Origin of the sequence: Pedobacter cryoconitis (genome assembly GCF_003259615.1) — a bacterium.
Taxonomy (GTDB): Bacteria; Bacteroidota; Bacteroidia; order Sphingobacteriales; family Sphingobacteriaceae; genus Pedobacter; species Pedobacter cryoconitis.
This window is the reverse complement of the sequence record NZ_QLLR01000007.1, coordinates 1-57,671: the sequence shown is the minus strand read 5'-3', so window position 1 is coordinate 57,671 and position 57,671 is coordinate 1. Positions and strand designations below refer to the sequence as shown.

Genomic DNA, 57,671 nt, shown 5'->3' with positions numbered 1-57,671 from the left:
CAATTTCTTCAGGGGTTCCTGGATTGCCGATTATCCTGATGCAGAAAATTATCTTTCTGTTTTCTATTCTAAAAACCGTGTGCCTTATGGGCCAAACTATACCGGGTATTTCAATAAAGAGTTTGATCGCTTATTTGAACAGAGCTACTATGAGAATGATGCAAAAAAGCGTTACGTTTTATATCAGAAGATGGATAATATGGTCATAGAGAATGCCTCTATTGTCCCTATTCTTTATGATCAGTCAGTGACCATGCTGCAAAATAATATTAGTGGTTACCCAATCAATCCATTAAGTGTAATGATCCTGAAACGGGTTAAAAAGAAATAGGGTTAACTCTCCAGGTAACTGGAAATTTAACCCTATTATTCAGATGAATTTATTGTTTTGGAGCTCCGCCCCCACCTAATCCTCCGGCACCTTCATCCTGCTTTAAATCATCGTTGGAAATCCCTTTTTTCTTCTTTGGAGCAGAAAAAGTAACCTTACCAAACTTATAACTAAAGTTAACCCCAAAAGATCTCAAAGGATAATAAATATTCATATTCTGACGGAAATCAGCTCCTGTATTCTCATTATGAATATGCAGATCTCTTGAAAAGACATTCAATACATTGACACCAACAGTCGCTTTCTTTTTCATGATCTCTTTCTTGAATGCGCCGCCATAAAATGCCATTGGCCCTGAAGTACCCTGAAAAGTTCTCCTTGACGCATTATACACACCGAAAATCTCTGTATTCCATCCGCCTTTAAAAGAAATTGCAGACCTGGCAAACACCGAGTAATTTACAAATACACCAGTACTCTGATTGGTCTGTGAATTCCTTAAATCATAGGTATTTAAGCTGAAATTACCCATTAAAGTCCATTTAGGCAATGGATTATAGGTAGCGAACACATTACCACCGAAAGATTTATTTTTACCTACGTTGGCATAAGTAGTCAGCTTTTGTTCAGGAAAATACAGACTCTCAATTACGTCTGTAGTCGTGCGGTAAAATATAGAGGCATTAATTACAGATCCTTTAATAAAGGTCGAATACCCAAGCTCCACAATATCACTTATTTCAGGATTTAAATTTGGATTACCCTGCTGCTGATTTTCCGGGTCATTCCTGTTTAAGAAAGGATTCAGATAAGACAAACTTGGTCTTTGCATCCTTGTGTTATAACTCAGTTTCAACGTAGAATTCCCCTTTAGTGTCTTGGAGATAATTACACTTGGAAACAAATTAAAATAATTATTATTGAAATTCAATGAAGAGCCAGACACCCCGCTAATATCCGTGTATTCTGCTCTTAAACCACCCTTAACATCAAACAATTTAGCAAGTTTAAAACTTAAAACACCATAAGCTGCACCAACATTTTGTTTATAGTCAAAATCCTGTTCGCTGCTCTGGTACTTACTTTTTATATCTCTTAGAATCCCCTTAACACCGGTTTCCAACGACATTGTTTTACTAAAAGGATAGACATAATCCGTTTGTAACGTATACTCATTATTTTTACCCGTATTATCACCATTTACATCCGGAGCCAATGCTGACCCGTCCGGATTAATCAGGCTTGTATTAAATTGGGTTGTATTCCTGCCAAAACTTGCCTGACCGGAAACCGTAAACTCTTCGCCTTCTTTTTTAGTCGTTTTCCTGTAATCGGCACTCCAGTCTATATTGTTTAAACTGCTTTTGCTATCAGAAGAACGTACATAATTAATTGTCCTCAATATAGTATCCATGATACTGCTGGTCACATTTGAGTTTCCTTTTGCACCATTCGAAAAATCATTGTATTTGATATTCGTAGACAGGCTGTTATAGGCATTAATATCATAATCCAGACCTATACTTCCATTATAAGCATATCTTTTTGCTTTACTGAACCCTTCCTGAAAGACATGTGATTGCTGGCTGTAGACATCATTTTCCAAGACAATTCTTGTATCCTGAGGAATCGCATACTGCCCGCCAAAGCTTGAACTGATTCCTAAACGTCCCTTTTTAGCGTTTAAACTAAAATTACCATTATTCTGGCGTGTACCAACTGATAACGAAGCATTACCATTAACCCCCTGAGCAGTTTTCTTTTTGGTGATGATGTTAATAATTCCACCTGCCCCTTCTGCATCATATTTTGCCGAAGGACTTGTAATTACTTCCACGCTTTTAATCTCTTCAGCAGGAATCATTTTCAAGGCATCAGCTACACTGTTTGACATCGTTCCTGATGGCTTCCCGTTAATCAGTACCCTAACCGCAGAACTCCCGCGCAAAGAAGGATTTCCGTCAATATCAACAGTTACCATTGGCACTTTACGCATCACATCCCCGGCGTTACCTCCCGCTGTGGTTACGTCCTGTTCCGCATTATAAACCAATTTATCAATTTTAGTTTCGATCATTGGTGTTTTACCAACGATAGCAACTTCTTTTAAATTACTTTCTGTACCAGTCAGTAAAACGTTTCCCAGGTTCAGATCAGGTTTTTCAGGGCTGGTTTTCACTAACATCGTTTTACCCTTATAGCCCATAAAGCCAATCAATAACTTATACTGGTCCGGGGATACATTTTGTAGTACAACCTTACCTTTTGCATCAGTTACACCGCCATTAACCGATTTATTATCTTTAACCCTGATCAGAGATACCGTTGCATAATCAACAGGTTGTTTAGTAGCAGAGTCAATAATAACAGCACTTATCCTTCCGGTTATAGTTACCTTTTGTGCTCCGCCACCGAGTGTGAATTGGGCGTTAACCTGCTGTATTAGTCCCAGAAAGACAAATAGTAGTAGTAGTTTTTTCATAGTTTAGTAATAGTGTGATTCTGTGTGTGTTATTTAGTCGCCGCAAATTTAACTTTGTTACGGGCTATTTAAAATTCTTTTTGCAATGCTGATAATTATAACCGGTGAATAGCAGGATTTTACCGGTAATTATTGAAAATGTCCTTAAATAAAAATGGTTATTAAGGATTTGACTCCTTAATAACCATTCAGTATATTATAGATACTATTGAATTAAATCACAATATTCACAATACGGCCTTTAACAATAATCACCTTTTTAGGTGTTTTACCCTCCAGATATTTCTGAACCTGCTCATCAGCCAATACGATTTCTTCAATCTCTTTGGTTTCAAGTGCTAAACTCAGATTTAAGTTTAACCTGGTTTTTCCGTTTACAGAAACCGGGTAACTGAATTCATCTTCTACTAAATGTGCCGGGTTGAATTCAGGATAAGCAGCATAAGATAAACTGCCCTCGTTTCCTAACAACGACCATAATTCCTCCGTAATATGCGGTGCATATGGAGAAAGTACAACAACCAGCTCTTGCAAGATACTGCGTTTATTACACTTAAGATCTGTCAGCTCGTTCACCGCAATCATAAAGCTGGATACTGAAGTATTGAAAGAAAAACGCTCAATATCATCCTGTACCTTTTTAATAATTTTATGCAATGCCTTTAATTCAGCTTTGGTAGGTTCAGCATCCGATAAAGTAAATTCCCATTGATCATTGTGGAATAAGCGCCAGAACTTACGAAGAAACTTAAATACCCCTTCAATTCCGTTTGTATTCCATGGTTTACTTTGTTCAAGCGGGCCTAAGAACATTTCGTACATCCTTAAAGTATCTGCACCATAACTGGCAATTAATACATCGGGGTTAACGACATTGAAATAAGATTTAGACATTTTCTCTACCTCTACCCCACAGATATATTTACCATTCTCCAGAATAAATTCTGCATTAGCAAATTCAGGTCTGAACAACTTAAATTTTTCAATATCCAGGATCTCATTCTCTACAATATTTACATCGACACGTAATGCCGAAGTTTTATAATTGTTTTTCAAACCATGAGAAACCAAAGTATTAGTGCCCTTGCCTGATTCATCAGCTACCCGGTAAACAAAATTAGTTCTGCCCTGGATCATTCCCTGGTTAATCAGTTTTTTGAAAGGCTCTTCTTCTTTGACATACCCCATATCTTTCAGGAACTTATTCCAGAAACGGCTGTAAAGCAAGTGACCCGTAGCATGTTCAGCACCACCAATGTATAAATCTACATCCTTCCAATATTCAATAGCTTCTTTACCAGCAAACTCAGTTTGATTATTGGAATCCATATAACGATACCAGTACCAGCTTGAACCTGCCCATCCCGGCATTGTACTCAACTCATAATGATACTGATTTTCGTAAGTCCAGTTCTCAGCCCTGCCCAGAGGCGGCTCACCAGTCTCTGTTGGCAAATACTTATCAACCTCAGGTAACAATAAAGGTAATTCCTCTTCCTTGATCAAATAAGGCAGACCATTTTTAAAGTATACCGGGATAGGCTCTCCCCAATAACGCTGACGACCAAATATCGCATCACGCATACGGAAATTCACTTTCGCTTTCCCTGCACCCTGATCTTCCAGCCACTTATTCAAAGTAGCAGTCGCTTCAGTATAGGTCATTCCGTTGATGAAACCAGAATTGATATACTTACCTTCTTTAGTGCTATCAGCCTGTACATCAATCGCTGTTTGTGCATCAAGGATCTGAACAACCGGCAAATTAAAATGCTTTGCAAATAACCAGTCACGCTGATCACCACTTGGCACGCCCATTACAGCGCCAGTACCATAACCAGCAAGCACATAATCAGCAATCCATAACTGGATACGCTCACCACTCACCGGGTTCACCACATAAGTACCCGTAAAAGCACCAGAAACTGTTTTAGTATCCGCCATACGGTCTAACTCAGATTTCTTTTTAGTCTGCTCTATATAATTCTTAATATCATTTACCTGTGCTGGCGTAGTCAATGCAGCTACCAGTTCATGTTCCGGAGCTAATACCACATAAGAAACACCAAAGATAGTATCCACACGCGTGGTAAACACTTCAATGTAATCTGTGTTAATGACTGCATCGGTTTCGATTTTGAAGCGGACACTCGCCCCAACACTTTTTCCAATCCAGTTGCGCTGCATTTCTTTAACCGGCTCCGGCCAGTCAATCGTATTTAAACCTTGTAACAAACGCTCTGCATAAGCAGAAATACGCATGCTCCATTGCATCATTTTTTTCTGTTCCACAGGATGGCCGCCACGTTCAGAGAAACCATCTTTCACTTCATCATTAGCCAATACCGTCCCTAATGCTGCGCACCAGTTTACTGTACTTTCTTTCAAAAATGTTAAACGGTATTTCAACAGTTCTTCCTGTTTTTCTTCCGCAGTCATATTTGCCCAGTCACTTGGCATGAAACTTTTCACGTCCTCATCACTTGCTGCTTTTACATCAGCGCTGCCCGAAGCATTGAATTTTTCAATTAAAGTATTAATATCTTCCGCACGGTCTGTTTCCAGGTTATACCAGGAATTGAACAGCTGCATAAACACCCATTGCGTCCACTTATAATATTCAGGTTCGCTGGTACGTACTTCGCGGCTCCAGTCAAAAGAAAAACCAATCTGATCCAGCTGGCGACGGTAAGTACTGATATTTGCTTCAGTCGTTAATGCCGGGTGCTGTCCTGTTTGTATCGCATATTGTTCAGCAGGTAATCCAAATGAATCATATCCCATCGGATGTAAAACATTGTAACCCTTTAATCTTTTGTATCTTGAAAATATATCGGAGGCAATATAGCCCAGTGGGTGGCCAACATGTAAACCCGCACCCGATGGGTATGGAAACATATCAAGCACATAAAATTTAGGTTTGGCTGATGTTGCCTCTGCTTTAAACGTTTGGTGTGCTGCCCAAAACCCCTGCCACTTCTGTTCTATTTCTTTAAATTGGTAATCCATTACAAAAATCCTTTATATACGGCGAAAATAAAGAAATTAAGGAGGTTTTAGAAGCCTTATCAAAAGAACTTTAGCGATATAAACGATATTCATACCAAACAAGATATTTTACCCGTTTAAAAGGCATCTAGTTTGCATATATTTTTTTATTTTCGCAGGACATAAAATACACCCAACTCATAAAATATGGAAGAATTTGAAGTTAGTGATGCTTCTAAGAAGACGAAAACCATTTATATCTCTACTATATTCAGTATAACCCTGGTTTTGTTGATGCTTGGCGTATTGGGACTCATACTGGTACATGCAAAGAATCTTTCTAACTATGTAAAAGAGAATATTGTATTAAATATCATAGTTGACGAAGGCGCAAAAGAACCTGATGTTATTCAGTTCAGGAAAGAACTTGATGCTAACCCTGCCGTTAAACAGACAGAATATGTGAACAAAGAAGTCGCTGCAAAAAACCTTACACAAGATTTAGGGGAAGATTTCGTGAACTTTTTGGGTTACAACCCACTACTGTCTACCGTAGATGTTTACATGAAAGCAGACTATGCAAACAATAAAAGTATTGACGCATTAAAAGCTACGATCAGTAAAAACCCGGTTGTTAAAGAAGTGATCTATCAGAGCTCGTTAATTGATATGGTCAATAAAAACATCAATACTATTGGTTTAATTGTATTGGGATTTGCGGCTATCCTGCTGGTTATCTCTGTAGCTTTGATTAACAATACGATCAGACTGGCAATTTATTCACAACGTTTCCTGATCAAAAGCATGCAGTTAGTAGGTGCGACGAAGAATTTCATCCGCAAACCCTTTATTTTCTGGGCAATGCTGCATGGCTTAATCGCTTCGTTTATTGCTATCCTGATCTTGCTTGGACTTTTATATTACGCACAAAAAGAAATTCCTGAGATCATTATTCTAAGAAATTACACCGAATTTGGTATCGTTCTGCTTGGTTTAGTAGGGATGGGAATATTCCTGACCGCGCTGAGTACAACCTTTGCAGTAAGCAAATATTTACGTTTAAAAATTTACGACCTTTACAGATAATAACAAATGATCGAGAAAAAAACTAGTCCTGCAACGCAAGACCCTAAAAATGAAATGGTTTTTACAAAAAAGAATTATCAGCTGTTGTTAATCAGTATGGCTATTGTTGTAGCCGGGTTTATGCTGATGATTGGAACAACTGACATTTATGATTTAAGAAAAACACTTCTTGCGCCGATGGTTGTGCTTTTTGGATTTGGATTTGGTATTTACGCAATCCTGAAAAAGTAAGCTATACATGACTCTTATAGATGCCATTATTCTCGCTGTTATAGAGGGACTGACTGAGTTTTTGCCAGTTTCTTCTACCGGCCACATGATCCTTGCCTCTTCCTTTATGGGAATTGCATCCGATCCTTTCGTTAAATTATTTACTATTGCGATTCAGCTGGGAGCAATTCTTTCGGTAGTCGTATTGTATTTCAAACGCTTCTTTAAAACAATTAATTTCTATATTAAATTGCTGGTTGCTTTTATTCCAGCAGCTATTTTTGGATTGCTGCTCAGCAAAAAGATTGACCAGATGCTGGAAAGCCCGATGACAGTGGCTATATCTTTAGTAGTTGGAGGGGTAATTCTTCTTTTTGTAGACAAATGGTTTAACAAGCCGACTATCCATGAAGAAGAAGAGATCAGTTATCTTACCGCTTTGAAAATTGGATTTTTTCAATGCCTGGCAATGATTCCCGGAACATCAAGATCCGGCGCAAGTATTGTTGGTGGTATGTCTATGAAATTAAGCAGAAAAGTAGCTGCTGAATTCTCTTTCTTTCTGGCTGTCCCTACGATGTTTGCAGCAACAGGAAAAAAGTTATTTGATTTTTATAAAGAAGGCAATACCATTAGCCACGATCAGATTCAGCTTCTTGTTATCGCTAATGTCATTGCATTTATTGTAGCCCTGCTGGCTATTAAAAGTTTTATCGGTTACCTGAACAAACACGGATTCAGAGTGTTTGGATGGTATCGTATCATTGCTGGATTGATCATCATTGTATTAATATATAGCGGGCATAACCTGCAAATAATTTAATGTGTAAATTGCAGCTTAATTTAGATTACCATTTTGAGCGCACAAAAGTTACTGGAAAGAACCTTCAATTTTGCCGAAGGAGAGTTAATACTCATCAATAAACCCTATAAGTGGACGAGTTTTGATGTAGTAGGAAAGATAAGGAATTCGTTAAAACCCCTGAAATTAAAAGTTGGCCATGCAGGTACATTAGACCCATTGGCTACAGGTTTATTAATTTTATGTACAGGAAAACTGACTAAACAGATCGATACCTTTCAGGCAGAAGACAAAGAATATACCGGGACGATGATTCTGGGGGCTACAACGCCCTCTTTTGATATGGAAACGGTAGTGGATCAGGAATATCCGCTCACTAATTTAACTGAAGAAGCAATTTATGCCGCTACTGCGCCATTTACCGGCGATATACAGCAATATCCACCAGCCCATTCCGCAGTCAAAGTAAACGGAGAACGTTTATATGTTAAAGCCCGCAGAGGTGAAGAGCAGGAATTGAGGCTTCGTTTTGTATCCGTACCAGTTTTTGAGATTACCCGTATTGCTTTACCTGAAGTTGACTTCAGAATCGTTTGCAGTAAGGGTACTTATATCAGATCGCTGGTTTCAGATTTCGGAAAACATCTTGAAAACGGTGCCTACCTATCAAAACTTACCCGTACCAGAAGCGGGGGGTTTCTATTAGAAGATGCCTTTGAAGTAACCGATCTGGTGGAATATCTTAAAAACAAAAGAGAAGCTGCCGCAGCTGAACAAGCTCACACAAACATTTAATAGTTACTATGCACAGTCACCTCAAAAACACTTACTTACGTCATTTAAAAGACTTTACCTTAATCGGGCTGGGCATCGTTTCTGCCTGCTTCGGGCTTAAAAGTTTTTTAATGCCAAGTGAATTTATTGATGGTGGAGTAACTGGTATATCCTTATTAATCAGTACACTGACTGGATTTAAATTATCTTACCTGATCCTGCTCATCAATATTCCTTTTGTGATTCTGGGTTATTCACAGATTGGTAAAGGATTTGCCATAAAAACAGCACTAGCCATTATTACGCTTGCTGTTTTCCTGATTATCCTGCCTTTTCAACCTATTACCCACGATAAATTACTAATCGCTTTTTTTGGTGGTTTGTTTTTAGGAGGAGGTATCGGTCTGGCTATGCGTGGCGGATGTGTTATTGACGGAACAGAAGTCCTGGCCTTATATATCAGTAAGAACAGTATGCTGACTGTTGGAAATATTATCCTGATCCTTAATATTATCATTTTTGGGGTTGCGGCAATTTTCCTGCATATAGAAACGGCGATGTATGCTATTTTAACTTATTTATCTGCTTCAAAAACTATAGATTTTGTAGTCAACGGGCTGGAACAATATATTGGAGTAACGATTATCTCTGAAAAGAAAGAAGACATCAAACTATTTCTGATCAATGATATGAAAAGGGGAGTGACTATTTATAAAGGTGAAGGCGGCTATGGGGAGAAAAAAGAAATTGACATCTTATATACTGTAGTGACAAAACTTGAAATGGGTAAACTGCAAAATGAAATCCGCCAGCTCGATCCGGATGCTTTTATTGTGCAGCAGCAAATTTCTGACATCAAGGGTGGCGTAGTAAAACGACATGCCTTGCATTAATACTAAAGATTTTGAAGATATATAACCACCTTTCCGAATTTAAAAGGTTGAACAATGCGGTTGCAACCATAGGTACTTTTGACGGCGTTCATTTCGGACATCAGAAAATTATTAACAGTCTTTGTGAACTGGCGAAGGCGACCGGTGGCGAAAGTGTGATCCTTACCTTTTTCCCTCATCCCCGGTTGATTATTGATCCTGAAAACCAGGACCTGAAAATGATCAATACTATTGAAGAGAAGGCAGAGATATTGGCTGCTCTGGGCGTTGATCATTTGATCATCACTCCATTTACCCGCGATTTCTCTAATCTCAGGCCGGCAGAATACATCAAGAACATCCTGGTAGATACCATTGGCATTAAACAGCTGATTGTTGGTTATGACCATCGTTTCGGAAAAGACCGTTCAGGTGGCATGCTTGACTTAGTTGCTTTTTCAAAACCCTATGGTTATGAGATTGAAGAAATTAAAGAGCAGGACATCAATGACGTTGCTGTCAGCTCTACTAAAATCAGGAAATCACTGCTCGAAGGACAAGTAGGTTTGGCGGCAGAATATCTGGGTTATAACTTCTCTTTATACGGCCCGGTAATTAAAGGAGATAAAATAGGCCGTACTATAGGCTTTCCAACAGCGAATATATTTATTGAACAACCCTATAAAATCATTCCATCAGACGGTATTTATGCCGTAACTGTAGAAATGGAGAAAGAGACTTATAAAGGGATGGCTTATATAGGTCAGCGTCCCACAATCAATGGAATGACCAGGAATATAGAGGTTAATATTTTTGATTTCGACCAGGAGATTTATGGCCAGTACATCAAAATGAACTTTATGGAATTCCTTAGACATGATGTGAAATTCACCGGACTGGAAGCACTTAAAATACAACTACAAAAAGATAAAGAAGATACACTAGCCTATTTTGCACAACAGGGCTAATTCAAATATGTGTCATTTTTGCTCAAAATAAACGTCAATTCACTAAAGAAAACGCCTCTTTTTTTGTATATTTACAATAATGAGGCGTTTTTTAATGATTATCACAATCTTTTTCATTACAAATTCATGCTTTGCATTAAAGCCTGGGCGCATTCAGGCTGCCTGTTTATCGGCTTTAGAAATTAAACCACTTTCCCTTCATCATCAGTTCAATAAAACGCAGCAAGAAGGCGTATCTAACTTAAACGGAGACAATTCAGAACATCCTACCCTGGTACAACAAGGCTTAAATAAACAATCTATAGCCTGTTTACAACTTTTTCGTCTGCCTGAAGGTAAATCGGTCAGAAATACTCCCTTAAAAGCCTATAACGGGCAAACACAATTTCATTATAACTTCATATACGACTTCTTGTATCCTAACCATGTTTTCTGGTAATGTCTTAATCACAAAACCACTAACCCGTTTTTTTACAATTAAATATTATGTATGTTACACCTACCCGTATTAATAACTGATTTAGGCTTAATACTTGCAGCGGCTGGAATTACGACCCTGCTTTTCAAAAAGATCAAACAACCACTTGTACTCGGTTATATCCTTGCCGGTTTATTGGTTGGCCCTCATATTAACTTTATTCCTACCGTAACCGACAATGAAAGTATCCATATCTGGGCTGAAATTGGGGTTATCTTTTTACTTTTCAGTCTTGGACTGGAATTCAGTTTCAAGAAGCTGGTGAAGGTCGGAGGCTCAGCTTCCATTACAGCTATCGTCGAAGTCGTTTGTATGCTGCTCATCGGTTTTGTTGCCGGAAAGGCTATGGGCTGGAAAACGATGGATAGTATTTTTCTCGGAGGGATTCTGTCCGTTTCCTCTACCACCATCATTATCCGGGCCTTTGAAGAGCTCGGCGTTAAACATAAGAAATTTGCAGGTCTTGTCTTCGGGGTCCTGATTGTAGAAGACCTTGTAGCGATCCTGCTGCTCGTGCTCCTTTCTACATTAGCCGTGAGTCAGCAATTTGCCGGAGCAGAAATGTTTTTCTCTATCCTGAAGCTATTATTCTTCCTGATCCTGTGGTTCATCGGAGGTATTTTCCTGGTTCCTACTTTCCTGAAGGCGACAAAAAAGCTCATGAACGACGAGACTATGCTCATCGTTTCCATAGCCTTATGTCTGCTGATGGTTTTACTTGCCGTTAAAGTCGGCTTCTCTCCTGCGCTGGGTGCATTCATTATGGGATCTATCCTTGCTGAGACCACACAAGCAGAGAAAATTGAGCACCTTACTAAATCTGTAAAAGACCTTTTTGCAGCTATATTCTTTGTATCCGTAGGGATGCTGATTGACCCAAGTATCCTGATCGATTATGCCGTACCTATCCTGATCATTACTATCGCTACTGTTCTGGGAAAATTCCTGAGTTCGGGATTAGGTGCATTACTCTCCGGACAGCCCTTAAAAACATCCGTACAAACCGGAATGAGTTTAGCGCAGATTGGTGAATTCTCCTTTATCATTGCAACCCTCGGGCTCACCCTGAAAGTAACCAGTGATTTCCTTTACCCGATCGCAGTGGCTGTCTCAGCAATCACAACCTTTACCACCCCCTACCTGATCAAAGCATCAGAACCCTTTTATCTGTTCCTGGAGCGTACCCTTCCAAAAAGCTGGGTAGCTGCTATCAACAGGTATAGTTCAAGTACCGCAGGAATTACGACAATGAGTGACTGGAAAACATTATTAAAGTCATATACCTTCAATACAATTATCCACTCCGTAATTCTGATTGCCATAATCTTTTTAGGCTCTCGGTACCTGCATCCATTTATCACAAAAAACCTCATTAACGGCAATAAAGGGATCATCATCAGTCTGATTATTTCCCTGATCTTTATGGCTCCCTTTTTATGGGCGCTGGCGATCCGCAGAATCGAACGGAAAGCACACTCCCACTTATGGCTGAATAAAAAATATACCCGTGGTCCACTAATTGCGCTGGAAGTCTTAAGAGTTGCCCTGGCTATATTTGCCGTGTGTTTCCTGATTTTCCAGTTCTACAATACCTGGATAGCCATGGTGATTGCCTTAATCCTGATTGTTACCGGGATGATTGTTTTCAGCAGAAAACTACAGGCCTTCTATGACCGTTTAGAACACCGCTTCCTTTATAACCTGAATGCCAGGGAAGAGCAAAACAAACAGCCTGAAATCTTACCATGGGATACCCACTTAACAGAGTTGACTATCGCTCCTGAATCCTCCCTTGTTGGAAAATCCCTGATTGAATTAGCGGTCAGAGAAAAATACGGCGTAAACATTGCCCTGATTGAGAGAGGCAACATGATGATCCCGACTCCCGGACGTAATGAACGCCTGTATCCAAATGACAAAGTAATGCTGATCGGTACAGATGATCAGCTGGCAGCAGTTGGAGAGCTTTTTAAAGGGACTAACAACGAAAACCAGGAAAGTGCATTCCCTAAAAAGGATATGACGCTTCAAAAAATAGTTATTAATACTTCTTCCCCCGTATTTGCTCAATCCATCCGGGAATCCGGCATCCGGGAAAAAACACAAGGTCTGGTCGTTGGCATCGAAAGAAACGGCATTCGTATCCTCAATCCAGATTCCGATCTGATATTTGAGAATGAGGACATCGTATGGATTGTAGGGAATAATAAAAAGATCCCCGACCTGCTGAAGAAAGCTTAAACTAATTAATTTTCTTTTTATTCAATTAAACCATTAGCTTCGTTAAGCGTGAACTCTGCCCAAAACCAGAGTTCACGCTCAACCTACAGCAAATGAAAATAGACCAGGAAAAGAGTGACTTTTTAGATGAAATGCTTGACCACTGGCAGGAAGAAAACCTGCTCACTCCTGCCGACATCGAGAAACTAAAAGCCAGTTATGAGGCTAAGTCATTTGACTGGCGAAGGCTGGCCCAGTACTCCTTTTGGGTTGCGATGGCCTGCGGGGTAATTTCACTCGGGGCCCTCTTAATTGACAATAAATTCCTCGACTACTTAAAAAACCTTTATGATACCCCTAACAGTATTATCAGCTTACTCTCTGCTGCAGGCGCGGGTATCCTCTATAAAATAAGCTTTACCCGGAAGAAGACCATGCCCATGCAGGTATTCAGTAATGATGCCATTATCTTCACCGCCGTTATGCTGACCGCCAATGCCATAGCCTATCTTGGTAAAACCTTTGATAAGGGCGACGGGCACTTCTCCATCCTGATTCTGCTCTCGGTCTTTATCTACGGCATATTGGCTTACCTCTTTAAATCCCGCCTCATCTGGATCTTCGTACTGATCTCACTGGGTGCCTGGTTTGGAACTGAAACCGGTTATATGTCCCGCGATAACCTTTACTTTCTGGGGATGAACTACCCCTTACGTTTTGTCGCCTTTGGACTTGCCCTGACCGTAATCTCGTTATCCCTGAAAAACGTGAAAATCTTCCGGCAATTTTACGATACCACTTACATCTGCGGAATGGTTTACCTATTCGTATCCCTGTGGCTGATCTCCGTATTCGGTAACTTCGGCACCCTCGATAAATGGTATGCCATCAAGCAGATCAGTCTTTTTTACTGGGCCATTATCTCAGCCGTAGCCTGTGTTGCCAGTATTTTCATCGGACTGAAATACCGTGACGACATCGCCCGTGAATTCGGGATAACATTCCTGTTCATCAACCTCTACACCCGTTACTTCGAATACTTCTGGGACAGCTGGCATAAAGCCCTTTTCTTTAGTGTTCTTGCTGCATCCTTCTGGTTGATCGGCCGTAAAGCCGAAAAGATCTGGAACGTTGAATTCCTGAAAAAATAGCAAGATAAAAACAAAGCCCTTCCAATGACCAGCCCAAATAAAGCAAGGAAAGCCCTGCTGCTACTCACACTATGCCTGACCCTGTCCCTATGCAGTAAATCGACCAACTTAAACGCACAGGAGAAACGCAAGGACAGCTTAAGAGCAGATTTTACGAGTTTCACCAAGCTTCTGAAAAACAACTATCCCTCCCTTTACCGCTACAACAGCCAGTCAAAAATGGATGCGCTGCTCGACAGTACCTATAACACCATTCAACCAAACACTACAGATTTTGAATTTTACAGACTCTTAAAAAAGACGCTCAGTACTATTAAAGATGGGCATCTATACTGCAGCCTGCCACCAGCCCTGCAAAAATACCGCGAAGAAAAAGCCAGGTTCTTTCCACTGAAACTCTACTTTACAGACCAGCATACCTACTTGTCAAGCCCAAACAATACTGAAATACCTTTAGGCTCAGAAATTCTGGCGATAAACAATCAACCCATTGAACGCGTCAGAAAAAATGCGATGGAATACATCGTTTCTGACGGAAATATTCAGACTAAAAAGCAGAAAATATTAAATGACTTCTTTTACTTCTATAATTACTTATCCCAAGGCGAGCAGCCCTATTACGAAGTTAAATTCAAAGACCCCGAAGGAGCTATAAAGCAAATCAAAATTACCGGAAAACCAGAAAAAGAGCTCGTCAGCGATGAAGAGGAAAATCAACCTGAAAAACACCTGCAATTAACACTAAAAGCCAGTAACACAGCCATACTCACGATCAAAACGTTTGAGAAGTCCCAACTGGAAACAACCGGAGAAAACTTCCCCGAATTCCTAAAAAAATCCTTTGCTACCCTTCACCAAAAACAAATAAAAAAGCTAATTATCGATCTCCGTGGAAACGGAGGTGGCAGAGACACCTATGGCCCGCTACTTTACTCTTACCTAACACAAAAACCATTTCAATACTACAAAAGTCTGACGACAGCCACAGCTGACCTTCCATACGAACAATTTAAAAGTAATATCTCCTCCTACAATAACCTGAACAAGGAGATGCTCTTAAAAAACAGCCAGCATAACTACCAATTAAAAAACACAGCTCACGCTAACTTACAGCAGACCTATCCCCAATCAAATAATTACACAGGAAAACTTTGGCTCTTAATCGATGGCCTATCATTTTCAACAACAGCAGAATTCTGTGCCATAGTATCCAGTAACAACCGTGGGAAATTTATCGGAGAAGAAACCGGGGGCACCTATGAAGGCAATACATCCGGCGTACAAATAGAATCGACCTTGCCTAACACTAAAATCCAAATCTCGTTTGGTACTGTTCAATACGACATGTCCGTAAAACCAGCAAAAAAAGCAGCAAGAGGGATCATACCTCAATACAAAATCCAGCAAGACATCAGTGGTAAAGCAGATAGTCAATTAAACTATGCGCTGAAACTAACTGAAAAATAATAAAAGATATTTTTCCTGTAGAACCAGAAAATGAAAAGAAAAAGTTCTTTCTAATAGGTGGGAAGCAACCCTAATAGCGATCCAACAAGTGATCCAATTAACAATCCAACAAGCAACCCTAATAGCGATCCAACAAGTAATCCAATTAACAATCCAACAAGCAACCCTAATAGCGATCCAACAAGTAATCCAATTAACAATCCAACAAGCAACCCTAATAGCGATCCAACAAGTAATCCAATTAACAATCCAACAAGCAACCCAATCGCGTCATCACACTTTCCTTGTAGCGCAATCCTATTGTTACTCCATAAAAACCTTACGTATCGAAAATAAAAAAAACCTGGTATGTGTTTTCAAGACCTCATTCCCGTTCGGGGAATGCCAGTCAGAAAACACATACCAGGTTTTTTTTATTTCCCTAAGTACACGAGCCCAAGTTTAACAATATGATAAGCGGAAAGTGCGAAAAACAACAGTGCGATCGCCCTATTAACCACATAACTACTTAAAGCAAACTTCGTTTGAATATACTGAGCAAACCTTGCAAAACCATATAAAGCCACAGCAGCACCGATCCCCGACCCTATACTAAACACCGTCAACGACACATACCCAATATCAATCCACTCATGAGAAATCAAGTACGTCCCCACGAACAACCAATAAGGAATCTGCATTGGATTCAGCACACCAAGTAACATCCCATACCTGATACTATCCTTTTTTGAATAATCAGCCTTAGGCATTTCCTTCCTTGACCGCCACGTAATAACCCCTAACACTGTGAACATGACAATCATGACCACATCAATATAATTGCCCACTTTGATCTCGCTCGACAACCACTGTACGAACCTCATTACACCAAAAGTGAACAAAACCTCTACCGCAGAAAAAGCCAGGATAAAATACAAAGCCTGTTTTATCCCACGAGTAATAGTAATCTGTACCACCGTAAGGTTGATATTTCCAGGCGGAATATACCCTATCGAATTTAGAATTATCCCGAGGAATAAGGTTAGAAAAAGCATGCGCTAATATAAAATTAATTAATCCGTACTACTTATAAAAAAAGAGCTGACGAACAAACATCAGCCCTTAAAAATCATGACTATACCAAAGAAGGTTTTAAATGCGGCAGTAAATATTTTGCAGTATAAGAACCCTTTGCCAAAACAAGATCCTCAGGCGTTCCCTCAAAAACAACACTGCCACCACCATCACCACCCTCAGGCCCAATATCAATCACCCAATCCGCAGACTTGATCATATCCATATTATGCTCGATCACTAAAATCGTATTTCCCTGCTCAATCAACGTATTCAAAGCAATCAACAACTTCTTAATATCATGGAAATGCAGACCAGTAGTCGGCTCATCAAAAATGAACATCGTTTTACTCGCACTATTTCCCTTAATTAAGAATGAAGCCAGCTTAATCCGCTGCGCCTCACCACCAGATAAAGTATTAGAACTCTGTCCCAAATGAACATATCCCAAACCAACATCCACAAGCGGCTGTAACTTATTTAAAATCTTAGGCTCATTCTTGAAAAACCCAACCGCCTCATCAATCGTCAAATCCAGAATATCGGCAACATTCTTCTCCTGGTAAGTAATATCAAGAATCTGCTGCTTGAACCTGCGTCCACCACAAGCCTCACAAGGCAGGTAAATATCCGCCATGAACTGCATTTCAATCTTCACCTCACCCTCACCCTGGCAAACATCACAACGGCCACCCTCCACATTGAAAGAAAATGCCGCAGGCTTTAACCCCGCCGCCTTCGCAGCAGGCAAAGCAGAAAACAAAGCACGTACATCGTCCCAAGCCTTCACATACGTGACAGGATTAGAACGCGAAGAACGGCCAATCGGATTCTGATCTACCATTTCTACCTGGCTGATCAGCTCATAATTGCCGAATATCCCATCATACAAACCCGTCTGTTCACCAGCATAATTACCAATTGCCTTTTGCAGCGCAGGATATAAAATCTTTTTGATCAGACTCGTTTTGCCCGATCCCGAAACCCCGCTCACTACCGTAAAAACACCAAGCGGAAACTTCACCTCAATATTCTTAAGATTATTCTCCCTTGCCCCCTTGATCAGAATGTGGTCAGCCCACTTTCTTCTCACCGCAGGAATAGCTATATTTTCTTCGCCCGACAAGTATTTCCCCGTCAAACTCTTTTTATCCTTAATAATCTCCTTATAAGTACCCGTAAACACCAGGTTCCCCCCTAAAGTACCCGCCTCAGGGCCAATATCAATAATATGGTCCGCAGCCCTCATCATTTCCTCCTCATGCTCTACCACAATTACTGTGTTTCCAACATTACGCAAAGACTGTAACACCTCAATCAGCTTATTCGTGTCCCTTGGATGCAAACCAATACTAGGCTCATCCAGCACATAAATAGAACCCACCAGACTACTGCCCAATGAAGTTGCCAGATTAATCCGCTGAGACTCCCCGCCCGAAAGTGTATTGGACAACCTGTTCAAAGTTAAATACCCCAAACCAACATTGTTCAGATACAACACACGGCTCGTTACCTCTGCCAGTAAACGTTTCGAAATCTTAACATCCGTTTCAGAAAGCTCCAGGTTATCAAAGAAATCCTGGATAATAGATAAAGGCATCAATACCACATCTACAATCGACTTTCCGCCAATCTTAACATAAGAAGCATCTTTACGCAACCTTGAACCCTTACAATCCGGGCAAATAGTTTTTCCGCGGTAACGCGACAACATTACCCTGTATTGTATTTTATAAGTCTGCTGCTCCAGCTCCTCAAAAAACGCATTCAGTCCCTCAAAATATTTATTACCCGTCCAGACTAACCGCTGTTCCTTCTCCGTTAACTCATTAAACGGTCTGTGAATAGGAAAATCAAACTTCGAAGCATTCTTGATCAGCTTATTTAACCACTCCCGCATTTTTTCACCACGCCAGGGCGCAATAGCATTGTCATAAAGACTCTTGCTCTTATCAGGAACAACCAGGTCCTCATCAATTCCAATCACATTTCCATAACCCTCACAACGCTTACAAGCACCATAAGGATTATTGAAACTGAAGAAATTTGGTGTAGGTTCCTCAAAACGAATCCCATCTAACTCAAAGCGATCACAGAAATGAGTGGTTTTACCCTCATGCTCTACATAACAATCCCCCTTACCCTCGAAAAAGGCAGTCTGGATAGAATCAGCTAACCTGCTCATCGTTTCATCATCGTTATGAAAAACAATCCGGTCAATCAGGATCTTAATTGTTTCAGAATCTTTAAGCTCAGTATCCTTAAACTGCTCATCTTCCAGTACAGCTTCAATTTTATGAACCGTATCTCCAAGATAAACCCTTAAGAACCCCTTCTGCAGTAATACAGCCAGCTCCTCCTTAACAGATCTGTTATTATGCGGATGAAGCGGGCAGAAAATTGTAGCCACGCTATCCTCTCCAAGTTTGGATACAAAATCAACGACCGTACTAACCGTATCCTTTTTCACTACAACCCCGGATCCCGGAGAAATAGTTTTGCCAATTCTTGAAAAAAGCAATTTCAGATAATCGTAAATTTCTGTTGAAGTACCAACCGTAGATCTCGGGTTAGATGTAATTACCTTCTGTTCAATTGCGATGGCAGGGGCAATACCTTTAATATAATCAACATCCGGCTTGTTCATCCGGCCCATAAACTGACGGGCATAAGAAGAAAGACTTTCTACGTACCTTCTTTGTCCCTCAGCGTACAGCGTGTCAAAAGCAAGGGAAGATTTCCCTGAACCCGACATCCCGGTGATGACTACCAGCTTGTTTTTTGGTATTGCAACATCAATATTCTTGAGGTTATGTACCCTGGCACCCTTGATAATAATGTTTTTATGTGGATCTTTCTCCGTTTCCTTACTCATTGACTTCCTTATAGGATTTGCTAATATAACCCAAAAAACACAAAATTAGTTTGTAGGGAGAATGCAAAAATACGGCTCTTTAAACTAATTTAATTTTTTTTACTACTTTTATTCTTGTAATCTGATAAAAAAATGCTTCTTTTGAACTTGTAACACAATCAATTAAATCACCATTTTTAAAAAACATAGGAGAACCACTATAGCAAAAACATCTACTCAATCTTTTTTTAGCACACCAAGCAAGGGAATTTAGTTTAGATAATCCTATGAAGTTACAATCATATAGTGATCAGGAATTAGTGAAGTTATACCTGAAAGGAAATGAATCAGTTCTCGAAGAACTCCTGAACAGATACAAATCCAAAATATATACTTCCATATATTTACTGGTTAAAGACCAGTATTTAGCAGAAGATATTTTTCAGGATGCTTTTATCAAAGTCATCAATACACTCCGTTCAGGAAGGTACAATGAAGAGGGTAAATTTTTACCGTGGGTCATGCGTATCGCACACAATTTAGTTATCGATTATTTCCGACGTGAAAAGCGTGCTCCGGTAATTACCAGTGCAGATGGGACCGATGTACTTAATATGCTGCAAATTCACGAAGAAAATGCAGAAGACAAACTACTGAGAGAACAAACCCATACTGACCTGCGCGTATTGATCCAGCTTCTTCCCGACGAACAGAAAGAAGTATTGATTATGCGCCATTACGCAGACCTTAGTTTTAAAGAAATAGCAGATCTTACCGATGTAAGTATCAATACGGCATTAGGCCGGATGAGATACGCGTTGAGTAATCTCCGTAAAATGATGAAAGTGAAGGAAGTAACTTAATATAGGCTGATCATTTGTTGGAAATATATTTTTTATCGTTTTAGCGGTGTTCCTATTAGGGCAGAATTAAACCACTGAACCCCTGTAGTGCCCATAAGTACAATAAAACAGGCAAACGGAAAAAACAATATGCTCTGATGAAAATAAATGTTGAATTGTTTCGTTAAATTAGAAAACAAAAACAGTTTAATGCTTATGATAACAACCTCTACTCCTATCTCAAATTCCCACTACTTAAATCAGCATGCTGACAATATAAGTAGTGAGTTTTTTAACGACCTCGATTTAATGTTTTACGAAAGCATTAAATCTCAGATGGACCTGTTGAACAAAAACCCTGATGAGGAAACTATTTCCAAAATCCTGGCTTATTCCAAGTCTCTGTAATCAATCTAAAAGACAAAGCTGCCAGTGATGGCAGCTTTTTTTGTTTTATCTTTGCCCCACTATGCTTAAAAAAGAAAGGTATAAACAATTTGTAGCCTATTTTTCTGCTAAACAGCCCGATGCTGAAACAGAACTTCATTACAATAACCCTTTTCAGCTGCTGGTCGCTGTAATTTTATCCGCACAATGCACCGATAAAAGAATCAACCAGGTTACACCCGCTTTATTTCAACGCTTCCCGAATGCGAAAGCCCTTGCAGAAGTTACCCCCGATATTGTTTTCGACTATATCAGGAGTGTAAGTTATCCGAATAACAAAGCGAAACACCTGGTCGGTATGGCTAACATGCTGTTAAATGAATTTAATAATGTGGTCCCCTCAGCTATTGACCAGTTGCAGAAAATGCCCGGAGTGGGCAGGAAAACAGCCAATGTGATTGCATCAGTAATCTACAATGCACCAGCAATGGCCGTAGATACCCATGTATTCCGTGTAGCCAACCGTATCGGGCTAACTACAGGTAAAACGCCGCTCGCAGTAGAAAAGGATCTGGTTAAGTATTTACCACAGGAAACTATTCATGTGGCCCATCACTGGCTGATCCTTCACGGCAGGTATGTATGTGTTGCACGATCCCCAAAATGCAATATTTGTGAAATCACTTCGATCTGCAAATACTTTGAAAAATTAAATAAGCCCGCTAAAGCTATTAGCCAGGAAACAGATTAAATTCAACAATTTTAGATATTTTATTATTTATTGAAAATAATTACTTATTTTTGCTAAATAAATTAGTATAATTACTACTGTATATAGTTTTAAATATTTTATATTTACGACCTAATTAAATAAGATGATCCCAAACCCAGATAAATTAAAAGCATTACAACTTACATTAGATAAGTTAGAAAAATCTTACGGTAAAGGTGCCGTGATGAAATTAGGTGATACACCTACTGAATCTATTGAGTCTATCTCAACCGGCTCTATTACTTTAGATATCGCTTTAGGTATTGGTGGTGTACCAAAAGGACGTGTGATCGAGATTTACGGTCCGGAATCTTCTGGTAAAACTACTTTGGCAACCCATATCATTGCTGAAGCACAGAAAAAAGGTGGTGTAGCCGCATTTATTGATGCAGAGCATGCTTTCGATAAATTCTATGCAAAGAAATTAGGTGTAGATGTAGACAATCTTTTGATTGCACAACCAGATAACGGTGAGCAGGCTTTAGAAATTGCTGATAACCTGATCAGATCAGGAGCTATTGATGTAATCGTGATTGACTCGGTTGCAGCTTTAGTACCAAAAGCAGAGATTGAAGGTGAAATGGGTGATTCTAAAATGGGTCTTCAGGCACGTTTAATGTCCCAGGCCTTAAGAAAACTAACAGGAACAATCGCTAAAACAGGATGTTGCTGTATTTTCATCAACCAGTTACGTGAAAAAATTGGTGTGATGTTCGGTAACCCGGAAACAACAACAGGTGGTAACGCTTTGAAATTCTACGCTTCTGTACGTCTTGACATCAGAAGAACTTCCCAGATTAAAGATGCTGATGAAGTTTCAGGTAACAGGGTAAAAGTAAAAATCGTTAAAAACAAAGTAGCTCCTCCATTCCGAATTGCAGAATTCGATATTATGTTTGGTCAGGGAATCTCTAAAGTTGGTGAGATCATCGACTTAGGTGTAGACTTCAATATTGTTAAAAAAGCAGGTTCATGGTTCTCTTACGGTGAAACTAAATTAGGACAAGGAAGAGACGCAGTTAAACAACTGCTATTGGACAACCCGGAATTAGCTGATGAAATCGAAAGAAAAATCAGAGAAGAAGTAACTGGTGAGAAATTAGAAGAATTGTTGTAAGCTCAACATCAATATACAAAAAAGCGGTATGTCCTAAATGGGGCATACCGCTTTTTTATGAAATCCGGAAAATAACTTAAGGGTTCATAAACTTCATATCCACGTTAACCGCCACATAAGCGGCTATAAATATAGCTGCAACCAGTACGACAAGACCAATATAGTTCTTATTCTTATCCTGTTTGATCATCCAGATCAAAAGCAAAATGAAAGGAACCAGCATCATGCCGAAAAATAAAAAACTCATTGAATTCATAACAAATTATTTTAGTGTCTTTAATATTAAATATACTACTGCTACCCGAAGCAACAGCTTAAAACTCCATTCTTGATGCAGGAGCAATATCCTGACCAACAAACTCTTGATTTATAAATTTATAATGACCCGCAATAGCAATCATTGCAGCATTATCCGTACAAAACTGAAATGCCGGAATAAATACCTTCCAGCCCAGCTCCACAGATTTCTCTTCCAGCGCCTTGCGCAATCCTGTATTGGCAGAAACACCACCGGCAATTGCAATCTCTTTAATATTATACTGCTTTGCTGCTTTCTTCACCTTGTTTAATAAGATATGCACAATGCTATGTTGTACAGAAGCGCAAATATCATTCAGGTTTTCCTGAATAAAATCAGGATTTATCTTTTCCTGTCCTCTGATAAAATATAATATCGCAGTCTTTAAACCACTGAAACTATAATTCAAATCCTTGATCTGAGGCTCAGGGAATTTATAAGCCAGCGGATTACCCTTTGCCGCATGTAAATCAATCAGTGGCCCGCCAGGATAAGGAAGATTCAGAATCTTGGCAGTCTTATCAAACGCTTCCCCCGCAGCATCATCCAAAGACTCCCCTACGATTTCCATATCAAAATAATCTTTCACTAACACAATCTGGGTATGACCACCAGAAACTGTTAAACATAAAAACGGAAATGATGGTTTCGGATCATCAATAAAATGCGCAAGGATATGCGCGTGCATGTGATTCACGGCAATAAGCGGCAGATCTAAAGCAAGTGCAAAAGACTTCGCAAAGGACACTCCAACCAATAAAGACCCCAATAATCCAGGCCCCCTGGTAAAAGCTATGGCATTTATATCCTTTTTGCTAACTTTAGCGTCGATTAATGCCTGCTGAATTACTGGTACAATGTTCTGTTGGTGAACTCTTGAAGCTAATTCAGGGACTACACCACCATAATTTTCATGAATAGTTTGGTTTGCAATAACATTGGCAGTAATTTTGCCGTTATTACAAATAGCAACAGAAGTTTCATCACAAGAGGATTCGATAGCAAGTATTACTGACACGTTGATTATTATTAAGCTACAAAACTATCAAAAAACTATTAAAAATACTTCTTTGGTTTATTGCATCGATTCTGCTGCTGCTCGCGATTATCATATTTTCGCTTCAGTTCCGGCCTGTGCAGACTTTTGTGGCAAAAAAAGCAGCAGATTATCTGTCTAAAGAATTAAACACGACGATTTCTTTACACAGCATTTACGTTAAACCCTTCAAATATTTAGTCATTGAAGACCTTTTGGTGCTCGATCAGCAGAAGGATACACTGCTCAGTACACCTAAATTTATTGTAGACCTGAACATGCTGTCCTTTGATAAGCGGATTATTGATGTCAATACAGTACAGTTAAACAATGGTTCTTTCTTTCTCAAAAAATATAAAGGAAAAAATAAAGGCACAAATCTTGATTTTATTATTGACTACTTTGACTCTGGCCCTTCAACAACCGTCAAGAAGAAAAAGAAGCCTTATAAAATTACCTTTAACCGGGTAATCCTGAACAACCTGCAATTAAAATATAAAAACCTGAATGTTGATACCGTGCTTAATGGTGTAAACTTTGAGGATGTAGAACTGACCAGCCTGAATGGTATTTTCGAAAAACTGAATACCACAGATCACCTGATGCAGGCAGATATAAAAAATCTGACCTTCAAGGAGAAAAGCGGCTTTTATCTGAAAAACCTGAGTGCTTTTACCACAGTCGACACCAACCGTATTGAACTTAAAAAGTTAACGCTGATTACTAATAAAAGTCACCTTTCGGATTACTTCGAAATGAGGTTCCATGATTATGAAGACTTTAATGACTATGTCAACAAAGTGAGGATGAAGGCCCGTTTCAAGAACAGTCACCTGGAATCAAAAGATGTAGCCTATTTCACCTCAGAAGTTGCCAAAATGAACCTGAACATTGACATCGATGGGCAGATTACAGGCCTGGTGAATAACCTGAAGGCAAAAAAACTCACCGTTAAATCAGGTAAAGCAACTTATATCAAAGGTGATTTCAATCTGAAAGGCCTGCCAGAACTTGATGAGACTTTTATGGAAATGAAAGTTGAAATGGCATCTACTAATAAAAAGGATTTAGATGAACTGCTCACCAATATAACCGGAAACCGTAAAACAGTTATTCCTGTAATTGTTCAGAAATTTGGTGATATATATTTCAATGGGAATTTCACAGGCTTCCAAAATGACTTTATTGCTTTTGGGGAGTTCAAAACTAAACTGGGGCGGATCGTTTCAGATGTCAACATGAAAATCAGTAAGAAAGGTATTCCTTCTTACTCCGGAAATGTAAAAACATACGACTTCAATTTAGGAAACCTGATTGATGAAAATAGTCTTGGAAAGATAACTGCATCCGTTTATGTGAAAGGTAAAGGCACAGAACTTAACAGTCTGACCGAGCAAATCAATGGGGATGTAAAATATATCGACTTTAATGATTATCGTTATACCAATGTTAAAGTAGATGGGGTTTTTGATAAAAAATACTTCGACGGGAAACTGAGTATAGATGATAAAAATATCAAACTTGACTTTGATGGTGGGGTAAACTTAAATCCTAAACTTCCGGTATTCGACTTTAAGGCTTCTATCAAGAATGCCAAGCTCCGTAATCTTCATTTGTTTAAAGACTCATTGATGGTGGATGCGAACTTCCAGACCAATTTTTCAGGGACTAATCTGAACAACATCCAGGGCGATTTATTGATTGAGAAGATAAGGCTTAATAATGTCAAAGGAATCTACAATATTGACTCCGTTCAATTACAAGCCAAAGGAATTGGTGCAGACCGGACACTCGGCGTCAAATCGGATGTACTGGATGCTAGTATTCAAGGCCAGTATGACCTGAATACGCTCCCTTCTTATTATAAATCACTCGCAAAAACTTATATCCCATCCCTTAAGGCAGATATTGTAAATTTCAAAAACCAGATCTTTAAGTTCCAGCTCAAAATTAAACGCTTCGAGCCCGTTGCTGAATTAATTGCTCCAGGTTTGGAAATAGAAGATCAGGCAGAATTAGTTGGGAATTTTGATTCCGAAAAGAAAATAGCAACACTGAATGGGTTCATTAAAAAATTAAAATATAAAGGTGTCATCGCCAACAATATTATTCTGGATGAAAACACGACTAAAGATCAGCTGCAAGCCATTATTACTTCCGACCGTGTAGACCTGAATGACAGCTTGTACATCAAGAATGTCAACATTTCAAATGTGCTTCGTAACGACAGCCTTGCACTCAACGTTAAACTATCCAACGCCGATGACGCAAATCAGCTCGATTTAAACGGCCTGGTTGAATTTGGGAAAGATACGACCCGTATTAGTATCCTCCCTTCTTTATTAAAAATTAACAGCCAGGATTGGGCTATTCAGGATAAAGTGAAGATCGGTTTCAAAAATGGAAAAACAGAGATCAGTAATTTTGACCTGCGAAGTGGCAATCAGCTCTTAACTGTCGATGGAATTTTATCCGAAGATATTAACGATGCCCTTAAAATAGGATTTAAAGACTTCAGTTTAAAAACATTAAACCCTTTCCTTAAAACCGTAGGTGTACAATTATCGGGTAATGTAAACGGTAAAACCAAACTTTATGGCCTGTTGAAATCAGCGAAGATCAATGATGATATAAAAATTGACTCCCTGCATTTCAATGACACTTATATAGGCTCGCTGACAGATACCTCTTCTTATAATCAGGAGTCCAATATTGCCAGTATATTTACACGGATCAAAAGGGATGGAAAAGAGACGCTTAAAGTCGATGGGAAACTGGACATCAAAGAGAAAAACATATATCTTAAGGTGAAAATGGACGAAAGTGAGCTGACCGTACTCTCACCATTTGTAAGCGACCTGGTTTCTAACCTTAAAGGACATATTTCTACCGACCTGACCATTGCAGGCGCATTTAATGCCCCAAGTATTAATGGAGATATTACGCTGGATAAAGCAGAATTAACGGTTAATTATTTAAAAACAGCCTACACGATCTCCCATAAAGTGACCGTAGAAAATAGTGTGATTGATATTGACGACCTTGATTTGAAAGACTCCGGCGGAAATATTGCAACCGCTCATGGTTCGGTAGATATGAACAATATCAATACGCCAACGCTGGATATTAACATTAAAGCCAAAAACTTCATGGCTTTAAATACGACTATTAAAGACAATGAGCTTTACTTCGGACAAGCTTTTGCCACAGGTACTTTCATCTTCAGAGGCCCGACAAATAAGTTGTTTATTGGAATTGATGCCAAAACAGAAAAAGGAACAGTATTCAATCTTCCGTTAAATAGTTCAGAAACCGTTTCCAGCAAAGATTTTATTACCTTTTTGAGCAGAGACACTGCGGCAAACGTTAAAAAGGCAATAAACTTTGACGGGATCACGATGAGTTTTAAACTGCAGGTAGACCCTAACAGTACAGCCAACCTGTTTACCAATCTGGGTAACTTAAGTGGAAAAGGAAATGCCGATCTTAACCTGGAAATCAATAGTCTGGGAGACTTCGAAATGTCAGGAGATTATATTATTGAATCGGGTAGTTTCGACTTTACCGCTCAGGAGATCATTAACAAGAAATTCAATATCAGGCAAGGAGGTACAATCAGATGGACTGGAAATCCAACGCAAGCTCAAATACAGCTTAAGGCAATCTATGAGCTTAGAGCAGGGCTTTCTGATCTGTATGCTGCTGCCAACAGAGATAATAGCAGTAACTCCCTGTTGAGAGTGCCAGTGGAAGTAGAAATGGGATTAAGTGGTCTTTTATTGAAACCAGACATCAAACTGGATATATTCTTCCCGTCTAACCCATCGATCAAGGAAGAGCTTCAGGCCTACTTCAGTGATCCGAATAACCTGAATCTTCAGGCCTTCAGTTTAATTATCAGGAGAAGTTTTGCTCCTGGAGGAGGCAAGGAAGACCTGGGTAAACAAGTAACTTCAGGTGTTGCCAGTACTGCAACAGAGCTGCTCTTTAACCAGTTTAACAATGTATTATCTTCACTTAACCTTGATTTTGTGGATATTAATATCCGGTCACTGAGTGAAGCCAGTGCCTCATTCAAATTTTTCAATAACCGGGTAATTGTCAATGCAGGTGTCATAGACAACAGAAGTACAAGTGATCTTTCGCCTATTGGATTTTCAAGGAACAGCGTAGGTAGTGAGGTTGAAGTCCTGGCACTCATCCGCAAAGATGGTACCCTGATCGGAAAGCTTGCGAATAAGCCTCCAACACAACAAAGTATTTTCGTCAATACCGGAATAAATCAGAACGTGAATGTTACTTCATTCGGTCTGATTTATTCACAGCAATTTGATAATTTCAGAGAATTTGTTCAAAAGGTTACGGGAAAATACCGCAAGAACTTAAAGAACAAACAAGATGACACGCATCAGCATAAAAAACAATCAGTTAATAAAGATGCGGTCACCGAAGAGCAAAAGAGGTTACTTAAAGAAGCAGTTATAGCTACCCCTTCATTATAGTATGGCCCATTTTATCTCTTTTAGTTTTCAGGTAAGTCTCGTTATGTGAATTACTCAGAATCTCAATCGGGATATTCTCTACAACCTCTAAACCATAACCAATCAGTCCGGCTCTTTTAGTAGGATTATTAGACATTAAACGCATTTTACGAACACCCTGTGCTCTTAAAATCTGTGCGCCTACCCCATAATCGCGTTCATCACCTTTAAAGCCTAATTTAATATTAGCTTCTACGGTATCAAAACCAGCATCCTGAAGATTATAAGACAATAATTTGTTCACCAGGCCAATACCACGGCCTTCCTGGTTCATATAAACTACAATTCCTTTACCTTCTTTTTCAATCATCTGTAATGCTTTATGCAGCTGAGGGCCGCAATCGCACCGGCAGGAGCCAAAAATATCACCAGTAACACATGAACTGTGTACCCTAACCAATATAGCTTCATCTGCAGTCCACTCTCCTTTGCTCAAGGCAAGGTGTGTCGCGTTATTCTCCAGTTGCGTATAAGCAGTCATTTTGAAATCACCCCATTCTGTAGGCAGGTTAATAGTCACCTCTTCTTTAATCAGGCTATCATTTTTCAGGCGATAAGCAATCAGATCTTTAATAGAGATTATTTTCAAATTGTGCTGCGCTGCTATTTTGATCAGATCAGGCAGTCTTGCCATTTCTCCGTCTTCTTTCATAATTTCCACCAAAACTCCGGCAGGAACCATTCCAGCTAACCTTGCCAAATCAACAGCTGCTTCGGTATGACCTGCGCGTCTCAATACACCGCCATCTTTAGCACGTAAAGGAAATATATGTCCGGGCCTGCCCAGCTCATCAGGATTAGTATCAGGGTTGATTAATGCCTGGATGGTCTTAGAACGATCTGACGCAGAAATACCAGTGGTACAACCGTGTCCTATCAGGTCTACAGAAACCGTAAAATTAGTTTCATAAGCCGCGGTGTTTTTACCGACCATCAGCTCCAGGTTTAATTCATCACATCTTTCTTCAGTAATTGCGGCACAGATCAGGCCCCTTCCGTGGGTTGCCATGAAGTTAATAACTTCAGGAGTTGCATTACCAGCAGCAGTAAGGAAGTCGCCTTCATTTTCACGATCTTCATCGTCTACAACGATAACAACTTTACCGGCTTTTATATCTGCAACAGCATCTTCTATTGCGTTCAGTTTAATTTCCATTCTATCATCAGACCTTCAACAAAGGATATATAATTAAATCCAATTTAAGATTCATAAACAAAGTTACAACCTTCCACGGATAATATATATTTAAAATATCATCGTTAAGTAAGACTCTGATGAAAGAGATATGAATTCTATATTCTGCTATTTATCGGGAGTCTTCTTCTTTTTGAAAATCCTCACGATCAGCGTCTTATAATAAGTAAGATCAAAGAGTGCAGAATCGACAGTCGCCTTATACGTTAGAAATGCCCCAACGGGTGATAAGACAATAATAGCCATCCAGATACCCACCACAGGATGTATATTTCCCTGATTAGCAGATTTTTCTGCTACCGTAGAGATAATATGATAGAAAAGGAAAAAGATAATAGCCATGACTACCGGCAGTCCCAAACCACCTTTACGGATAATTGCCCCTAACGGCGCACCGATAAAGAACAGCATCAAACAGGAAACTGCCAATGTAAATTTCCGCTGGTACTCTATTCTGATCCTGATCAGGTTGGCCACCTTATCATCATGATCCGGAATCCGGCCTTCCACCGTCTGTTTGATAGAATTAGCCTGATCCAATGCAGCCTGAACTGTATTCATCCTTTTAACTTCAGGGAAGTCAGTCAGAATGTCGGCATTGATTTTTGCTGGCGCAACTTTAGCCTTAGTATAGCCTTTAGTGTAGTTATTCTGTTTATAATAGTTGCCAATATTAGCCCTGGCATACCGGTTTACGCTATCCAGTTCTTTAGTTAAAGAATCTGACTTGTGTGTTAAACCTCTGAGGTTGAGCATCTGATTATTTGACCGGAAGCTATTTTCATCAGTCCGGTTCATTTTAAAACTGGACAGGTCAAACTTCTGTTCTGTCTGACCAAAGCGCATCCGTGTCAATTGCTGCCTTGGATCGTAGCCTTTATTCTGTCCGCTGGACTCTTCGTATCTTACGCCGTCATTCAGTTTTAAAATCAGGTACTGTTTATCTTTGGTCGTGTTCATTGTGCCATCTTTGGCCACAATGATTTTTGCTACTCCCTGATTTCCGGTGTGGTCATAAATCATGATCCCTTTTAAGGAAACGCCATCCGCTCCCTTTTCATCGACACGGATTGAATAACCGGGGATACTATTATTGAATACCCCTTCTTTAATCAAAAAAGACAATTTCTTATTCCTGACATCCCATAACAGGGAGCCAAATTTAAGATTGGCTTTTGGCAGCATATATTCAGAGAATAGAAAAGAAGAGAAGGCTATGCCAATGATCAGTACCAATAATGGTCGCATGGCCTTTTGTAAGGAGATCCCTGCCGACTTAATAGCCACCAGCTCATAGTTCTCCCCTAATGTCCCGAAAGTCATGATAGAGGACAGTAATATCGCTAATGGCAGGGCCATGGCTACATTCGCGGCCGAGGCATAAAACATCAGCTCTACTATCGTATACCATTCAAATCCTTTTCCGATCAGATCATCAACATATTTGAACAGGAAAAACATCAGCAAAATAAACATCACTATAAAAAAAGTGACGATAAATGGTCTTATGAATGCTTTAAGAAGTAGTATATGGATCTTTTTCAATGTTACAAATGTAAACAATGGAACTCAAATACTATACATCAATTAATAAGACTACGCTCCGATTACGCTGTGCAGGTATGTGATCTGGTTATCCCAAATCTGGGTTCTTTCTTTAAGTGTTTCTTCAGTTGCGAAATCAGTAATAGACAGGGCTACATCATTAGTTAATTCATCCTGTACAATTTCCATTTCAAAATAACAGTGTGGTTCATCATCAATCCATTTGAACTTAACCATCTTATTTTCTTTAAAACTTAACATTTTTGCTTTCTGGACTTCATCATCCCAAGTGAAGGTATAGACCTGATCACGGAAAACTACATCATCAGCGAACCATTGGGACAGGCCATTTGGCTCACTTATGAAGCTAAACAAAATACGCGGAGACGACTTCAACTCATATTCTAGGGTAAATTTTTTCTTTTCTGACATCTTAAATCGCTTATATCTTGTTATTTGTAAATTATTTTTATTTTTTTTCCTAAAGAAAAGTATTTTATTCTATATTTGCAACTCTTAAAAAATAAGAAGCCCACGGCGGGGTAGCTCAGATGGTTAGAGCGCAGGATTCATAACCCTGAGGTCGGCAGTTCGATCCTGCTCCCCGCTACTTGATAATCAAACCTTTAGATGAAACACTCTAGAGGTTTTTTTATGCCCTGAGTTATCCAATTACACCTTTTCTGAGCGCTAACTACCACCATGTGCCTATTTCAAATATAGTATAATAACTGAGAAACAAGCAGAATAAAGATCTTTTGAGCAAGAAACGGGTGCTCACTACAAGTGTTACACCCCTAATTCTTTATTTCCATTACTGATTTAAATCTGACACCCACCTATTTTTCACACCAAATGATTCAACAGGCCGGTCAGCTGCAGTAATTACCAGCTTCCCTCCTTTCATGATCTCTTCCTGAGTAATCCAGTTCCTGTCCAGTATTTTGCCATTTAACGTTACCTTTTCCACATATTTTCGGTTTTCCACATAGTTATCCACACTAATGTTAAGAACTTTTCCATCTGGCCATCTGAAGGAAACCTTTTTAAACAAAGGAACATTTAAATAGTAAACAGGCGATCCCACACAAGCAGGAGAAAACCCGCAGGCTGCAAATACATACCAGGCAGACATTGCCCCTGCATCATCATCCATAGTCCGGATATAAGCATCAGGTTGATTTTTATAAATCCTGTCAATAAAAGGATCGATCCCTCTGCTGTTATCATTAAAATAATACTGAATCACAGTGTCTACAGCCAGGTGGTGTACCAAAGCCTGCGATTTCCAAGGTTCAGCAGAAGCATTGTACATAAAAGGAGCCTGAATATCGGGTTCATTCGCATGGTTGTACTGATCATTGTCAAAAAAGCGATCCAGCTGTTTAATATAAGCAGCTTCCCCACCCATCAGCTCAATCAACCCCTTTAAGTCAAAAGGAGCAAACCAGCGGTATTGCAGAATAGTTCCCTGGTATAAACCTCTTGCAGATACCCGGTCAACATCCCTTTTAGTTACATCCTCAAAATCCTTTTTCCAGTACTTCTTATATTCAGCAGCTTTCTGAAGGTACTTTGTACTCAGCTCATCTTTCTTCAGCACTTTAAAGATCTGTGACAATGCCCATACGTCATAACTTGATTCCAGGGCCTTATCAGGATGGCTGTAATCCAGCCGCTCCACATCTTTGACAAGTGAATCGCAAATCCCTGCAAAATCAACCCGATAACCTTTGCGGTAAGCATCCAATAACACCACAATAGCATGTTCAGTTCTTACCGTATTGGAGGGTTCATGATGAGTCGCATAATCCTTTTTACCGAAAACGTAAAGGTTCGAGATAGAATTAACCATCCCGCTATATTTTTCAGGTACTACAATAGACAATAAAGGCAGCTGCGTCCGGTAATTATCCCATATCGCCCAGCCGTTATACATCGTTTCTTTGGAATGCTGTAAACTGCCATCAGTAGCCCGGTAACTACCATCTTTCTCAGAAATCACATAGGGTGACTGCATTGTTCGGTATAACAAAGAATAAAACAGCTTGGCTCTTTGCTGATCTCCTTCAACCTGGATACGTCCCAATACGTCATTCCAGCCCTGAGCCCCTAAAGATTTCATCCGGGCAAAGGAAAAATCATTGAGACCTGCCTTTGCATGTGCCACATCCACAGCAGAAAAAGACACCCTGATTTCTGCACTGCTTTCAGCCGCATCCAGTACCGCAGTTAATTTATGATTGGCACTGTCAGTCCACTTTACAGGCCGGTCAACAGCAATCACATAATAGACCTTATACGTTCCTGCATTACAAGTAGTCTTCGCTTCTACATAACCACTGATACTTTGTCCGTTAATCTCATGCTGTTCACTAACGAAATGGTTGGCCAGCGTATGCCTCAAATCGAAATAAAAACCCTTTGCTCCTGCCGGGAAAACATAATGTTCCAGCCCCTGCTTTTCCACAACCGCAAATTCTGCTTTAATCCCATTAGAAAAACCAACCGCGTAATTACCAGGTGCAGCAGCTTCAGAAGTCTTAATCAGGGTGGATGCCGAAGGCCGATCTCCTAAATAAGGTTTGATCAGAATATTACCGCCACTTCCTTCACAGCCCACACCTTCAAAACGGTTATGGGTAAAACCAAGAAATATCTTTGCCTTATATTCATAACCTGCATGTAATTTAGGATAGGTTTGCGGCCCGATGCTTAACATACTAAACGGGTAACTGGCAGCCGGAGACAATTGCCCATGATCTCCCGATGTACCTAAAAATGTATTGACCAATGCAGCCGGATTTTTCAAGGCAGTAGTTTGCGCGCTTAAACAAAAAGGAAAAAGCAGCAGAATAAAAAAGTACTTCATAACAGGTAAAATTAAAAGCCGGATTAAAAAAAAACCAACCCTCTATTTGAAATAAAAGGTTGGTCTTAAAAACTAGTCAGATTAATAGCCAGGATTCTGGTACATTTTCTGAGGATCAAGCTTGTACTCATCGAAAGGAATCGGGAAAAACCTATCCTTAATACCAAAGTTAGCCAGCTTTGCATTTCCAAAAGCAGCTTGTGATTTTGCCTTAAAGAACGCAACCAGTTCAGGCGTAGTAAAGAACCTGATCAAATCAAACCAGCGCTGGTGCTCAAAAGCAAGCTCCACTCTGCGCTCATGTAAGATCGCCAGTTTCAGTGTAGGATATTTAGCCGAATAATTTGCATCCATAGTAGCCTCAGCATATAGCGGCATACCCGCTCTTGCACGTACCATATCCAGGTATTGAATAGCAGCACCAGTATTACCCAGATCCATATTCACCTCCGCAAGCATCAGGATAATATCTGCATAACGCATCAGTGGCGTATCATTTCCTCCGTAGCCATTTACACCTGCCGCAGCACTGGCATCACGATATTTGGTCACAAACCAATCCTGTACCTGTGGATTTGCAGCATATTTTACAGAGAAGTCTTTCCTTGGATCGTTAGCTTCATAATCGTTGATTAAATCTGGCGTAACATTTCCACCAACTCCCAATCCTGTTTTAAGAGAATTAATCGTTTCTCCCAAAGGCTGGTTGTTAGCCGCGATACTCGAGCTGTAAGTAATATCACCCTGTTTATTTACGATAGACAAAATCATTTCAGGATTAGTCGTCTTTTTAGCTACATCAAACACATCTGTATAAGGAATATCCTTCAGGTTGCTGAACGGACGCATCGCATAAGCAGCAGTCAGATAGGTATTGGCATTGGTCAGGTTCTCTGCTTTATTGTTATCCAATGTAGAGGCCATGGTTAAATATACCTGTCCCAGTAATCCATTGATCGCTGCTTTAGATACACGGCCTGCATTAGCACCTGTTTGCAGATTAGGCAGATTACTACCCAGTGCATCCTTCAAATCAGTTACGATCTGTGCATATACAGTTGCTTGTGGCTGACGATAAGTATTTGCCGTGATTTCGGCAGTCGTTGTTAAAGTTTTAGTAACCAAAGGTACATCCCCCCACTTTCTCACTAAATGGAAGTACATTAACGCCCTGATAAATTTAGTTTCCGCCAGATACTGTGTTTTAGTATCACCATTAGCAAAAGTTACTTTATCAATATTCGTTGTAATACTATTACACTGCGCTATCGTTGCATATAAACTTGACCAGTGAGACTTTAAATAAGTATTACTTGGTAAAATACTAAAATTACCAAACTGGAAAGGCTCCCCCGAATTTGACTGTGAATCATTCGTCCCTGTATCATCAGAACGCTCATCCGTAAATAAACCACTGGTCTCGCCAATGTTATTACCACTTCTTAATGAAGTATAAGCCCCGTTTACAGCCAATAAAACGCTGTTTTCAGACTTAAAGAAATTGTCTACTGTTGTCGCATTGGGATTGTCCTGTTCCACAAAGCTCTTTTTACAAGAAGTTAGTACTGCAAACCCCAGGAAAAATATGACCGTATATCTTTTCATTACTATATTTTTATATTAATTATGCTTAGAATGTTAATTTGATACCTAAATTATATGCTCTGGCTATCGGATAATTTCCATAATCCACACCCGGCGCTAAGTTTGCACCATTGGTACCAATGTTATAATCTACATCCGGGTTATATCCTTTATATTTTGTCAAGGTAAACGCGTTATCTACACTGGCAAAAACCCTGATATTTTCAACTTTTAAACGTTTACTCAATAACTTAGGAACATTATAGCCTATAGTGGCATTGGTCATTCTCAGATAAGATCCATCCTGTAGATAGAATGATGACAAACGTGTACTGTTACTTTGTGTTCCTGCGCGGGACGGACGGTAGTTTAAACCACTTCCTGGCTGATCCGGAGATACATATCTGTCTGCAACCTGCACATACTGGTTACCTGAACCCTCGAAATTGTACAGGTAATAATCCTGCCCGTCTAATATTTTGTTACCATAAGAACCATTAAACGAAGCGCGGAAGTCAAAAGCTTTATAAGTAGCCGTTAACGCAAATCCGTAAGTAAATTTAGCATATGGGCTACCGATAACCGTTTTATCATTATCGTTGATCACCCCATCATGATTGACATCTTCAAAATAAAGGTCACCAATTTTAGCAGGGTTAGAAGAAGAAGCCGAAGGTGCAACTTTACCTATATTTTCAGCAGTTATTCTTCCCAATGCTTTAAAACCGTAGAACATACCTACTGGCTGTCCCATTTCTGTGATGTGGGTTTTATAAGAACGTTCTGCTCCGGCAGTAATAATTGTACTTGCACCACCAAGATCCAGTACTTTATTTCTGTTTAAGGAGATATTTCCACTCACGCCAAAAGTAAAGTCCTTATTCTGGATGATCCTTCCATCTACCTGGAAGTCGAACCCTTTATTCTGAACCTTACTGTCTTTTAAATTCGTAAGAATAGATGTCGCACCTGATACAGCCGAAATTGGCTGGTTGAACAATAAATTATAAGATCTGCTCAGGTAATAGTTCACAATAAATGACAAACGGTTTTTAAGAATCGTCACATCAGTACCCACATTATATTGTGAAGTAGATTCCCAGCCAAGATTCTGATCCTTAACATTTCCTACTAAAACAGCCGAAGAAATAGCCCCTGCGCCGAATACTGCCCCTGTAGGAGAATTTACAGTTTGTACCGCATTATAATTACCGATATTATTGTTTCCGCTCAATCCCCAGCTCGCTCTCATTTTAACAGAAGACTGCTCTCCCAAAAAGTCATGGTACCAATCTTCTTGCGACAGGCTCCATCCAGCAGATACCGAAGGGAATGTTCCCCATTTATTTAAAGGACCGAACCTTGATGAACCATCCGTACGAACCGATCCTGTCAGGAAATACTTTCCATTATAATTATAACTCAAACGACCGAAATAAGACAGAAGCGTATTGGTAGATTTACCAGTCAAAGGATCAAGCGTAAATAAACTTGGATCTGCTCCCTTATCGGTGATTTCACCTATAGCATCGCTTGTAAACCCTTTGGCATTCAACCTGATCAGATCAATGTTAGTTTGCTGCGCAGAATAACCACCCAGTAAATTGAAATTGTGTTTACCGATTTTCTTGTCGTAGTTTAAGGTAAACTCCGCCAGTTTATCTACCTGTGTCAGCGTTTGGGCAATCGCATTTGCAGCTGCAATAGACGATGGAGAATAAGGTGGGTTTCCGCCTCCGTTACTCAAACTGGTAGGCAGGTAATAATCGTATTTTTCATTGTAAGACTGTGTACCCAGGTTAGCCTTGAAAGAAAGTCCGTCAAGGATCTGATAAGTCGCGTTTGCATTGATCGTAGTTCTGTAACCTAATCTGTTACTTTTAGTTTCTTCAACTGAGGCCAGTGGATTTTCTATTCCCTGGAAACCATACTGGTTCGCCAGTGCATTCATCCCGTATTTTATCGGAGCACCATTTGCATCTCTTGCAGGTAAGTAAGGAATATAAAGCAATGCAGCCATCATCGGACTAAAACGACCTTCTGCTACTTCTTTACTATTGGTTTGCGTATAAGCAATATTAGCACCTACTTTCAATCTTTTACTTACATCCGCTTCAATATTAGACCTGAAGTTCAGCGTTTTCATAGCAGTATTGTCTACGATACCATCCTGATCCTGGAAACCCCCACTCATAAAATATCTGATATTTGTAGTACCTCCTGAAAAGGCAAGATTATGACGCTGAAAGAATGCATTTTTATACAATTCATCTTGCCAGTCTGTATTATATTTAGGTGCGATCTTTTGCTGGGTAGCGAAATTATAGATGTCCTCAGGAATACTTACAGAAGATCCGTTACCTACATTCGCAGTTCTGGTCGCATTATTATCAGAATACATCGCGTCATTCCAGTTTTTACCTGCGTTCACCCAAAGATCTTTGTAAGAGTTATTACGTGCGTTGATCACCAGGTCTTCAAACTGATCCCCATTTAACAATTTTATCTTTTTACCCAATTGAGTAATACCAGCTTGTACATCATATTCAAATCTGCCCTTGCCGTCTTTACCTTTTTTAGTTGTGATCATCACGACCCCGCCCGAAGCCCTTGATCCATAAATCGCTGCCGATGCCGCATCTTTCAGAATGTCGATCGTTTCAATATCTTCAGGATTAACGAATACATTATTTCCTGCCGGATACCCATCAATCACATATAAAGGATCTGAACTTGCATTCAGTGAGCCGATACCACGGACACGGATTTTTGTACCGGCATAAGGTGCGCCACTTGTTTGTGACACCTGTACACCAGCTACTTTACCTACCAGCGCCTGCCCTATGGTCGGTGCTGATAAATTTAATTCTGAAGCTTTTACACTGCTGATTGCACCTGTAACATCAGATTTTCGTATTTTCTGATAACCAATAGCCACAACTTCCTGCAATGAATTGCTTGATTCTTTCAGCTTTATATTGACTACGGTCTGGCTAGTGATCAGCACTTCCTGCTTATCATAACCTATATAGTTGAAGCTCAGCTTTGATCCTGAAACTATACTCATGAAATACCTTCCCTCAGCATCTGTACCTGTTTTTTTACCTGAAGACAGATCCACAACAGTTACGCCTGGCAAAGGCAGGCCGCTCATATCCGTGACTACCCCCCTTACTTCAACCTGCACTGCCGATACAACAGGTTTTGCAGGTACCGCAGCAATCACCTCTTCCTGTTTCTCTACTTTGATCAAAACATGGTTGTTATCTACCTGGGTTACACTCCCTTTATAGTCTTTTAAAAGCTCTTTCAATATAAAATAAACCGATTTAGCATTTACTGTTAAGGAAACTATCTTTTTAGTATCAATTACATTATCATAACCGATCAGGAAATTCGATTTATGTTCAATGATCTTAAACACCTCTTTCAAAGTGAGATTATTTGCAGTAAATGAAATATTAGTATTATTCATTGTTTGTGCGTCGGCTGCAAGCGCAGGAAGACTAAACTGGATGAAAAACGTAATGGCCATCATTAATTTCACCATTCCTAATTTCACACCTGATTTGGCAGATTTTAAGGATGGGATAAGATAAAATTTTTGCATTTTTGAGTTAAATAAATAATTTGAACGATTATTGAATTTTTGTGCCTTTCAGGCAAAACATCAATGGGGGCTGGTTGCACAGTCCCCATTTTTAAACTGCTCTCTTTTTTACATTTTTCTTAAGATTTCTTAGGGTTAATAATGACTTTCCTTCCATTCATACTATAGGTCATACCGGTTAAGTTTGATAAAACATTAAGGACTTTATCTGCCCGTTCATTATAAAAACTGAGTGTGTATCTTTTTAGATCATGGTGTGCTGTCAGCGTAACATCCAGGTTATACCAGCGGCCCAGTGAGCGGGCGATCTCTTCGTACGAAGCATTCTCGAAGATTAAATGATTTGTGCGCCATGAACTCACAGAGTCCGAATTTACAGCAGTGACCCGGTGACTGTCTTTTACCCTATTGTAAACCAGCGCCTGGTTATGTGTTAAAGCTTTAACATATAATGCCGGTTTTGAAGCTGTTCCTTTGCCTTCTACTTTTACTCTTCCTGTAGCTACGCTGATCTTCAGCTGCTCATCTTCAGGATAGGCCCTTATATCGAAAGATGTTCCAAGGACAGTAGTTTGTAATTTTCCTGAGTGGATAACAAATGGCTTGCTTGCATCATGATGTACTTGAAAAAAGGCCTCCCCCGTTAGCCTCACCTCTCTTTTATTCTCCCCGAACCGCGAAGAAATAAAAATACTGGAGCCTGAATTCAAGAAGACTGTAGTCCCATCCTTCAGTGTGATCTCTTTTTTCACTCCCCGGAGTGAACTGATTTCGGTAAAAGTTTCTGGCTTTATAGCCTTTTTCGTAAACCTGTTCCTCATGAAAAGACCTGAAACCAGCAGCGTAAAAAATACTGCTGCAATCTGTAACCAGCGGAAATTCATTTTACGTACCGGCACCTCTTCTGATATAAATGCGTTTATTCTTGAATCAAGATCTTCAAAAACTGATATTTCGTCCTCACGGCTCAGCTTTTTATTTTGCCCCTTGTGACTCTCAAACCAGGTTTCTACCAGACTGCGTTCTTCGGCTGTAACTGTACCTTCCTGGTACCGCTTAAATAATACTTGTATCTTCTCGTCCAAAACTGTGCTTTAATATAGCTCGCGCTCGGGCACAGAATGTCCTTTAAGGAATTGTTAACTTTACATTAGGTTTTTACTTAGCCTGAACAAGGCCCGGGACAGCAGGATTTTACCAACAGATGATTTAAGGTTATTTGAGGAAAAACAGGAATAACATAAAGATCTCAGGATGGTTCTCTTTCAAAGTTATCCTTAACCGTTTTAGTGCTTCCGAAATATTATTACGGACAGTTTTTTCTGAAATATTCAGGAGATCAGCAATCTCCCTGTTCTTCTTCCCTTCATTTTTGCTGAGCTGGTAACACTGGCGTGTCGTTTCAGGCAGTTTTTCTACAATGACATTGATCTGCTGATGCAGTTCCTTTGCCATCGTATTTTCCTCCGCAGAGTAATCAAGCGTATTTAAGCCTTCCAGTAGAAGGCCTTCATTCTTTAGCTGGATATTCTTCTTTCTGAAAGCAGAGATGACATGGTTTCGGGCAACAACGTACAAATAAGGTTGAATATCACGGACATCTGCTAAAGTATCCCTTTTAAGCCACAGTTCCAGAAAGATTTCCTGCACCACATCTTTCGCATCTTCCAGATCAGGAAGCCGCAGATTTACGATCGCAAAAACACTTTTCTTATGCTGTTGATAAAATTCTTGAAATAAGTATTTATCCATCATAATTATTCTTCAAGCTCACCTTTGCGTCAAAAGTAGACTTATCTTATATGCAGCAGATTAAGTCTGTGTTAAGAATAGATTAATCAGATGAAGTACAGCAATTTACTTAACCAGGACTTCTTCAGCAGTTAACTTGGCCGCCTTAAAATTTGGTTTCGTTTAAAGCCGGGTTTTTACTTGCATTCACCTGGTAGGTTGTAATCTTTCCGTCTGCATTGACCTCTACAATCCTGTAGCCCCTGTAACTTGTGCCCCAGCTGCCACCAATATGTGCATCAAAAAAATGAGGTAATTTTCCAGTATAAAATACGCCGTCCAAACTATGGTCATGACCATGGAAAACAGCTTTTACATTTTCATAGCTATGCAATAAATCAACAGTTTCGGTACATTCCACAAAAGGATTTTGAGGTACCCAGATGTGCGGCGGAATATGCAGGATTACAAAAACCGTTTGCAGTGTTTTGAATTTTTCCAGTTCTCTCTTCAAAAAAGCATTGTCCGGACAGCGGTAAGCACCCTTTATATCAGAAGTATTGGCCAATATAAAACCTACCCCATTTTTTTGCATGGAGAAATTGTCTTCATAACCAAAAACAGATTTCCACAAGGCAGTATCTGCATGGTCATGGTTACCCGGCACTGCATAAAATGGAACGGGCAGCTTATCGTAATACTTATTTTTCACCTCGATCAGCAGATCCGGACGATCGTGAACCAAATCTCCATTGATAATTACAAAATCCAGTGGCGTTTTCAGGTGCGCCTCCTTCAACCAGCCAATCATATGCTCGTGATCTTCCTGATAAGGAGTGCCTGGCTGACCATAATGTCCATCAGATGCAATGGCAAACCGCAGTTTAGGTTTTTGAATTGAATCTGGAAGGGCATTTTGCTTAACGCCTGCAAATACTTCGATAACTGGCGTTAGCTGGGCAATGATTAATCCTGCTACGCTGCTTTTAATAAATGATCTTCTGTTTGCCATATAAATGTGGTTTATAAAGGGCTGCAATCACCAGCAGCCCTTTTGTTAATTTTTAAAAACTATATCTCACGCCAACCTGGCCTCTCCATCTTGATTCAAAAGGAGCATTTACAAAAGAACTGCTCACCGGACTATAACTATAAGTAGCCCTTGATCTTCCATCAGCTGTTGCAGGATTTTCAAAGCCTCTGAAGGTTAAGATTGCCCCGCTTAAGGTAGCTGGTAACTGTGCCGTTGTAATAGAAGGTAGTTTGACCAGTCCCCAATTTTTATTGATCAGGTTTCCTACGTTAAAAATATCAAGAGTAACTTGTAAACTATGCTTGGTTTTTCCTGTAGTAATAAAAAAATCCTGGGCAAGGTGCATGTCAAAAATATGCGACCAGGGAGTTCTCGCTCCATTTCTTTCCGCATATTCTCCCCTGTGCTTCCTTAAATAAGGATCTTGTTCTATAAAGGCATTTAACTGCTCATAAATCTGGGCAGGAGTACGCGTATCCTGCGCATTTGCCGGCAATAACACGATGTCGTTAGCAGACTTCGGTATGTACATCGCGTCATTTTGTGTTTGCCCATCATTATTGATGTCCGCATTTAAGCGGTAAGTATAAGGAAGCCCGGACTGACCGTTGTAAACCAAACCAATGGTAGTTGCCATACCCTTTAAATAGGCTATCCGGTAAGAAACAGTACCTATAATCCGGTGATCCAGGTTCCAGTCAGAAAATGTTAAGCCCGGATTATTCGGATTGTTGACAATGGTATTGTTGCGGAAGTTTGTGGAAGCAATAGTGGAGTTCATGCTCGATATATCTTTCGAGTGCGCATAAGTATAGGCAATCGATCCCGATATACCGTTGGCTACATTTCGTTGTAGCTGTGCTGTCAAACTATACTGATACCCTTTATTGGTATTGGTCAGCAGAAATACATTGGTGTATTGCGGGAACCTTAACCTGCTGTTTCCTGAAGGATACAAATCGCGGCCATCACCATCCAGTTTTGCTGTCGGATTTACCAGGTTTAAATCCTTAATATACGGGGCATTCAATTCTTTTCCATAAATCCCCTCCAATGTGGCTACAAAACCTAAAGGAAGTTTTTGGTCAATCGCAAGATTGGAACGCCAAACCTGTGGCATTTTAAAGTTTTTGTCCGTCACGTCAATTTCTGAAGTGGCTACCGTTGGTGTTTTCGGTTGATTATTCACATCTCCCGAAAAACGAATAGGCGCTGTAGCAGTTCCAGTAGCATTGATGCGGCCTAAATCAACACCCGAATTGTTGTAGGCATTACCCAGCCAGACATAAGGAAGTCTGCCTGTAAAAATCCCGCTCCCTCCCCTCAAAATAGTTTGCCCATCATTAGTAATATCCCAATTAAACCCAATTCTTGGAGAATATAGCAGCTGCGATTTAGGCTTGCTATCCGTTTGTAAACCCATAGCTGCAAAGGATTCAGCAAAAGCGGTATTTTGTAAAGGCTTATCCAAAAATACAGGAACATCAACTCTTAATCCTCCGGTCACCTTTAAGCCCTCTTTAACAGTGAATTCATCTTGTGCATAAAAGCCCAGCTGCATCGCTCTGAATACAGATGTTGGAATTGCCACATCAGGAATCTTTGAATAGGTGAGCTGATAAACAGATGGCGCTTGATTGGTTAAAAAAGAAGAGAGGCTGCTGTAAGTATAATTTCCCCAGATATTCTGGATAAAAAGATTGTTAAAACGGAAAAATTCGTTTTGCGTTCCAAAGGTGAAATGGTGATTATTGTGGATAATGTCCAGGTTATCTGTTAACTGAAACAAGTTTTGTGTTTGCTTAGCCGATGGAGAATACCCCTCTGTACCTGCGGTGATACTACCTGCAGCCCCCAGCTGAATCAAAATCTGTGGAAAAGGACTTCCCGGGATCTCCCTGTTATCCCTTACATTAGAATAACCTACGATCAGATTGTTCACGATTTCGTTGGAGAAATAAGTATTTAGCTCTGCAACAGTAATGTTGGTCGTGCTGGTCTGGATATATTTATTGTTTTCAAACCGGAGTGCGTTGATCCCGTTTCCAATATCATCACGCTTTCCATGTACATAATTATGCCTTAAAGTCAGCCTGTTTTTAGCATTGATAATGTAATCCAGGCGGGCAAATATCTTTTCACTATTCGTCTGTTTGCTAATGTCATCAAACTTGCCCGGATCATAATTATAAGCACTCTTCAGATAATCTGATATTTGTTGTGCCGTTGCAGCCGGAATCAGTGATTCATCAGTTGCCCCGGTTCCTCTGTTCGCTTTATAAAGCAACGGCTCATTTCTTCTGCTGATTTCTGCATTGGTAAAAAAGAAAAGTTTGTCTTTGATAATTGGCCCGCCCAAACGAAAACCATACTGCGAGTCGCTAAACTTATTAAACTTTGTTCTGCTGGCATCAGGACTTTTTCCTACCAGATTTTCATTCTTGCCATAAGTATAAAAAGATCCGCTGAAAGTATTGCTGCCACGTTTGGTTACCGCATTAATTCCTGCACCTGTAAAACTGCCTTGCTTCACATCAAACGGCGCTAAAACAACCTGTATTTCATCTATCGCATCTAAACTGATGGGCTGAGTACCTGCCTGTCCACCCGGCGCACCAGTGGTTGTACCGCCACCTACACCATAACCCATAATATCATTATTCTGAGAGCCGTCTATCTGAATATTGTTATAACGGTTATTTCTGCCACCGAAAGATAAACCAGAAGATTGAGGTGTAAAACGGGTAAAGTCTGCTAAAGATCTGTTTAACGAAGGGAACCTTTCCATATCGGTGCGGCTGATGTTATTGGAAGCACCTGTTTTGGCCAGGTTTCTTGAAGAGCCTGTTCTGGAGGTTTTAATTTCTACCGTATTCAGGTCTGTATTTTCCGAAGCAAGAAAAACCTTTAGTGAGTATACCTGACCTAAAGCAAGCAGTACATTTTGCTCTGTATATTTATGAGTACCAATGTGGGTGATCTCTATCGTGTAGGGGCCACCTACGGGAAGATTCTGTAATACAAATGCGCCTTTTTCATTAGCCTTAGCTTCAAACTTCATATTCGAAGGCACATAAGTTACACTAATGCTTGCCCCTGGCAGCAGGTGGTCTGCATTGTCATACACATATCCCCTGATACCGGAGGATGTAGAGCCCTGCGCGTGCGAAACCAAATGGCAAGAAAATGCCAGGCAAAAAATGAACAGGGATGTACGTATTCGTAATCCGAAATTGAAAAATGTAATTGTTTTTTTCATATTTTTAGTTTTTTAAACATTTTGGCCATTCAGACCTTTCTTGATGGTAATCCCCAGAAGTGTTCCACCACTCCTGGGGTTTTTTATGGATTAGATTTATTGAAGTTTGATGTGAATACTGGAATCTCTGATCTCGTAAATTACAGGTGCTTGATTTTTAATTTCTTCCATAACCGCTGTTATCGATTTTCCCCTGGTATTTAAACTCAGTTTCAGCGCCGGGTCAATACCTGTTTCGAGTACGATCTTAACCTGGTATTGTTTTTCAAGTTCACTGATTACGCTTTTAATTGAGGTTTCATTAAAGGAAAGTGCTGTTGCAGGCTGAGCTGTTTTCAATGGGTGCAGCTTATGTCTTTCAGGTCTGATTTTACTTAAGCGTCCGGATATTTGATTATACAGCGCCGATTCACCCGGCAGCAGAAATATTGCTGGTTCAGTTAGCCGTTGTACACCGACTTTTCCTGTTTTCACTTTTACCGTTGTTTTTCTGGTGCCAGCTGAAGCATTTATCCAGAAGGAAGTGCCCAGTACAGTTGTTTTTACGTCGCCCGAACGCACTACAAATGACCTGGCAGTTTCATGTTTTACATCAAAAAAGGCTTTACCGATCAGGCTCAACTCCCTTTTCCCCGTTGCAAATTTTTCCGGGTAAGACAGCACTGCACCTGCAGAGAGTGTAACCTTACTGGAATCTTCAAGAAGGATAGTTTTTGCGTAAACACCCGAATTAATTACCCGTAACATCCTGACTGGTCTTCTGCTTACCGCTGGCATCCTGCTTGCTATATTTACAACCGGCTGCTCCTTGTTTTGCCAGTTGACAACCCCCGTATAAATTGCAAAAGGGATCAATACGGCGGCAACTCTTGTGAGCCATAATCTGACTGTTTTTTTGGAAGTGTCCCGTTGTTCGATTTTATTCCTGAGCTGCTCAAAATCTTGCGAAGACGTTTTCAAAGCTACAGGCGATAAACTTTGAATGTGTTCGTTCAAAAAAGACTGCTGTTGCTGCGGGCTTAGGGAAGAAAGCCATTGCATCAGTGTCTCATATTCTGGTCCCGACAATTTATTGTCAGTAAACCGCCTTAAAAATTCTTTGTTAAATTCTTGCTCTTTCATGGGATATACAGTCTATACGAACAGACCGTACCCCGACCCTACCCTACAGATTAAAAAATGTTGTAAAAAAAATAAAGCAGGAAATCTGGTGATTTTTCAAGAAGATGCGCAAATGGGAAAGCGTTTTACTGATATGTTTTTCTACTGCTTTTACAGAGATATTCAGCTGTAAAGAAATATCCTTGTTACTTAAATGTTGCTTTCTGCTGAGATTAAACACTTCAAGGTTCCGGCTTGGTAAATGATCTAATACAGATCCGAGTACTCTTTCGTAGTCTGCAAAGATGATTTCATCAAAAGTGCTGAACGATCTGTCTTTACTCAATTCCAGAAAATTCAATTTAGCTTCATGGCTTTTAAACTTTCGGATTTCATCAAGCGCTTTATTCTTGGCTATGGTAAAAAGCAGGTTTTTAAGGCTTTGGTCTGGATTGATCCGCTTACGCATTTCCCAGAGCTTCAAAAACGTGTCTTGTGTAATTTCATCGGCATCCGCAGTTAATCTGCAATAAGGGGTTAAAAAAGACTTTACACCTTGGAAATAGAGGTTATAAAAATATTCAAGCCCGCACATATCGCTCCTGGTTAAAGCATTGATCGCCTCTGTATCACAAGTAAACCTCTGCATATTTCTTTGAATTGATTTTGGGACTAAAATTACCCCCTCCAAATAAAACTGATGTTTACCCGGTGTTACCAAATTGTTTGTTTGAGCAAGAAATGGGTTCTTATTGAGCAATACATTCCGTAATTTCGGGTCTGATGTTTATCTTATGAAAACACAACAAGAATTATCAAACCAAACCAGTATCATCACCACAACGGAAATTTCCACTCCATTAGGCCCGATGCTGGCAGGGGCTACCGAACAAGGTGTTTGCCTGCTGGAATTCATTAACCGGATCAGATTAGAAAAAGAGATCATTGACCTGCAAAAACTGCTGAACGCGGTGATGCAACCCGGACAAAATCCTCATTTAGTTCAATTGGAAAATGAACTGGCCGAATATTTTGAGGGCAAGCGGAAGGTCTTTTCAGTTCCCCTGCACACACCCGGCAATGAATTTGCACAAACAGTCTGGCAAACGCTGCAGGAAATCCCATACGGGCAAACCTGTTCCTATAAACAGCAAGCCGATAAAATGAATAATCCAAAAGCTATTCGCGCAATTGCCTCCACAAACGGCAGGAACCGGTTGGCTATTATTATCCCTTGTCATCGCGTAATTGGCAGTGATGGCAGCATGACCGGATATGCCGCCGGCGTAGAGAAGAAAAAATGGCTACTTAAATTTGAGAGAAATAATTCTGAAAAACCAGCAGATACCTTATTTTAACAAGATGCAGACTTACAAAGACTTTAAAATCGGCCAGTGGGTAAAATCATATGGCAAAGGAATCCATAGAATCGAAAAGTTCATCCCTGTTGAATACGAAGAATATCATTTTTTTGTGATGGGAGATTGGGAAACAGGGTCAATTAAAGAAAGTCAGATTGGAAGCTTGCAGGAAGAACCCCTTGTTGAATTAAAACGTCTTTTCAATTCAAAATTCAAGAAGCAAATCGGTGCCGATTATTGCTCAGGCTATTACTTAAAAGCTTTAACAGCAGAAGAACAAGCAAACATAGCGGAACAAATCAAGTCTAATCCAAAATATATAACCGATCTTGATAAATATGTAATGCCAAAATTTGAAAGCCGCTACGGATTAAGCTTTTCTTTATCAGACGATACCATTCACCTGGTTAAAGAACTGGCGAAATTTATCAGAGAAGACGACGGCAAAACTTTCACCGAAATTTTTGAATGGCTGAAGCATAAAAACTATAAGCAGCTGCTTTACAAACAGGGCTCTTCCATTGACAACAAAGGACATTACCTGCAATTCATCAACTGGAATTACCAGGTCAGAAACCACAGGTTATTATTTACTGATCTCCTTGCCTTTACACCAGATTTTGCAAAAATAGACACCATCTAATACCAAGTAAAATGAGAAAAATAGCATTGATTGCAGGATTTCTGATCGCAGGGATTACTGTATCCGCACAACGCAAGCACTCCTCCAGCAGTACTATTTTCCAGGTACAACCTGATTTAAAACAAATCTCTCTTTGGGGAAATGCTATTCCTGATGGCCCTGGTCCGCAAGGTGCCGAAAAAATGACAGATAAGGGTTCTGTAACCAATGTATCAAACCCGCGGTTAATTGTTCATCAGCCAGCTAAGCCTAATGGGACCGCAATCCTTGTGATCAGCGGCGGCGGTTATGCACATATTGAACTGGGCAAAGAAAGTACACCAGTAGCCAGCTGGCTTCAATCACAGAGTATAACAGCCTTTGAACTGGTCTACAGATTACCACAAGAAAACTGGAAGACAACACATGTACCCTTTCAAGACGCACAACGCGCAATGAGGTTGATTAGAAGCCTCGCTGCTCAATACAGAATAAATCCGGACAAAATTGGTATACTGGGCTTTTCCGCAGGCGGGCACCTCGCGGGTATGACAGCAGCACAGCCTGATAAAAAACACTATAAAGCCATTGACGCTATAGATGCTTTATCTGCTAAACCTGATTTTGCAGGGCTTATTTATCCTGTACTTACGATGCTGCCACCCTACAATAAAACACACGCTAAAAAGAGTATTCTTGGAGAAGACCCAACAACAAAACAAGAAGAAGCCTATTCAGTAGAATTGCAAGTAAGCAGCAGCATGTCCGCAACTTTTCTGGCACAAGCCATTGATGATCCTATATCTCCTGTTAACAATTCTTACTTAATGAATGCTGCCCTGAAAAAAGCTGGTGTACCCGCTGAAATGCACATCTTTCCAACAGGCGGTCATGGCTGGGGAATGGGTAAAAAAGATTCTCCTGTTTCAGCATGGCCTGATCTTTTTCAAAACTGGTTAAAAGCTAAAGGATTTTAATGAGGCAGCCTGCTAAACAGTGGATTTGATTGTTTACGACCGAACATTTTTATTTTACAATAATAAACAACAGGCTTTAAAGAAAAAGCTCAGGCTCCTGAATGGAACCTGAGCTTATCCAAATTATGGAGCTATAATAGTGAAAAGGTATACTGCAAAAATAACCAGCAGTACGATACCCTGTAATATATTTGTCCGGCCGGTAGCCAGTGAAAGCATAATGGTAAACTGGGCAAGCAGCAACAATACCGTTGCCTTCATATCAATTCCTAAAGTAATACTCATCCCTGTTACAATAGATACAATTGCAACCGCAGGAATAGTTAAACCGATACTTGCAAGCGCAGAGCCCAAAGCAAGATTAAGACTGGTTTGTAAACGATTCTTTTTAGCAGCGCGATAAGCAGCAAGTCCTTCAGGTAACAATACAACCGCGGCGATAATTACACCAACCAAAGATTTTGGCGCGCCCATATTTATGACAGTATTTTCAATATCCGGAGCTAAAGCTTTAGCCAGTAATACAACAATACCTAAACACAGCACCAATAAAAATGCACTCATCAAAGCTACTTTTTTTGTTGGCGGTTCAGCATGCGCATCTTCATTTCCATCGGCTTCAGGAGGCAGAAAATAATCACGGTGTCTAACCGCCTGAACCAACACGAAAGATCCGTACAACACCAGGCAGATTACAGCTACAAATATTAACTGAACCTGGGTATATTGTGGCCCGGCTTTACTTGTGGTATAATTTGGAAGAATTAAAGTAAGTACCATGATAGCTGTAAGTGTTACCAGTGCCGCACTTACGCCTGGTAAACTAAATACTTGCTCTTTGAATTTAGCACCGCCTACAAGCAAGCTTAGCCCAACTATTCCAGTTAAAATAATCATAACTGCTGCAAGTACTGTATCCCTGGCGAGTTCAGCCACATCGGGCCCGCCGGTCAGCATCAAAGAAACAATTAATGCAACTTCTATAATTGTAATCGCCAAAGCGAGCAATAAAGTACCAAATGGTTCACCGACCCGGTGCGCTACAACTTCAGCATGGTGAACAGCAGCAAGTACTCCACCAATTAATACAGCTGCAAGAAAAAAGGTATAAAGAAGACCAAGATCCAGAGAAATCCCGAAGTAAGCCAGCCAGGCTAACACAGGTGTTACTATTGTCCATAATGGCAGTGGTAATTTTTGTTTCATAAAGATTCTTGTTGATTAGGTAATAGTGAAAAGTAAGATTAAGCAATTATGATGCTAAAAAATTAAACTGCCAATTGTTTACATATACTTAACAAAAGTTAACACTAATATTTATAAACTAAGTTTAGTTTTGCTATACTTAAATGTAAATCAAAACTATAGCAATGAAAAAACTTATAATCTCACTCACTATCCTGTGCTTCAGTTTTCAACTTAAAGCACAACCGAAAAACATTAAACACATTATTCTGATTGGCTGCGACGGATTCGGAGCTTATGCCATTCCTGATGCGAAAATGCCAAACTTGAAACAACTCATGAATACAGGGGCCTGGTCTTTAAAAGCCCGCACCGTATTACCTTCTTCAAGTGCAGTAAACTGGGCCTCCATGCTCATGGGAGCCGGACCAACCGAACATGGTTATACGGAATGGGGAAGTGCTGTTCCTGAGATCCCTTCCGTTGTCAAATCACCATACGGCTTATTCCCCGGAATCTTCAGCTTAATTAAAATGCAGAAACCTAAAGCAAAAACTGCTGTTATTTATAGCTGGCAAGGTATAGGCCCATTAATTGAAAAAGACGCAATAACTTTTGTTGTTCCAGGGCCAAATGGTGATAATGATAATTTCTGTGCAGATACCGCTGCTGCACTTATTATCAAAGAGAAACCTTTATTAACTTTTATACATTTTTCAGAACCTGACAATACAGGACACAAAATAGGTCACCGTACCCCCGCTTACTATGCCGAACTGGAGAACCTGGATAAAAGGATAGGAAAAATAGTTGATGCCGTACAAAAAGCAGGTATTGCTAATGAAACTGTTATTATTTTATCTGCCGACCATGGCGGTACAGGAAAAGGTCATGGTGGTAAGTCACTCGATGAAGTACAGATTCCCTGGATTGCCAGCGGTACAGGTGTATTAAAAGGACATGAAATTAAGGATGTGATCATTACCTATGATACCGCTTCTACTATCGCCTGGTTATTGGGCTTAAAAGAACCACAAAGCTGGCGCGGGAAACCAGTTACTGAAGCCTTCAATAAACGTTAATCATTGAAAACTTAACAATTATATAACACAAAAATGTTTACATATATTAAACAATATACCTATAATTGTAAACAACAAATTAGAAGTAATGTCAATAAAATTAGTAGTGTTTGATATGGCTGGTACAACCGTGCATGATGAAAATCACGTAGCCCTATCCTTTCAACAGGCCATGAAAAAGCAGGGATACCAGGTAGAACTGAATGATGTAAACCCGCTAATGGGTTATGAAAAGCCACTTGCCATTGAAATGATGCTGAATAAATATGAAACTGATAGTCAAAAAATCAATGCAGCTTCCATCATTCAGATCCATACTGATTTTGTAAATATAATGCTGGATTTTTATACCAATTCTCCTGAAATCAAGCCGCTCCCAAATGTTGAAAGCACCTTTGAACAGCTTAGAAGCATGGATATTAAAATTGGCCTGGATACAGGATTTTCAAGAAACATTGCAGAATTGATTATCAGCCGGCTGAACTGGGAAAATCAAATAGACATTATGGTTGCCAGTGACGATGTAAAAAATGGCCGTCCCTATCCGGATATGATTCAGAAAATGAAAATGGATCTGAATATACTTCCAACAGATGAGGTGGTAAAAATCGGAGATACAGAAGTTGATATTAATGAAGGGATCAATGCTGGCTGTAAGTATGTAATTGGGATTACTACCGGAGCTTTTACCAGGGAGGAACTTGAACCACATGGCCCCACACATATCATTGATGATATTTCAGAACTGATTGCCATTATCAAAGCATAACATACAAACAGTTTTAACTATAATTAACTACTAAACTCTGCCGAATTTCTTAAGTTTGAGCAATTGCCCTTTTATGGAAGAGAACATTATACTTAAGATAAGTACCAGGATAAAAGAAATCAGAAGAGAGCGGAATACCACTGTACAAGAACTTGCTGATCTTGCAGGGGTAAGTAAAGGCCTGATTTCACAAATAGAGAATAACCGCACCGTGCCTTCTTTAATGGTACTGATAGATATTATAAGTGCTTTAGAAGTTGATTTGAATCAGTTTTTCAAGGATATATCGGCTAACAGCCAGCTTAGCCCTGTCATCATTAAGAGAAAAAGTGAATATGAGTCATTCGAAAAAGAACAGGCGCTTGGATTTCTGTATCAGCGTATTTTTACAAAGACCTTCAAAAACTCAACAGTTGACATTGTCCTGCTTGAACTTGAACCCAATGCAACCAGGCCTATGGTGGTAACCGAAGCGTTCGAATACAAGTATATTTTATCAGGAAAAGTAGATTATACTTTTGAAGACCAGACTTATAGTCTTTCTGATGGTGACTCCATGTTATTCGACGGACGTTTACCACATACCCCTAAAAACACTTCTGATCAGAAAGCGATCATGCTGATTATTTACTTCTTTGAGCAAAACGGAAACAGCACTACAAAATAAAAGGAGCTGACAACTGTTCAAATTCTTTATTCGCAAGATATATGCTTTGCTGTGTTTTTTCGCAGTAAAGCATATATACTGAGGCCAATAGACAGGCAGGAAGATGGCAGATTGTCTAAAACAGGCAATATTTCCAGGATGTCTTTTGCACTTCGATCAGGGGCTCTTCTTTTGCAAGATTACTTTTGTAACTTTACCATTGCAAATCTCATCATACAATAGAATTAATGCCACTTACTACACAAATGAAATCAAGCTTGGTTACTAATTTAACTAAGCTTGTTAATAACCGGTTATTTATTCTCAGTATTTTTATTCTGCTGCCTGCAATTACCTCTTACAGACAATATCATTCAGGCACCTCCCATAATAACTATCTGATCTTCATTTATACTTATTTTCACGCCAATGAACATGTATCTCTATTTGGCAGGTATCCTGAATATGGAGATATGAATCATTACGGGCCGTTGTTCTCTCTGATCATTGCGCCTTTTGCTCAATTGCCCGAATTTCTGGGGATGTTTTTCTGGGAGCTCGCAAACAGCCTGTTCTTATATTATGCAATTAAGACGCTCCCACTTAAAGAGGCGAAGGTAAATGCTGTATACTGGATTATTGCTCATGAGTTGCTTACGGCACTATTTGCCTGTCAGATTAATCCATCAATTACAGCAATCATTGTTTTAAGTTATACCCTAATTGATAAAAAGCAGAACTTCTGGGCAGCATGTCTCATTTTGCTCGGTACATTCATCAAATTATACGGTATTGTCGGGTTGGCCTTCTTCTTTTTCGTTAAGCAAAAACCAAAATTCATTGCCTATTGTATCTTTTGGGCCATCGTATTCTTTGGATTGCCAATGCTCTTTTACGGTCATGAATATATCTTATTACAATATAAAGAATGGTATCTTTCTTTAAGTGCTAAACAACTTGAAAATGCCACACTGGTTTCTTGGCAGGATATATCTCTGATGGGAATAGTCAGAAGGGTCACAGGAAATCCTGATCTTTCCAACTTACCATTCCTGATAACCGGGGTGATCCTTTTCTGTCTTCCCTATTTACGGATTAAACAATATCAATCCCAGGCATTCAGGCTGATGTACCTGGCATCAACACTGATCTTTACCGTTATCTTTAGCAATTCTTCTGAATCACCGACTTATATCATTGCATTTACCGGGGTAGCAATCTGGTTTGTTTTGCAGGAAAAACCTATACAGCCAATCGTAATTGTGCTCTTTATATTTGCGATATTGCTTACGACTTTAGGGTCATCCGATTTATATACCAGGTCTTTCAGAGACAATTATATTATCCGTTATTCGTTAAAAGCTCTTCCATGTGTACTCATATGGTTCTATATGACTTATCAAATGATCTTTAAACAATTTGCTTTAAAAACCACCATCATCGCATGAAAAGAACCGTATCTGTAGTGATCCCTGCTTTTAATGAAGCTGAGAACTTAATCGTCATTATCGACAGGCTGGAAGGTATTTTCAAAAATACGGCCTATGATGCCGAATTTATAATTATCGATGATGGCAGTACTGATCATACCCTGAACATCCTTAAAACGATGGCAAGTATCAATACTAAATTATTCTACATAGAGTTTTCCCGCAACTTTGGACATCAGCTGGCTTTAAAAGCAGGGTTAGACCAGGCAAAGGGTGATTGTGTAATTTCCCTTGATGCCGATCTTCAGCACCCACCAGAACTGATTATCCAGATGCTTGAAAAATGGGAAGAAGGTAACGATATAGTTTATACCCGAAGATCAGAAGATAAAAGTCTTCCTTATGGAAAAAGGAAATCATCATCCCTTTTCTATAGATTGATCAATGTCTTATCAAGTATCCAGATTGAAGAAGGTACTGCAGACTTCAGGCTGATGGACAAAAAGGTTATAGATGTATTCAGAAACTTTGAAGAAAACGAACCTTTTATCCGTGGACTTGTCCAGTGGATGGGCTATAAACAGGTAGCGATCGATTATGTCCCGCATAAAAGACACGCAGGTACCAGTAAATATAACCTTAGGAAAATGATGCGTTTTGCATTGCAGGGTGTAACCTCGTTTAGTATCAAACCTCTTTATACGGCAGTTTATCTTGGATTTGCTTTTTCGATGTTATCCGTCTTATATATTCCTTATGTGTTCTACTCGGTTTACATGGGCATAGAAGTAGATGGCTGGGCATCCACCATTATGACTATTGTCTTTTTCGGAGGATTACAGCTTATCATTATGGGGATTATAGGAATCTATATCGGGAAGATGTTTATGCAGACAAAAAACCGCCCTAACTACATCATTAAATCTACAAATTTCGTTCCGGCACCTACAAGCACAAATACAAATTATGATATTGCTCAGCTTTGATATTGAAGAATTTGATATGCCTTTTGAATATGGCAAAAGTATCGCCTTTGCAGAACAAATCAGGATCTCTTCTGAAGGAACCCTGACCATATTGGACCTGCTGGCCAAAAACAAGCTTAAAGCGACTTTTTTCAGTACGGTTACCTTTGCAAAAAATGCGACTGCAATTATTAAGCGTATTCTTGATGAAGGCCATGAGCTGGCATCCCATGGCGTTTATCACTCAGATTTCAAAAAAGAGCATTTACTGGAGTCCAGGTTAGCGCTGGAAGAATTATCAGGGGTAGCAGTAACAGGCTACAGAATGGCCAGAATGATGCCCGTAGACGAGCAGGAAATACAAAAAGCAGGTTATCTATACAATAGCTCCATTAATCCGACATGGCTGCCCGGAAGGTATAATAACCGGCATATATCCAGAACATACTTTTACCAGAGCGGAGTTTTACAATTACCGGCATCAGTAAGCCCCATTTCACGTTTTCCACTTTTTTGGTTATCATTTCATAACCTGCCACTTTGGTTTTACGAGCATCTGGTCAAAAGGACTTATCAGAAAGACAATTATATTAATATCTATTTCCATCCATGGGAATTTACAGACCTGACCGATAAAGAGCGCTTTGGTTTCCCGGGTTATGTGAGTAAAAATTCTGGTCAGGATATGATTACCAGAATGGATCAGTTTATGGGATGGCTGAATAAGCAAGGTTATCCTTCAGGGACGATCTCACAATTCACGAAGAATATATCTTTAGCGTAGCACATATTATAACGTATACCTTTAGCATAACGTTAGAAAATTATTTCTTGAGAAATCCTGATAGTTTTCCTATGCCTGCTCAAGTTGTTAGGTTTGCTTAAGTTGTTAGATCTGCTTAAGTGTTAGATCTGCTCAAATTCTTAGATCCGCTCGGGTGCCTATGCCTGCTCAGATTCTTATGTCAGTTCAGGTTCTTATCTCAGTTCAGCTTCTTTATGCCTGCAAAGGCTGTAATTAAGATTATGGTCGCTCCCGGAAGGTTACGTAAGATTGAAAGAAGTAACTGAACGCAGACATCAGTACAATAATGAAGGCTTGTGAAGGCGTAGCCCACAAGCCAAAATATCCAACCAGCAGATGCAGTAAACCGTAATTCATCAACAATGAACTTGCAGTAACGAATGCGTATAAGCCCAGCTGCTGAACGCCTCTTCCATCCTGCTGGAAAACTAAATACTTATTTAATAAAAAGCCTACCGGAAAGCTTACAGAAAGTGCCATCAGATCTGCTCCAATGTAAGAGGTGATTGTATAACTTCCGATTCTCAGCGCTTCTCCCTTTAATACGTAATTGTAACTCAAAAAGAATATCGTCAGATTGAGCAGCGCATTGCTGCCGCCAGTTACCCCATATCTGAATGTCTTTATCGGTATAAACTGTAGAAAAGGAAAGTAAAAGAAGTCTATAAGCTTAATGAGTGGATTCTTGAGCAAGGCTGATCAATTATGTAATACAAATAGTATAAATAGCAGATAAAGATAAGACTCTTTTCACACTCGCTACTACAAGCTCAGATTAATAATTTCCCGTCTTAGTAAAAAAGGAGATAACTTATTTGTGAGCAGGGATGCTGCTTTGTCAAAAAGATTGTAAACTAAATGATGCTGCCTTATCATCATGATACTGCCTCATCAAAAAGGTGTACCCATACCAAAAAGGTATACCCATAAAAGAAAAGGTTTATAAACAAGCGGTATCAATCAGAAATGTCTTATAAAAATGCCTGTAAACAAGAAAAGCCTGTAGTTTCCTACAGGCTTTCTTTAAGATTTGGCACCGACCTACTCTCCCACGTGTTACCGCAGTACCATCGGCTCTGGTGGGCTTAACTTCTCTGTTCGGAATGGGAAGAGGTGGACACCACCGATATAGGCACCTAAATGTCTTTATCCAGCTTTTGTTATTCGCTT

At 39.7% G+C, this 57,671-nt stretch carries 45 protein-coding genes, 1 tRNA gene and 1 rRNA gene (1 of these 47 running past the window's edge); 26 read left to right on the top strand and 21 right to left on the bottom strand.

Annotated elements, in window-relative coordinates; all coding sequences use genetic code 11:
• On the top strand, positions 1-331 hold the 3' end of the coding sequence (locus tag LY11_RS09850) for an ABC transporter substrate-binding protein (RefSeq protein WP_111633549.1). Its footprint begins 1,301 nt before the window's first position; 331 of the gene's 1,632 nt are visible here — the last part of the coding sequence; the start codon falls outside the window, past its left edge; its stop codon occupies positions 329-331.
• Positions 332-380: 49 nt separating this feature from the next.
• Here the strand turns inward: LY11_RS09850 and LY11_RS09845 are convergent, their stop codons facing one another.
• Both LY11_RS09845 and leuS read right to left on the bottom strand, forming a co-directional pair.
• Positions 381-2,813, bottom strand: coding sequence for an outer membrane beta-barrel family protein (locus LY11_RS09845; protein WP_111633548.1), 2,433 nt, complete (start codon positions 2,811-2,813; stop codon positions 381-383).
• A 213-nt stretch (positions 2,814-3,026) separates the two neighbouring features.
• On the bottom strand, positions 3,027-5,822 hold the full coding sequence (gene leuS, locus LY11_RS09840) for a leucine--tRNA ligase (RefSeq protein WP_111633547.1): 2,796 nt from the start codon (positions 5,820-5,822) through the stop codon (positions 3,027-3,029).
• A 186-nt stretch (positions 5,823-6,008) separates the two neighbouring features.
• Here leuS and LY11_RS09835 point away from each other — a divergent pair, with 186 nt between their 5' ends.
• The 10 genes from LY11_RS09835 to LY11_RS09790 all read left to right on the top strand — a co-directional run bounded on the left by LY11_RS09835 (position 6,009) and on the right by LY11_RS09790 (position 15,829).
• Positions 6,009-6,887, top strand: coding sequence for a cell division protein FtsX (locus tag LY11_RS09835; RefSeq protein WP_111633546.1), 879 nt, complete (start codon positions 6,009-6,011; stop codon positions 6,885-6,887).
• A 6-nt stretch (positions 6,888-6,893) separates the two neighbouring features.
• Positions 6,894-7,118 carry a DUF3098 domain-containing protein gene (locus tag LY11_RS09830; RefSeq protein WP_111633545.1) on the top strand — a complete coding sequence of 75 codons (225 nt, stop codon included), beginning with the start codon at positions 6,894-6,896 and terminating at the stop codon, positions 7,116-7,118.
• A gap of 7 nt (positions 7,119-7,125) precedes the next feature.
• Positions 7,126-7,920, top strand: coding sequence for an undecaprenyl-diphosphate phosphatase (locus LY11_RS09825; RefSeq protein ID WP_111633544.1), 795 nt, complete (start codon positions 7,126-7,128; stop codon positions 7,918-7,920).
• Positions 7,921-7,944: 24 nt separating this feature from the next.
• The gene (gene truB / locus LY11_RS09820; protein WP_394340911.1) at positions 7,945-8,694 is read left to right on the top strand and encodes a tRNA pseudouridine(55) synthase TruB; all 750 of its coding nucleotides are present in this window, start codon (positions 7,945-7,947) and stop codon (positions 8,692-8,694) included.
• Positions 8,695-8,702: 8 nt separating this feature from the next.
• Positions 8,703-9,566 (top strand): YitT family protein, encoded by an 864-nt coding sequence (locus tag LY11_RS09815; protein ID WP_111633542.1) that lies wholly within the window; start codon positions 8,703-8,705, stop codon positions 9,564-9,566.
• A gap of 11 nt (positions 9,567-9,577) precedes the next feature.
• Complete coding sequence (locus tag LY11_RS09810) at positions 9,578-10,513, top strand: bifunctional riboflavin kinase/FAD synthetase (protein ID WP_111633541.1); 936 nt, start codon at positions 9,578-9,580, stop codon at positions 10,511-10,513.
• Positions 10,514-10,607: 94 nt separating this feature from the next.
• Positions 10,608-10,952 carry a hypothetical protein gene (locus tag LY11_RS09805; protein ID WP_111633540.1) on the top strand — a complete coding sequence of 115 codons (345 nt, stop codon included), beginning with the start codon at positions 10,608-10,610 and terminating at the stop codon, positions 10,950-10,952.
• Between the two features lie 51 nt (positions 10,953-11,003).
• Positions 11,004-13,232: a cation:proton antiporter domain-containing protein gene (locus LY11_RS09800; protein ID WP_111633539.1), complete on the top strand. Its 2,229-nt coding sequence runs from the start codon at positions 11,004-11,006 to the stop codon at positions 13,230-13,232.
• A 92-nt stretch (positions 13,233-13,324) separates the two neighbouring features.
• Positions 13,325-14,362: a DUF2157 domain-containing protein gene (locus tag LY11_RS09795; protein ID WP_111633538.1), complete on the top strand. Its 1,038-nt coding sequence runs from the start codon at positions 13,325-13,327 to the stop codon at positions 14,360-14,362.
• Between the two features lie 24 nt (positions 14,363-14,386).
• A complete protein-coding gene (locus tag LY11_RS09790) occupies positions 14,387-15,829 on the top strand; it encodes a S41 family peptidase (protein ID WP_111633537.1) in 1,443 nt (480 codons plus the stop codon).
• 413 nt (positions 15,830-16,242) lie between these two features.
• Here LY11_RS09790 and LY11_RS09780 read toward each other — a convergent pair whose 3' ends face one another.
• Together LY11_RS09780 and uvrA are read right to left on the bottom strand one after the other, a co-directional pair.
• The gene (locus LY11_RS09780) at positions 16,243-16,863 is read right to left on the bottom strand and encodes a LysE family transporter (protein ID WP_111633535.1); all 621 of its coding nucleotides are present in this window, start codon (positions 16,861-16,863) and stop codon (positions 16,243-16,245) included.
• A gap of 80 nt (positions 16,864-16,943) precedes the next feature.
• On the bottom strand, positions 16,944-19,757 hold the full coding sequence (gene uvrA, locus LY11_RS09775; RefSeq protein WP_111633534.1) for an excinuclease ABC subunit UvrA: 2,814 nt from the start codon (positions 19,755-19,757) through the stop codon (positions 16,944-16,946).
• 266 nt (positions 19,758-20,023) lie between these two features.
• Between uvrA and LY11_RS09770 the strand changes: the two genes are divergently transcribed.
• The 4 genes from LY11_RS09770 to recA all read left to right on the top strand — a co-directional run bounded on the left by LY11_RS09770 (position 20,024) and on the right by recA (position 22,854).
• Positions 20,024-20,599 carry an RNA polymerase sigma factor gene (locus LY11_RS09770; protein ID WP_041882334.1) on the top strand — a complete coding sequence of 192 codons (576 nt, stop codon included), beginning with the start codon at positions 20,024-20,026 and terminating at the stop codon, positions 20,597-20,599.
• Positions 20,600-20,788: 189 nt separating this feature from the next.
• Complete coding sequence (locus LY11_RS26515) at positions 20,789-20,986, top strand: hypothetical protein (protein WP_146610832.1); 198 nt, start codon at positions 20,789-20,791, stop codon at positions 20,984-20,986.
• A gap of 61 nt (positions 20,987-21,047) precedes the next feature.
• Complete coding sequence (nth, locus tag LY11_RS09765; protein ID WP_111633533.1) at positions 21,048-21,716, top strand: endonuclease III; 669 nt, start codon at positions 21,048-21,050, stop codon at positions 21,714-21,716.
• A 124-nt stretch (positions 21,717-21,840) separates the two neighbouring features.
• Positions 21,841-22,854, top strand: coding sequence for a recombinase RecA (gene recA, locus LY11_RS09760; RefSeq protein WP_183868471.1), 1,014 nt, complete (start codon positions 21,841-21,843; stop codon positions 22,852-22,854).
• A 76-nt stretch (positions 22,855-22,930) separates the two neighbouring features.
• Here the strand turns inward: recA and LY11_RS09755 are convergent, their stop codons facing one another.
• Positions 22,931-23,110 carry a hypothetical protein gene (locus tag LY11_RS09755; RefSeq protein WP_111633532.1) on the bottom strand — a complete coding sequence of 60 codons (180 nt, stop codon included), beginning with the start codon at positions 23,108-23,110 and terminating at the stop codon, positions 22,931-22,933.
• Between the two features lie 58 nt (positions 23,111-23,168).
• Positions 23,169-24,170 carry a tRNA (adenosine(37)-N6)-threonylcarbamoyltransferase complex transferase subunit TsaD gene (gene tsaD, locus LY11_RS09750; protein ID WP_111633531.1) on the bottom strand — a complete coding sequence of 334 codons (1,002 nt, stop codon included), beginning with the start codon at positions 24,168-24,170 and terminating at the stop codon, positions 23,169-23,171.
• Positions 24,171-24,298: 128 nt separating this feature from the next.
• Here tsaD and LY11_RS09745 point away from each other — a divergent pair, with 128 nt between their 5' ends.
• Entirely contained in the window at positions 24,299-28,690 is a 4,392-nt protein-coding gene (locus LY11_RS09745) for a translocation/assembly module TamB domain-containing protein (RefSeq protein WP_245952698.1), read from the top strand.
• Here the strand turns inward: LY11_RS09745 and LY11_RS09740 are convergent.
• From LY11_RS09740 to LY11_RS09730, 3 genes are all read right to left on the bottom strand, one after another.
• Positions 28,674-29,885 carry a bifunctional 3,4-dihydroxy-2-butanone-4-phosphate synthase/GTP cyclohydrolase II gene (locus tag LY11_RS09740; protein ID WP_111633529.1) on the bottom strand — a complete coding sequence of 404 codons (1,212 nt, stop codon included), beginning with the start codon at positions 29,883-29,885 and terminating at the stop codon, positions 28,674-28,676. The genes LY11_RS09745 and LY11_RS09740 overlap by 17 nt on opposite strands.
• A 147-nt stretch (positions 29,886-30,032) precedes the next feature.
• Positions 30,033-31,469, bottom strand: a complete 1,437-nt coding sequence (locus LY11_RS09735; RefSeq protein WP_111633528.1) for an LptF/LptG family permease — start codon at positions 31,467-31,469, stop codon at positions 30,033-30,035.
• Between the two features lie 51 nt (positions 31,470-31,520).
• The gene (locus LY11_RS09730) at positions 31,521-31,901 is read right to left on the bottom strand and encodes an START-like domain-containing protein (RefSeq protein WP_041882351.1); all 381 of its coding nucleotides are present in this window, start codon (positions 31,899-31,901) and stop codon (positions 31,521-31,523) included.
• A 104-nt stretch (positions 31,902-32,005) separates the two neighbouring features.
• Here LY11_RS09730 and LY11_RS09725 point away from each other — a divergent pair.
• Positions 32,006-32,079 (top strand) — tRNA-Met (locus LY11_RS09725).
• 204 nt (positions 32,080-32,283) lie between these two features.
• On the opposite strand, the gene LY11_RS09720 is transcribed toward LY11_RS09725, so the two are convergent.
• From LY11_RS09720 to LY11_RS09680, 9 genes are all read right to left on the bottom strand, one after another.
• Positions 32,284-34,341, bottom strand: coding sequence for a glycoside hydrolase domain-containing protein (locus LY11_RS09720; RefSeq protein ID WP_111633527.1), 2,058 nt, complete (start codon positions 34,339-34,341; stop codon positions 32,284-32,286).
• 81 nt (positions 34,342-34,422) lie between these two features.
• Positions 34,423-35,946: a RagB/SusD family nutrient uptake outer membrane protein gene (locus tag LY11_RS09715; RefSeq protein WP_111633526.1), complete on the bottom strand. Its 1,524-nt coding sequence runs from the start codon at positions 35,944-35,946 to the stop codon at positions 34,423-34,425.
• A gap of 25 nt (positions 35,947-35,971) precedes the next feature.
• Positions 35,972-39,535 (bottom strand): SusC/RagA family TonB-linked outer membrane protein, encoded by a 3,564-nt coding sequence (locus LY11_RS09710; protein WP_245952697.1) that lies wholly within the window; start codon positions 39,533-39,535, stop codon positions 35,972-35,974.
• Between the two features lie 119 nt (positions 39,536-39,654).
• Complete coding sequence (locus LY11_RS09705; RefSeq protein WP_111633525.1) at positions 39,655-40,620, bottom strand: FecR family protein; 966 nt, start codon at positions 40,618-40,620, stop codon at positions 39,655-39,657.
• 130 nt (positions 40,621-40,750) lie between these two features.
• The gene (locus LY11_RS09700) at positions 40,751-41,290 is read right to left on the bottom strand and encodes an RNA polymerase sigma factor (RefSeq protein WP_111633524.1); all 540 of its coding nucleotides are present in this window, start codon (positions 41,288-41,290) and stop codon (positions 40,751-40,753) included.
• 142 nt (positions 41,291-41,432) lie between these two features.
• A complete protein-coding gene (locus LY11_RS09695; RefSeq protein ID WP_111633523.1) occupies positions 41,433-42,278 on the bottom strand; it encodes a metallophosphoesterase family protein in 846 nt (281 codons plus the stop codon).
• Positions 42,279-42,330: 52 nt separating this feature from the next.
• Entirely contained in the window at positions 42,331-45,558 is a 3,228-nt protein-coding gene (locus tag LY11_RS09690) for a TonB-dependent receptor (RefSeq protein WP_111633522.1), read from the bottom strand.
• A gap of 96 nt (positions 45,559-45,654) precedes the next feature.
• Positions 45,655-46,680, bottom strand: a complete 1,026-nt coding sequence (locus LY11_RS09685; RefSeq protein WP_111633521.1) for a FecR family protein — start codon at positions 46,678-46,680, stop codon at positions 45,655-45,657.
• A 43-nt stretch (positions 46,681-46,723) separates the two neighbouring features.
• Entirely contained in the window at positions 46,724-47,308 is a 585-nt protein-coding gene (locus LY11_RS09680) for a sigma-70 family RNA polymerase sigma factor (RefSeq protein ID WP_146610831.1), read from the bottom strand.
• A 145-nt stretch (positions 47,309-47,453) separates the two neighbouring features.
• Between LY11_RS09680 and LY11_RS09675 the strand changes: the two genes are divergently transcribed.
• Genes LY11_RS09675 through LY11_RS09665 form a run of 3 tightly spaced genes read left to right on the top strand, consistent with a single transcriptional unit; the run spans position 47,454 to position 49,619 of the window.
• The gene (locus LY11_RS09675) at positions 47,454-48,017 is read left to right on the top strand and encodes a methylated-DNA--[protein]-cysteine S-methyltransferase (RefSeq protein WP_111633519.1); all 564 of its coding nucleotides are present in this window, start codon (positions 47,454-47,456) and stop codon (positions 48,015-48,017) included.
• Between the two features lie 4 nt (positions 48,018-48,021).
• A complete protein-coding gene (locus LY11_RS09670; RefSeq protein ID WP_111633518.1) occupies positions 48,022-48,663 on the top strand; it encodes a hypothetical protein in 642 nt (213 codons plus the stop codon).
• An 11-nt stretch (positions 48,664-48,674) separates the two neighbouring features.
• A complete protein-coding gene (locus LY11_RS09665) occupies positions 48,675-49,619 on the top strand; it encodes an alpha/beta hydrolase (RefSeq protein WP_111633517.1) in 945 nt (314 codons plus the stop codon).
• Between the two features lie 123 nt (positions 49,620-49,742).
• On the opposite strand, the gene LY11_RS09660 is transcribed toward LY11_RS09665, so the two are convergent.
• Positions 49,743-50,825, bottom strand: coding sequence for a calcium:proton antiporter (locus LY11_RS09660; protein WP_111633516.1), 1,083 nt, complete (start codon positions 50,823-50,825; stop codon positions 49,743-49,745).
• A gap of 164 nt (positions 50,826-50,989) precedes the next feature.
• On the opposite strand from LY11_RS09660, the gene LY11_RS09655 reads away from it, so the two are divergent.
• The 6 genes from LY11_RS09655 to LY11_RS09630 all read left to right on the top strand — a co-directional run bounded on the left by LY11_RS09655 (position 50,990) and on the right by LY11_RS09630 (position 56,480).
• Complete coding sequence (locus LY11_RS09655; protein WP_111633515.1) at positions 50,990-51,886, top strand: alkaline phosphatase; 897 nt, start codon at positions 50,990-50,992, stop codon at positions 51,884-51,886.
• A gap of 88 nt (positions 51,887-51,974) precedes the next feature.
• Positions 51,975-52,655 carry an HAD hydrolase-like protein gene (locus LY11_RS09650; RefSeq protein WP_111633514.1) on the top strand — a complete coding sequence of 227 codons (681 nt, stop codon included), beginning with the start codon at positions 51,975-51,977 and terminating at the stop codon, positions 52,653-52,655.
• A 73-nt stretch (positions 52,656-52,728) separates the two neighbouring features.
• Entirely contained in the window at positions 52,729-53,322 is a 594-nt protein-coding gene (locus tag LY11_RS09645; RefSeq protein ID WP_111633513.1) for a helix-turn-helix domain-containing protein, read from the top strand.
• A 245-nt stretch (positions 53,323-53,567) separates the two neighbouring features.
• Positions 53,568-54,749 carry a glycosyltransferase family 87 protein gene (locus LY11_RS09640; RefSeq protein WP_111633627.1) on the top strand — a complete coding sequence of 394 codons (1,182 nt, stop codon included), beginning with the start codon at positions 53,568-53,570 and terminating at the stop codon, positions 54,747-54,749.
• The gene (locus LY11_RS09635) at positions 54,746-55,717 is read left to right on the top strand and encodes a glycosyltransferase family 2 protein (protein ID WP_111633512.1); all 972 of its coding nucleotides are present in this window, start codon (positions 54,746-54,748) and stop codon (positions 55,715-55,717) included. The genes LY11_RS09640 and LY11_RS09635 overlap by 4 nt, the downstream gene beginning before the upstream one ends.
• On the top strand, positions 55,698-56,480 hold the full coding sequence (locus LY11_RS09630; protein ID WP_111633511.1) for a polysaccharide deacetylase family protein: 783 nt from the start codon (positions 55,698-55,700) through the stop codon (positions 56,478-56,480). The genes LY11_RS09635 and LY11_RS09630 overlap by 20 nt, the downstream gene beginning before the upstream one ends.
• A 240-nt stretch (positions 56,481-56,720) precedes the next feature.
• Here LY11_RS09630 and LY11_RS09625 read toward each other — a convergent pair whose 3' ends face one another.
• Positions 56,721-57,194 carry a GtrA family protein gene (locus tag LY11_RS09625; RefSeq protein WP_111633510.1) on the bottom strand — a complete coding sequence of 158 codons (474 nt, stop codon included), beginning with the start codon at positions 57,192-57,194 and terminating at the stop codon, positions 56,721-56,723.
• Between the two features lie 335 nt (positions 57,195-57,529).
• Positions 57,530-57,641, bottom strand: a 5S ribosomal RNA gene (gene rrf, locus LY11_RS09620).
• Positions 57,642-57,671 lie beyond the last annotated feature (30 nt).

Bases quoted from the DNA above. Each gene is read 5' to 3' on its own strand.
- LY11_RS09675 (WP_111633519.1), top strand. From the start codon at position 47,454: ATGAAAACACAACAAGAATTATCAAACCAAACCAGTATCATCACCACA.
- LY11_RS09640 (WP_111633627.1), top strand. From the start codon at position 53,568: ATGAAATCAAGCTTGGTTACTAATTTAACTAAGCTTGTTAATAACCGG.
- LY11_RS09790 (WP_111633537.1), top strand. From the start codon at position 14,387: ATGACCAGCCCAAATAAAGCAAGGAAAGCCCTGCTGCTACTCACACTA.
- LY11_RS09835 (WP_111633546.1), top strand. From the start codon at position 6,009: ATGGAAGAATTTGAAGTTAGTGATGCTTCTAAGAAGACGAAAACCATT.
- LY11_RS09800 (WP_111633539.1), top strand. From the start codon at position 11,004: ATGTTACACCTACCCGTATTAATAACTGATTTAGGCTTAATACTTGCA.
- LY11_RS09825 (WP_111633544.1), top strand. From the start codon at position 7,126: ATGACTCTTATAGATGCCATTATTCTCGCTGTTATAGAGGGACTGACT.
- nth (WP_111633533.1), top strand. From the start codon at position 21,048: ATGCTTAAAAAAGAAAGGTATAAACAATTTGTAGCCTATTTTTCTGCT.
- uvrA (WP_111633534.1), bottom strand. From the start codon at position 19,757: ATGAGTAAGGAAACGGAGAAAGATCCACATAAAAACATTATTATCAAG.
- LY11_RS09715 (WP_111633526.1), bottom strand. From the start codon at position 35,946: ATGAAAAGATATACGGTCATATTTTTCCTGGGGTTTGCAGTACTAACT.
- LY11_RS09685 (WP_111633521.1), bottom strand. From the start codon at position 46,680: ATGAAAGAGCAAGAATTTAACAAAGAATTTTTAAGGCGGTTTACTGAC.
- LY11_RS09690 (WP_111633522.1), bottom strand. From the start codon at position 45,558: ATGAAAAAAACAATTACATTTTTCAATTTCGGATTACGAATACGTACA.
- LY11_RS09730 (WP_041882351.1), bottom strand. From the start codon at position 31,901: ATGTCAGAAAAGAAAAAATTTACCCTAGAATATGAGTTGAAGTCGTCT.
- LY11_RS09720 (WP_111633527.1), bottom strand. From the start codon at position 34,341: ATGAAGTACTTTTTTATTCTGCTGCTTTTTCCTTTTTGTTTAAGCGCG.
- LY11_RS26515 (WP_146610832.1), top strand. From the start codon at position 20,789: ATGCTTATGATAACAACCTCTACTCCTATCTCAAATTCCCACTACTTA.
- LY11_RS09635 (WP_111633512.1), top strand. From the start codon at position 54,746: ATGAAAAGAACCGTATCTGTAGTGATCCCTGCTTTTAATGAAGCTGAG.
- LY11_RS09630 (WP_111633511.1), top strand. From the start codon at position 55,698: ATGATATTGCTCAGCTTTGATATTGAAGAATTTGATATGCCTTTTGAA.
- LY11_RS09660 (WP_111633516.1), bottom strand. From the start codon at position 50,825: ATGAAACAAAAATTACCACTGCCATTATGGACAATAGTAACACCTGTG.
- LY11_RS09780 (WP_111633535.1), bottom strand. From the start codon at position 16,863: ATGCTTTTTCTAACCTTATTCCTCGGGATAATTCTAAATTCGATAGGG.
- LY11_RS09805 (WP_111633540.1), top strand. From the start codon at position 10,608: ATGATTATCACAATCTTTTTCATTACAAATTCATGCTTTGCATTAAAG.
- LY11_RS09665 (WP_111633517.1), top strand. From the start codon at position 48,675: ATGAGAAAAATAGCATTGATTGCAGGATTTCTGATCGCAGGGATTACT.
- LY11_RS09680 (WP_146610831.1), bottom strand. From the start codon at position 47,308: ATGCAGAGGTTTACTTGTGATACAGAGGCGATCAATGCTTTAACCAGG.
- recA (WP_183868471.1), top strand. From the start codon at position 21,841: ATGATCCCAAACCCAGATAAATTAAAAGCATTACAACTTACATTAGAT.
- LY11_RS09830 (WP_111633545.1), top strand. From the start codon at position 6,894: ATGATCGAGAAAAAAACTAGTCCTGCAACGCAAGACCCTAAAAATGAA.
- LY11_RS09700 (WP_111633524.1), bottom strand. From the start codon at position 41,290: ATGATGGATAAATACTTATTTCAAGAATTTTATCAACAGCATAAGAAA.
- LY11_RS09695 (WP_111633523.1), bottom strand. From the start codon at position 42,278: ATGGCAAACAGAAGATCATTTATTAAAAGCAGCGTAGCAGGATTAATC.
- LY11_RS09845 (WP_111633548.1), bottom strand. From the start codon at position 2,813: ATGAAAAAACTACTACTACTATTTGTCTTTCTGGGACTAATACAGCAG.
- leuS (WP_111633547.1), bottom strand. From the start codon at position 5,822: ATGGATTACCAATTTAAAGAAATAGAACAGAAGTGGCAGGGGTTTTGG.
- LY11_RS09740 (WP_111633529.1), bottom strand. From the start codon at position 29,885: ATGGAAATTAAACTGAACGCAATAGAAGATGCTGTTGCAGATATAAAA.
- LY11_RS09670 (WP_111633518.1), top strand. From the start codon at position 48,022: ATGCAGACTTACAAAGACTTTAAAATCGGCCAGTGGGTAAAATCATAT.
- LY11_RS09645 (WP_111633513.1), top strand. From the start codon at position 52,729: ATGGAAGAGAACATTATACTTAAGATAAGTACCAGGATAAAAGAAATC.
- LY11_RS09710 (WP_245952697.1), bottom strand. From the start codon at position 39,535: ATGCAAAAATTTTATCTTATCCCATCCTTAAAATCTGCCAAATCAGGT.
- LY11_RS09770 (WP_041882334.1), top strand. From the start codon at position 20,024: ATGAAGTTACAATCATATAGTGATCAGGAATTAGTGAAGTTATACCTG.
- LY11_RS09795 (WP_111633538.1), top strand. From the start codon at position 13,325: ATGAAAATAGACCAGGAAAAGAGTGACTTTTTAGATGAAATGCTTGAC.
- LY11_RS09650 (WP_111633514.1), top strand. From the start codon at position 51,975: ATGTCAATAAAATTAGTAGTGTTTGATATGGCTGGTACAACCGTGCAT.
- LY11_RS09755 (WP_111633532.1), bottom strand. From the start codon at position 23,110: ATGAATTCAATGAGTTTTTTATTTTTCGGCATGATGCTGGTTCCTTTC.
- LY11_RS09655 (WP_111633515.1), top strand. From the start codon at position 50,990: ATGAAAAAACTTATAATCTCACTCACTATCCTGTGCTTCAGTTTTCAA.
- LY11_RS09815 (WP_111633542.1), top strand. From the start codon at position 8,703: ATGCACAGTCACCTCAAAAACACTTACTTACGTCATTTAAAAGACTTT.